At 71.6% G+C, this 56,472-nt stretch carries 51 protein-coding genes (2 of these 51 cut by a window edge); 26 read left to right on the top strand and 25 right to left on the bottom strand.

The window, feature by feature from the left end:
- On the top strand, positions 1–95 hold the end of the coding sequence (locus ABIC30_RS19285) for a pseudouridine synthase (protein ID WP_020092972.1). It extends 646 nt beyond the left edge of the window; only the last 95 of its 741 coding nucleotides appear in the window; the start codon falls outside the window, past its left edge; the stop codon is at positions 93–95.
- A 17-nt stretch (positions 96–112) separates the two neighbouring features.
- On the opposite strand, the gene ABIC30_RS19280 is transcribed toward ABIC30_RS19285, so the two are convergent.
- Complete coding sequence (locus ABIC30_RS19280) at positions 113–286, bottom strand: hypothetical protein (RefSeq protein WP_020092973.1); 174 nt, start codon at positions 284–286, stop codon at positions 113–115.
- 324 nt (positions 287–610) lie between these two features.
- Here ABIC30_RS19280 and ABIC30_RS19275 point away from each other — a divergent pair, with 324 nt between their 5' ends.
- The 6 genes from ABIC30_RS19275 (at position 611) to dxr (ending at position 6,700) form a co-directional block, all read left to right on the top strand.
- A complete protein-coding gene (locus ABIC30_RS19275; protein WP_020092974.1) occupies positions 611–1,678 on the top strand; it encodes a 30S ribosomal protein S2 in 1,068 nt (355 codons plus the stop codon).
- Between the two features lie 118 nt (positions 1,679–1,796).
- A complete protein-coding gene (gene tsf, locus ABIC30_RS19270; RefSeq protein WP_042676079.1) occupies positions 1,797–2,723 on the top strand; it encodes a translation elongation factor Ts in 927 nt (308 codons plus the stop codon).
- Between the two features lie 502 nt (positions 2,724–3,225).
- Positions 3,226–3,948 carry a UMP kinase gene (pyrH, locus tag ABIC30_RS19265; RefSeq protein WP_026604897.1) on the top strand — a complete coding sequence of 241 codons (723 nt, stop codon included), beginning with the start codon at positions 3,226–3,228 and terminating at the stop codon, positions 3,946–3,948.
- 113 nt (positions 3,949–4,061) lie between these two features.
- Positions 4,062–4,625 carry a ribosome recycling factor gene (gene frr / locus ABIC30_RS19260; protein ID WP_020092978.1) on the top strand — a complete coding sequence of 188 codons (564 nt, stop codon included), beginning with the start codon at positions 4,062–4,064 and terminating at the stop codon, positions 4,623–4,625.
- Between the two features lie 19 nt (positions 4,626–4,644).
- The gene (locus ABIC30_RS19255) at positions 4,645–5,502 is read left to right on the top strand and encodes a phosphatidate cytidylyltransferase (RefSeq protein ID WP_020092979.1); all 858 of its coding nucleotides are present in this window, start codon (positions 4,645–4,647) and stop codon (positions 5,500–5,502) included.
- A 19-nt stretch (positions 5,503–5,521) separates the two neighbouring features.
- Complete coding sequence (gene dxr / locus ABIC30_RS19250) at positions 5,522–6,700, top strand: 1-deoxy-D-xylulose-5-phosphate reductoisomerase (RefSeq protein ID WP_020092980.1); 1,179 nt, start codon at positions 5,522–5,524, stop codon at positions 6,698–6,700.
- 113 nt (positions 6,701–6,813) lie between these two features.
- Here the strand turns inward: dxr and ABIC30_RS19245 are convergent, their stop codons facing one another.
- Positions 6,814–7,452: a TetR/AcrR family transcriptional regulator gene (locus tag ABIC30_RS19245; RefSeq protein ID WP_026604898.1), complete on the bottom strand. Its 639-nt coding sequence runs from the start codon at positions 7,450–7,452 to the stop codon at positions 6,814–6,816.
- 137 nt (positions 7,453–7,589) lie between these two features.
- Here ABIC30_RS19245 and ABIC30_RS19240 point away from each other — a divergent pair, with 137 nt between their 5' ends.
- The 9 genes from ABIC30_RS19240 to lpxB all read left to right on the top strand — a co-directional run bounded on the left by ABIC30_RS19240 (position 7,590) and on the right by lpxB (position 19,335).
- Positions 7,590–8,852, top strand: coding sequence for an HlyD family secretion protein (locus tag ABIC30_RS19240; protein ID WP_020092982.1), 1,263 nt, complete (start codon positions 7,590–7,592; stop codon positions 8,850–8,852).
- An 8-nt stretch (positions 8,853–8,860) separates the two neighbouring features.
- Positions 8,861–10,447: a DHA2 family efflux MFS transporter permease subunit gene (locus ABIC30_RS19235; protein WP_020092983.1), complete on the top strand. Its 1,587-nt coding sequence runs from the start codon at positions 8,861–8,863 to the stop codon at positions 10,445–10,447.
- Positions 10,448–10,627: 180 nt separating this feature from the next.
- A complete protein-coding gene (locus ABIC30_RS19230) occupies positions 10,628–11,782 on the top strand; it encodes a M50 family metallopeptidase (RefSeq protein WP_020092984.1) in 1,155 nt (384 codons plus the stop codon).
- 422 nt (positions 11,783–12,204) lie between these two features.
- On the top strand, positions 12,205–14,775 hold the full coding sequence (bamA, locus tag ABIC30_RS19225; RefSeq protein WP_026604899.1) for an outer membrane protein assembly factor BamA: 2,571 nt from the start codon (positions 12,205–12,207) through the stop codon (positions 14,773–14,775).
- Positions 14,776–14,825: 50 nt separating this feature from the next.
- The gene (gene lpxD, locus ABIC30_RS19220; RefSeq protein WP_020092986.1) at positions 14,826–15,884 is read left to right on the top strand and encodes a UDP-3-O-(3-hydroxymyristoyl)glucosamine N-acyltransferase; all 1,059 of its coding nucleotides are present in this window, start codon (positions 14,826–14,828) and stop codon (positions 15,882–15,884) included.
- A 109-nt stretch (positions 15,885–15,993) separates the two neighbouring features.
- On the top strand, positions 15,994–16,470 hold the full coding sequence (gene fabZ / locus ABIC30_RS19215) for a 3-hydroxyacyl-ACP dehydratase FabZ (RefSeq protein ID WP_020092987.1): 477 nt from the start codon (positions 15,994–15,996) through the stop codon (positions 16,468–16,470).
- A complete protein-coding gene (lpxA, locus tag ABIC30_RS19210; RefSeq protein ID WP_020092988.1) occupies positions 16,467–17,285 on the top strand; it encodes an acyl-ACP--UDP-N-acetylglucosamine O-acyltransferase in 819 nt (272 codons plus the stop codon). Before fabZ ends, lpxA begins: the two co-directional genes overlap by 4 nt.
- An 11-nt stretch (positions 17,286–17,296) precedes the next feature.
- Positions 17,297–18,160 (top strand): LpxI family protein, encoded by an 864-nt coding sequence (locus tag ABIC30_RS19205; protein ID WP_020092989.1) that lies wholly within the window; start codon positions 17,297–17,299, stop codon positions 18,158–18,160.
- The gene (gene lpxB / locus ABIC30_RS19200) at positions 18,157–19,335 is read left to right on the top strand and encodes a lipid-A-disaccharide synthase (RefSeq protein ID WP_026604900.1); all 1,179 of its coding nucleotides are present in this window, start codon (positions 18,157–18,159) and stop codon (positions 19,333–19,335) included. Before ABIC30_RS19205 ends, lpxB begins: the two co-directional genes overlap by 4 nt.
- 9 nt (positions 19,336–19,344) lie before the next feature.
- On the opposite strand, the gene ABIC30_RS19195 is transcribed toward lpxB, so the two are convergent.
- Positions 19,345–20,022: a hypothetical protein gene (locus tag ABIC30_RS19195; RefSeq protein WP_026604901.1), complete on the bottom strand. Its 678-nt coding sequence runs from the start codon at positions 20,020–20,022 to the stop codon at positions 19,345–19,347.
- A gap of 22 nt (positions 20,023–20,044) precedes the next feature.
- Positions 20,045–20,677: a 2OG-Fe(II) oxygenase gene (locus ABIC30_RS19190; RefSeq protein WP_020092991.1), complete on the bottom strand. Its 633-nt coding sequence runs from the start codon at positions 20,675–20,677 to the stop codon at positions 20,045–20,047.
- Between the two features lie 291 nt (positions 20,678–20,968).
- Between ABIC30_RS19190 and ABIC30_RS19185 the strand changes: the two genes are divergently transcribed.
- Both ABIC30_RS19185 and ABIC30_RS19180 read left to right on the top strand, forming a co-directional pair.
- Positions 20,969–21,286 carry a hypothetical protein gene (locus ABIC30_RS19185; protein WP_026604902.1) on the top strand — a complete coding sequence of 106 codons (318 nt, stop codon included), beginning with the start codon at positions 20,969–20,971 and terminating at the stop codon, positions 21,284–21,286.
- 148 nt (positions 21,287–21,434) lie between these two features.
- Positions 21,435–23,546 carry an ABC transporter ATP-binding protein/permease gene (locus tag ABIC30_RS19180; protein WP_026604903.1) on the top strand — a complete coding sequence of 704 codons (2,112 nt, stop codon included), beginning with the start codon at positions 21,435–21,437 and terminating at the stop codon, positions 23,544–23,546.
- A 154-nt stretch (positions 23,547–23,700) separates the two neighbouring features.
- Here ABIC30_RS19180 and eda read toward each other — a convergent pair whose 3' ends face one another.
- The 3 genes from eda to ABIC30_RS19165 form a co-directional block, all read right to left on the bottom strand.
- Positions 23,701–24,327 (bottom strand): bifunctional 4-hydroxy-2-oxoglutarate aldolase/2-dehydro-3-deoxy-phosphogluconate aldolase, encoded by a 627-nt coding sequence (gene eda / locus ABIC30_RS19175; RefSeq protein ID WP_020092994.1) that lies wholly within the window; start codon positions 24,325–24,327, stop codon positions 23,701–23,703.
- A 22-nt stretch (positions 24,328–24,349) separates the two neighbouring features.
- Positions 24,350–26,176 carry a phosphogluconate dehydratase gene (gene edd, locus ABIC30_RS19170; RefSeq protein ID WP_020092995.1) on the bottom strand — a complete coding sequence of 609 codons (1,827 nt, stop codon included), beginning with the start codon at positions 26,174–26,176 and terminating at the stop codon, positions 24,350–24,352.
- A gap of 397 nt (positions 26,177–26,573) precedes the next feature.
- Positions 26,574–27,695, bottom strand: a complete 1,122-nt coding sequence (locus tag ABIC30_RS19165) for an asparaginase (protein ID WP_056533064.1) — start codon at positions 27,693–27,695, stop codon at positions 26,574–26,576.
- Positions 27,696–27,865: 170 nt separating this feature from the next.
- On the opposite strand from ABIC30_RS19165, the gene ABIC30_RS19160 reads away from it, so the two are divergent.
- On the top strand, positions 27,866–28,108 hold the full coding sequence (locus ABIC30_RS19160) for a hypothetical protein (RefSeq protein ID WP_042674329.1): 243 nt from the start codon (positions 27,866–27,868) through the stop codon (positions 28,106–28,108).
- A gap of 28 nt (positions 28,109–28,136) precedes the next feature.
- Here the strand turns inward: ABIC30_RS19160 and ABIC30_RS19155 are convergent, their stop codons facing one another.
- The 8 genes from ABIC30_RS19155 to ABIC30_RS19120 form a co-directional block, all read right to left on the bottom strand.
- Complete coding sequence (locus ABIC30_RS19155) at positions 28,137–29,456, bottom strand: MFS transporter (RefSeq protein ID WP_020092998.1); 1,320 nt, start codon at positions 29,454–29,456, stop codon at positions 28,137–28,139.
- Positions 29,457–29,604: 148 nt separating this feature from the next.
- A complete protein-coding gene (locus tag ABIC30_RS19150; protein ID WP_020092999.1) occupies positions 29,605–31,005 on the bottom strand; it encodes a sigma-54-dependent transcriptional regulator in 1,401 nt (466 codons plus the stop codon).
- Positions 30,990–32,453: a sensor histidine kinase gene (locus ABIC30_RS19145; RefSeq protein ID WP_020093000.1), complete on the bottom strand. Its 1,464-nt coding sequence runs from the start codon at positions 32,451–32,453 to the stop codon at positions 30,990–30,992. Before ABIC30_RS19145 ends, ABIC30_RS19150 begins: the two co-directional genes overlap by 16 nt.
- Before the next feature lie 228 nt (positions 32,454–32,681).
- Entirely contained in the window at positions 32,682–32,885 is a 204-nt protein-coding gene (locus tag ABIC30_RS19140; protein WP_020093001.1) for a hypothetical protein, read from the bottom strand.
- Positions 32,886–32,989: 104 nt separating this feature from the next.
- Positions 32,990–33,343, bottom strand: a complete 354-nt coding sequence (locus ABIC30_RS19135) for a hypothetical protein (RefSeq protein WP_056533079.1) — start codon at positions 33,341–33,343, stop codon at positions 32,990–32,992.
- 72 nt (positions 33,344–33,415) lie between these two features.
- Positions 33,416–34,213 (bottom strand): YfdX family protein, encoded by a 798-nt coding sequence (locus ABIC30_RS19130; protein WP_026604906.1) that lies wholly within the window; start codon positions 34,211–34,213, stop codon positions 33,416–33,418.
- 160 nt (positions 34,214–34,373) lie between these two features.
- Complete coding sequence (locus tag ABIC30_RS19125) at positions 34,374–34,697, bottom strand: low molecular weight protein tyrosine phosphatase family protein (protein WP_020093004.1); 324 nt, start codon at positions 34,695–34,697, stop codon at positions 34,374–34,376.
- On the bottom strand, positions 34,694–36,481 hold the full coding sequence (locus ABIC30_RS19120) for an ABC transporter ATP-binding protein (RefSeq protein ID WP_020093005.1): 1,788 nt from the start codon (positions 36,479–36,481) through the stop codon (positions 34,694–34,696). The genes ABIC30_RS19125 and ABIC30_RS19120 overlap by 4 nt, the downstream gene beginning before the upstream one ends.
- A 467-nt stretch (positions 36,482–36,948) precedes the next feature.
- Between ABIC30_RS19120 and ABIC30_RS19115 the strand changes: the two genes are divergently transcribed.
- Entirely contained in the window at positions 36,949–37,290 is a 342-nt protein-coding gene (locus tag ABIC30_RS19115; protein ID WP_020093006.1) for an Hpt domain-containing protein, read from the top strand.
- Positions 37,291–37,311: 21 nt separating this feature from the next.
- On the opposite strand, the gene ABIC30_RS19110 is transcribed toward ABIC30_RS19115, so the two are convergent.
- The 7 genes from ABIC30_RS19110 to ABIC30_RS19080 all read right to left on the bottom strand — a co-directional run bounded on the left by ABIC30_RS19110 (position 37,312) and on the right by ABIC30_RS19080 (position 46,239).
- Positions 37,312–38,553 carry a sensor histidine kinase gene (locus ABIC30_RS19110; RefSeq protein ID WP_354455938.1) on the bottom strand — a complete coding sequence of 414 codons (1,242 nt, stop codon included), beginning with the start codon at positions 38,551–38,553 and terminating at the stop codon, positions 37,312–37,314.
- A 260-nt stretch (positions 38,554–38,813) separates the two neighbouring features.
- Positions 38,814–40,445: an ABC1 kinase family protein gene (locus tag ABIC30_RS19105; protein WP_020093008.1), complete on the bottom strand. Its 1,632-nt coding sequence runs from the start codon at positions 40,443–40,445 to the stop codon at positions 38,814–38,816.
- Positions 40,446–40,599: 154 nt separating this feature from the next.
- Positions 40,600–41,301 (bottom strand): molybdate ABC transporter substrate-binding protein, encoded by a 702-nt coding sequence (locus ABIC30_RS19100; RefSeq protein ID WP_020093009.1) that lies wholly within the window; start codon positions 41,299–41,301, stop codon positions 40,600–40,602.
- Between the two features lie 64 nt (positions 41,302–41,365).
- A complete protein-coding gene (locus tag ABIC30_RS19095) occupies positions 41,366–42,196 on the bottom strand; it encodes an NAD-dependent epimerase/dehydratase family protein (RefSeq protein WP_020093010.1) in 831 nt (276 codons plus the stop codon).
- A 45-nt stretch (positions 42,197–42,241) separates the two neighbouring features.
- Entirely contained in the window at positions 42,242–43,537 is a 1,296-nt protein-coding gene (locus tag ABIC30_RS19090; protein WP_020093011.1) for an MFS transporter, read from the bottom strand.
- A 161-nt stretch (positions 43,538–43,698) separates the two neighbouring features.
- Entirely contained in the window at positions 43,699–44,754 is a 1,056-nt protein-coding gene (locus ABIC30_RS19085) for a lactonase family protein (protein ID WP_234081191.1), read from the bottom strand.
- Between the two features lie 177 nt (positions 44,755–44,931).
- A complete protein-coding gene (locus ABIC30_RS19080) occupies positions 44,932–46,239 on the bottom strand; it encodes an alpha-hydroxy acid oxidase (RefSeq protein ID WP_020093013.1) in 1,308 nt (435 codons plus the stop codon).
- Between the two features lie 184 nt (positions 46,240–46,423).
- Between ABIC30_RS19080 and ABIC30_RS19075 the strand changes: the two genes are divergently transcribed.
- From ABIC30_RS19075 to ABIC30_RS19065, 3 genes are all read left to right on the top strand, one after another.
- Positions 46,424–47,473: a LacI family DNA-binding transcriptional regulator gene (locus tag ABIC30_RS19075; protein WP_020093014.1), complete on the top strand. Its 1,050-nt coding sequence runs from the start codon at positions 46,424–46,426 to the stop codon at positions 47,471–47,473.
- A gap of 85 nt (positions 47,474–47,558) precedes the next feature.
- Complete coding sequence (locus tag ABIC30_RS19070; RefSeq protein ID WP_020093015.1) at positions 47,559–48,230, top strand: aspartate/glutamate racemase family protein; 672 nt, start codon at positions 47,559–47,561, stop codon at positions 48,228–48,230.
- Between the two features lie 3 nt (positions 48,231–48,233).
- Complete coding sequence (locus ABIC30_RS19065; protein WP_020093016.1) at positions 48,234–49,031, top strand: hydroxypyruvate isomerase family protein; 798 nt, start codon at positions 48,234–48,236, stop codon at positions 49,029–49,031.
- Positions 49,032–49,041: 10 nt separating this feature from the next.
- Here the strand turns inward: ABIC30_RS19065 and ABIC30_RS19060 are convergent, their stop codons facing one another.
- From ABIC30_RS19060 to ABIC30_RS19050, 3 genes are all read right to left on the bottom strand, one after another.
- Complete coding sequence (locus ABIC30_RS19060) at positions 49,042–51,045, bottom strand: TonB-dependent siderophore receptor (protein ID WP_103985223.1); 2,004 nt, start codon at positions 51,043–51,045, stop codon at positions 49,042–49,044.
- Positions 51,046–51,531: 486 nt separating this feature from the next.
- Positions 51,532–52,569 (bottom strand): NAD(P)-dependent oxidoreductase, encoded by a 1,038-nt coding sequence (locus ABIC30_RS19055; protein WP_354455937.1) that lies wholly within the window; start codon positions 52,567–52,569, stop codon positions 51,532–51,534.
- Positions 52,570–52,574: 5 nt separating this feature from the next.
- Positions 52,575–53,780, bottom strand: a complete 1,206-nt coding sequence (locus ABIC30_RS19050) for an amino acid aminotransferase (protein WP_354455936.1) — start codon at positions 53,778–53,780, stop codon at positions 52,575–52,577.
- 238 nt (positions 53,781–54,018) lie between these two features.
- Here ABIC30_RS19050 and ABIC30_RS19045 point away from each other — a divergent pair, with 238 nt between their 5' ends.
- From ABIC30_RS19045 to ABIC30_RS19035, 3 genes are all read left to right on the top strand, one after another.
- Positions 54,019–55,155, top strand: a complete 1,137-nt coding sequence (locus ABIC30_RS19045) for a branched-chain amino acid ABC transporter substrate-binding protein (protein WP_354455935.1) — start codon at positions 54,019–54,021, stop codon at positions 55,153–55,155.
- Between the two features lie 211 nt (positions 55,156–55,366).
- Entirely contained in the window at positions 55,367–55,642 is a 276-nt protein-coding gene (gene infA, locus ABIC30_RS19040; protein ID WP_012320343.1) for a translation initiation factor IF-1, read from the top strand.
- Positions 55,639–56,472: the 5' portion of a DMT family transporter gene (locus ABIC30_RS19035; RefSeq protein ID WP_091927178.1), read on the top strand. Its footprint extends 135 nt past the window's final position; the window shows 834 of its 969 coding nt (coding positions 1–834); it begins with the start codon at positions 55,639–55,641; its stop codon lies off the right edge, out of view. Before infA ends, ABIC30_RS19035 begins: the two co-directional genes overlap by 4 nt.

Here is a 56,472-nt window from a genome sequence, read left to right as displayed (position 1 = left end):
GGGTCGGCGGTCTCGCTCTGCCGGCGGACCTGCCGGCGGGGGCGTACCGGGTGATGACGGCCGACGACGTGGCGGCGGTGTTCGCGGGCGGGTGATCCGGGCTGCGGGCCTGTCAGTGCGGCGCCCGGGCGAGGGCGACGACCGCGCCGATCACAGCGAGTGTCTGGAGGCCGATCAGGCCCGCCACCCAGCGCACGATTTCGGACCGCGTATCCGCCAGCTCGGCGCGCAGATCCGCCTTCGTGACGAGATCGCCCTGCAACGCTTCCGCCATGGCATCGGCCATGGCCCTCCGCCTGTTCCGGGGAGAGCTTGGCCTTCTCCCGGAGGACCCGGGCGAATTTCAGGGTGTCGAAGGCGACCGCCGCCATGGTCCGAACTCTCGCGAGGCGAGCCCGCGTGTTGCAAGCGGTCTGAACGCAGGCTGTGATTGAGGGCTGGCCCGCGCCGCCCCGGCGCTTCTTGCCTTCGGACCCGCCCTCTGCTAAGCGCCCGCCCATCCCACACGCGGAGCCGGCCTCATGCCTGAATGAGGCGTTTCCGGTGGTCGTCCGAACTCTCGGCCGACCGCATCCCTCCGCGGCGGATATAACCGGAGAGCACAAGAGCCATGGCCGTCGATTTCTCTATGCGTCAGCTCCTCGAGGCGGGCGCCCATTTCGGTCACCAGTCCCACCGCTGGAACCCGAAGATGCAGCCGTACATCTTCGGCACCCGCAACAACATCCACATCATCGACCTCGCCCAGACCGTGCCGGCGCTGCACCAGGCGCTCCAGGCGGTGAGCGACACCGTCGCCAAGGGCGGCCGTGTGCTGTTCGTCGGCACCAAGCGCCAGGCGGCCGACACGATCGCCGAGGCGGCCAAGCGCTCGGCCCAGTACTACGTCAACTCCCGCTGGCTGGGCGGCATGCTCACCAACTGGAAGACCATCTCGGGCTCGATCTCGCGCCTGCGCAAGGTCACCGAGACGCTGGAGACCGGCGGCCCGGGCCTGACCAAGAAGGAGCGCCTGATGCTCTCCCGTGAGAAGGAGAAGCTCGAGAAGGCGCTCGGCGGCATCAAGGACATGGGCGGCGTGCCGGACCTGCTGTTCGTGATCGACACCAACAAGGAGCAGCTGGCGATCAAGGAGGCGAACCGCCTCGGCATCCCGGTCGCCGCCATCGTCGACACCAACTGCAACCCGGACGGCATCAGCTACATCGTCCCGGCCAACGACGACGCCGGCCGCGCGATCGCGCTGTACTGCGACCTGATCGCCAAGGCCGCCATCGACGGCATCTCGCGCGCCCAGGGCTCGTCGGGCATGGATATCGGCGCCTCCGAGGAGCCGATGGCCGAGGAGCTGCCGGCGAACGACGACGCGGCCGTCACGGTCGAGTCCGACGCCCTCGACCCGGCCGACGTGGCGATGCTCGCCGAGTCGACCGAGCACTTCGAGCTGCTCGCTGCCCCGCGCGGCGCGCCGGACGACCTGACCAAGCTCAACGGCGCCGGCCCGCAGATCGTGCAGAAGCTCAACGACGCCGGCATCTACCACTACTGGCAGCTCGCCGCGATGACCCCCGAGGACGTCGCCAAGGTCGATGCCGACCTGAAGCTCAACGGCCGCATCGACCGCGATTCGTGGGTCTCGCAGGCCCGCGGCTTCGTCGAGGCCGCCGCCGCGGCCTGATCCAACGGGGCTTCGCGGCGGCACCGTCATCGGGCCGTCGCGGATCCAGGCATACCGGGCCCGGCCGCTCACCCGCGCGCCGGGCCTCTCGCATCCAGACCACACGAAAGGGACCGCCATGGCCAACATCACCGCCGCGATGGTGAAGGAGCTCCGGGAGAAGACCGGCGCCGGCATGATGGACTGCAAGGGCGCGCTCAACGAGACGCAGGGCGACATCGAGGCCGCCGTCGACTGGCTGCGCAAGAAGGGTCTCGCCAAGGCCGCCAAGAAGGCCGGCCGCGTCGCCGCCGAGGGCCTCGTCGCCGTCGAGTCCGCCGGCCGCCACGCCGCCGTGGTCGAGGTGAACTCCGAGACCGACTTCGTCGCCCGCAACGACGCCTTCCAGGCCTTCGCCCGCGAGGCCGCCAAGATCGCGCTCAACACCGACGGCACGCTCGAGGGCCTCCAGGCCGCCCATTTCCCGGGCGCCACCGAGACCGTCTCGGAGAAGCTGCAGGCCCTGATCGCCACGATCGGCGAGAACATGAACCTGCGCCGGGTCACCAAGCTCGAGGTCAAGAAGGGCGTCATCGCCTCCTACGTGCACAACCAGATCTCCGAGGGCCTCGGCAAGATCGGCGTGCTCGTGGCGCTCGAGTCCGAGGGCGACGTCGACGCGCTCTCGGCGCTGGGTCGCCAGATCGCCATGCACATCGCGGCGACCAACCCGGTGGCGCTGGACGCCTCGGGCGTCGACGCCGCCACGGTGGAGCGCGAGTCGAACATCCTGCGCGAGAAGAACGCCGGCAAGCCGGACCACGTGATGGCCAAGATCGTCGAGAGCGGCCTGAAGAGCTACTACAAGGAGGTCACCCTCCTGGAGCAGCCCTTCGTGCACGACGGCTCCAAGACCGTGAGCCAGGTCCTCAAGGAGGCCGGCTCCAAGGTCGGCGGCCCCGTGACCCTGACGGGCTTCGTCCGCTACGCGCTGGGCGACGGCATCGAGAAGGAAGAGGGTCCGGACTTCGCCACCGAGGTCGCCCAGCAGGCCGGCCGCGCCTGACACCGACCGCGAACGCCCGGTTTGCCGGGCCGTCATCGTGAGATCAGCCCCGTCCGGCACGCGCCGGGCGGGGCTTCGCGTTTCCGGAGGCGCCCGATCGATCCGCGCGGGGTCGTGTTGCGCCGCACACCCCGCCGTGCGGCGCCGCGCTAAGGTCCGGGCATGCCTCTGAAGCCCTTCTCCTACCTCATGATCGGCGTGTTCGCCTCCGGCCTCGCCATGACCGTCTTCGGCGCCGTCGGCGTCCTGGCTGGCAGTTGAGAACGGGCGCCGGCGCGGCGGATCGCCGTCACGCCGGCACCGCATCGACCGGGATCCCGCCGTTCCGGACCCGGACCGCGAAGGCGGCGCAGACATCCTCCACGGCCGCGCGCCGTTCGCGCGGCGCAGGCCTTGTACCCACGATCCCCGCCGGATCCGGGCCGGGCCCCTCGACGGCGCTCGGGCGGTTGACGTAGAAGCCTCCCCGCTCACGCGATGCGGGATGGAGCCGGGGGCCCAGATGCCGGAGACGACGCCGTTTCGCCGTATCCTCGTGAAGCTGTCGGGGGAGGCGCTCGCCGCTCCCGACGGCTACTGGTTGCATCCGCCGACGCTGGCGGCGCTCGCCGAGGACATCGCCCGCACGATCGAGTCGGGCGCCGAGATCGCCATCGTGGTGGGCGGCGGCAACATGATCCGCGGGGCGCGGATCTCCGCGGCCGGCTGGATCGACCGGGCGACCGGGGATTCGCTCGGCATGATGGCCACGGTGATGAACTCGCTGGCGATCGAGACGGCGCTCAACGCCGCGGGCGTGCAGGCGCGGACCATGTCGGCGGTTTCGATGCCGACCATCTGCGAGACCTATGCCCGCCAGCCGGCCCTGCACCACCTGGACAAGGGCCAGGTCGTCGTCCTCGCCGGCGGCACCGGCAACCCGTTCTTCACCACCGACACCGCCGCGGTGCTGCGCGCCGCCGAGCTGCGCTGCGACGCGGTCCTCAAGGCGACGCAGGTGGACGGCGTCTACTCGGCGGATCCGAAGAAGGATCCGAGCGCCACGCGCTACGACCGCATCACCCACGACGAGGCGATCGCCCGCGACCTGAAGGTGATGGACACCGCCGCCTTCGCGCTGGCCCGGGAGAGCCGCCTGTCGATCGTGGTCGGCTCGCTCCACCCGCCGAGCTCGATCGCCGCGATCCTGTCGGGCGACGCGCCCTCGACCCTCGTGGCGCCCTGACGCGCGGCACGACCGGGCCGCGACCGTTTGCGGCCCTGAAAAAATTCGTCCATTGAGGCCGCGACTGCCCGCGCCGGGCTCAAGACCACGTCAGACGTCTCGGGACGACCCTCATGGCCACACCGGAATTCGATCTCAACGACATCAAGCGCCGCATGCAGGGCGCTGTGTCCTCGCTCTCGAAGGATCTCGGCTCGCTGCGCACCGGGCGCGCCACGCCGTCGCTCCTCGACCCGATCCAGGTCGACGCCTACGGCTCGATGATGCCGATGGCCCAGGTCGCCACCGTCAGCGTGCCGGAGCCGCGGCTCCTGTCGATCTCGGTCTGGGACCGCAGCATGGTCACGGCCGTCGAGAAGGCGATCCGCGAATCCGACCTCGGCCTCAACCCGCAGACCGAGGGGCAGACCATCCGGCTCCGCATCCCCGAGATGAACGAGCAGCGCCGCAAGGAGATGGTCAAGGTCGCCCACAAGTACACCGAGGAGGCCCGCGTCGCCGTGCGCCACGTGCGCCGGGACGGCCTCGACCATCTCAAGAAGCTCCTGAAGGACAGCGCCATCTCGGAGGATGACGAGAAGCGTCAGGCCACCGACGTGCAGAAGGCGACCGACCAGTACATCGCCGAGATCGACGGCGTGCTGGCGTCCAAGGAGAAGGAGATCATGCAGGTCTGAGGCGAAGGGCAGGACGCGCGTGACCTCCGCCGCCGCACCGGCCGCGCGTCCCTCGGGACGGCGCGAGCTGTGGCTGCGCGTTGCCTCGGGCCTCGTGCTCGGCGCCGGCGTGCTGGCCGCTCTGGTCTATGGCGGCTGGCCCTTCGCGGGGATCTGGCTCGCCGCCGGCATCGTCGGCTTCGCCGAGTGGATGGTGATGAGCCGCACCGAGCCCCGCGAGGTGCTGATCGCGCTGGGCGCGGCGACGCTCGGCGCCCTGCTGCTCTGCCAGCGCGGCGGCGCCCCGACGCCGGCCTGCCTCGCGGTCCTGCTGCTCGGCGCCGCGGCCTGCGCCACGGTGGCGCGGACCGGACGGGGCCGGCTCCGCGCCTTCCTCGGCGTGCTCGGCGCGGCGGCGATCGCGGCGGTGCCGGTGGCCCTGCGCGACGACCCCGCCATCGGCCTGGTCGGGCCGGCCTGGATGTTCGCGGTGGTCTGGTCCACCGACATCGCGGCCTACTTCGCCGGCCGGAAGATCGGCGGCCCCAAGCTGATGCCCCGGGTCTCGCCCAACAAGACGTGGTCGGGCGCACTCGGCGGCCTCGTCGGCGCGGTCGCCGCCGGGACGCTGGTCCCGGTGGTCGCCGACCTCGCCGGGATGACCCTGCCCAGCGCCGCCTCTCTCCCGGTCGTGGCGGGCGTGAGCGCGCTCGCCTCGGTGCTGAGTCAGGCCGGCGACCTGATCGAATCCGGACTGAAGCGCCATTACGGCGTCAAGGATTCGGGCAAGATCATCCCCGGCCATGGCGGCGTCATGGACCGGCTCGACGGATTCTTCGCGGTCGCCGTGCTGGCGGCCGTCTATCTCGCCCTGCGCGGCGGCGGTCTGATCACGTGACGATGAGGGAGTTGAACCCGTGACCCAGGTCGTCACCGTCTTCGGCGCCACCGGCTCGATCGGCCGCTCCACCGCCGACCTCCTGGCGCAGCACGCCGACCGGTTCCGCGTCGGCGCCCTGGTCGGCGGCAAGGATCCCGTCGCCCTGGCCAAGGTCGCCCGCGAGCTCAACGCCTCCTTCGCGGCGCTCGCCGACGAGGCCGCCGGCCCGGCGCTCGCCGAGGCCCTGTCGGGCTCCGGCATCCCGAGCGGGGCGGGGGAGGCGGCCGTCATGGAGGCCGCCGCCCGCGACGCCGACATCGTCGTCGCCGCCGTGAGCGGGGCGGCCGGGCTGAAATCGACCCACGCCGCCCTCCGGCTCGGCCGCAAGGTCGCGCTCGCCAACAAGGAGAGCCTGGTCTGCGCCGGCGACGCCTTCATGCGCGACGCCGCCCGCTACGGCGCCACGATCCTGCCGATGGATTCCGAGCACGACGCGCTGAGCCAGGCGCTGGCCGGCCGGCCGCTCGCCGACGTCCGCACAATGATGATCACGGCCTCGGGCGGCCCGTTCCGGACTTGGACCCGCGAGCGGATCGCCGCCGCCTCCGCGGCCGAGGCCGCCGCCCATCCGACCTGGTCGATGGGCATGAAGATCAACATCGATTCGGCCAGCCTGATGAACAAGGGGCTCGAGCTGATCGAGGCGCACCACCTGTTCGGCATCGAGCCCGAGCGCCTCGACGTGGTCGTGCACCCGCAATCGGTGATCCACGGCCTGGTCTACTGGCTCGACGGGGCGGTGACCGCCGAGCTGGCGCTGCCCGACATGCGCGTGCCGATCTCGCACTGCCTCGGCCTCGGCGACCGGCTGACGATCGAGCGCGGCCGGCCCCTCGACCTCGTGAAGCTCGGCTCGCTGACCTTCGAGGCCGCGGACGAGGCGCGTTTCCCGTGCCTGCGGATCGCCCGCGCGGCCCTGGCCGCCGGAGGCGCGGCGCCCACCGTGATGAACGCCGCCAACGAGATCGCGGTGGCGGCCTTCATCGCCGGCCGGATCGGCTTCTACGGGATCAGCGATCTGGTCGAGCGCGCCTGCACCCACTTCGCCGGCCAGTACCGGGCCGCACCCGCCGACGTCGACGAGGCGCTCGCCATCGACGCCCACGTGCGGATCTGGAGCGCCGAGGCCCTGCCGGAGCTGCGCGCCGCCGGCTGAGCCGTCATTGCGAGCGTAGCGAAGCAACCCAGGGCGGCGCAACATTCTGCGAGCGTGGCGCCGCTGGGTTGCTTCGCTGCGCTCGCAGAGACGTTTCCCGCCTGAGCCGCGCCTCAGCGCGCGGGGCCGTACCCGGCCAGGAACACCCGCACCGCCTCGTCGACCTGATGGCGCATCTCGGCCTCGCCGGCGATGCCGCCCGCCGCGAACAGCAGGCGGGTCAGCAGACCCGCCTGGCAGAGATGCAGGAAGTGCCGGGCCGCGAGCTCGGTGTCGGCGATCGTCAGGCGTCCCGCCTGGACCTGCGCGTCGAGGTAGCGCGAGAGGCGCTCGACGCCGCAGGCCGGACCGGCCTGGTAGTAGACTTGCCCGAAGCGCGGAAACTTCTCGCTCGCGCCGATGACCATGCGGACCAGCGAGACGTGCGCCGGCCGGCACATCTCGGTCAGGAAGCTGCTTCCGAGCCGGGTCAGGACGCCCGGCACGTCGGGATCGTCCGCGTCCAGGGTGAACAGGGCCTCGGCGAGGCTGGCCTTCTCCTGGATGGTCAGCGCCTCGAACAGGTCTTCCTTGTTCTCGAAGTAGACGTAGAGCGTGCCCTTCGAGACCCCGGCCGCCCGCGCGATTTCGCCCATGCTGGCGCCGTCGAACCCCGCCGCCAGGAACACCGTCCGCGCGCCCTCGAGGATCTGCTGCCGCTTGTCGCCCTCGTGCTGGGCCTGACCCCGCTCCAACGCCGCACCCTGAGCCATGATCCCGCTCCGCACCGTGACACCGTCACGCTTGACCGAACCGTTCGGTCAAAATAACCTGCGGCTTCTTCGGGGGCGCGTCAAGCCGTGCCTCGTTATTGACCGAACGGTTCGGTCATTGATGTCGAGGCGCTGATATGTCCCTCCGCGAGGACGCCGATCGGCCGAATTCCGGTCTCGATGCCGCTATTGAGGCCCGAATCGAGGCCGGGGACGAGGCGCGCGCCGAGCGCACGGCGCCGGCCGCGCCGGCCCCCGCCGCGGCGTCCCTGCCGACACCCGTGCCGGTCGAGGCGCCGCCCGCCCGCAAGCGCTCCGTGAAGCGGCTCGTCCTGCTCGGACTGCTGACGGCCTCCCTGGGCGGCGGCGCGTATCAGGGATGGCAGTGGTGGACCGTCGGGCGGTTCTTCGTCTCGACCGACGACGCCTACGTCCAGGCCGACATCTCGGTCCTGGCGGCCAAGATCCCGGGCTATCTCCAGTCGGTCCCGGTCGTGAACGGCCTCGCGGTGAAGAAGGGCGACGTCATCGCCAAGCTCGACGACGGCGACTACCGCCTCGCGCTGCAGGCGGCGCAGGACAAGCTCGCCACCCAGGAGAGCACGATCGCGCGGATCGGCCGGCAGGCCGAGGCGGCGCAGGCCCAGGTCGCCCAGGCCGCCGCGCAGCTCGACGCGACCCGCGCCGACGCCGTCCGCGCCCAGGCCGACTTCGCCCGGTCGACGCAGATGCAGGCGGATTACGTCGCCAAGTCGCGCATCGACCAGACCCGCGCCGACCGCGACCGCACCGAGGCCTCCGTGAAGGCCATGGAGGCCGGCCTCCTCGCGGCCCGCGCCAACGTGGACGTGCTCCAGGCGCAGAAGCGCGAGGCGGAGAGCCTCGCGGCGGAGCTCCGCACCGCCGTCGACCGGGCCCGGCGCGACCTCGACTTCACGGCGATCCGCGCGCCCTTCGACGGGGTGGTCGGCAACAAGGCCGTCGAGGCCGGCGCCTATGTCGGGCCCGGCACGCGGATCGCCGCCCTGGTCCCGCTCCAGAGCGTCCGGATCGACGCGAACTTCAAGGAGACCCAGGTCGAGCGCATGCGTCCCGGCCAGCCGGTGACCGTGACGGTCGACGCCTATCCGGACCGCGAGATCCACGCCGTGGTGGAATCGTTCTCGCCGGCCTCCGGCTCGGTGTTCAGCCTGCTGCCGCCCGACAACGCCACCGGCAACTTCACCAAGATCGTCCAGCGCCTGCCCGTGCGGGTGCGCGTGCCCGAGGAGGTCGCCCGCGAGGGCCTGCTGCGGCCGGGCCTGTCGGCGGTGGTCCGGGTCGATACCCGCACCGGCGCGGACCGCTCCGTCCTCGACCGCGCCTCCGCGCCGCGGCCGGTCAGCACCGCCAGCCGCTGAGACCGGCGATGGCCGCCAGTGCCGCCCTCGCGCCCGGCGCGCCGATCCGCGCCGCCGAGCCGCCCCTCGACCGCCGCCGCATGGTGGCGTTCGTCTGCATGGTCTTCGGCATGTTCATGGCGATCCTGGACATCCAGATCGTCTCGGCCTCCCTGAACGAGATCCAGGCCGGCCTCTCGGCCTCCGGCGACGAGATCCCCTGGGTCCAGACCAGCTACCTGATCGCCGAGGTCATCTCGATCCCGCTCTCCGGCACCCTGTCGCGGGTGCTCTCGACGCGCTGGATGTTCGCCATCTCGGCGGGCGGCTTCACCCTGATGAGCCTGATGTGCGCCACCTCCTCGTCGATCGGCGAGATGATCGTCTGGCGGGCGCTCCAGGGCTTCATCGGCGGCGGCATGATCCCGACCGTCTTCGCCGCGGCCTTCACGATCTTCCCGCCCTCGAAGCGGACCATCGTCTCGCCGATGATCGGCCTCGTGGCGACGCTGGCGCCGACGATCGGGCCGACGGTGGGCGGCTACCTGACCGACCTGATGTCCTGGCACTGGCTGTTCCTGATCAACGTCGTGCCGGGCATCTTCGTGACGGTCTCGACCTGGATCCTAGTCGATTTCGACGAGCCCAATTACGGCCTGATCCGGTCGTTCGACTGGGCCGGACTCGCCTTCATGGCCGGCTTCCTCGGCTGCCTCGAATACGTGCTGGAGGAGGGGCCCAACCACGACTGGCTGCAGGACGAGGCGGTCTTCGCCTGCGCGGTCGTCTGCGGGACGTCGGCGCTGCTGTTCTTCTGGCGGGTGTTCACGGCGAAGCAGCCGATCGTCGATCTCAGGGCCTTCTCGGACCGGAACTTCGCCAGCGGCTGCGTGGCGAGCTTCGTGCTGGGCATCGGCCTCTACGGGCTGACCTACATCTACCCGGTCTACCTCGCCCGGGTGCGCGGCTACTCGGCGCTGATGATCGGCGAGACGATGTTCGTCTCCGGCCTGTGCATGTTCGCCACCGCGCCGATCGCCGGCCGGCTCTCGGGCAAGGTCGATCCCCGGATCATGATGGGGATCGGCTTCGTCGGCTTCGCCTGCGGCACGTGGATCGTCACCGGGCTCACCAAGGACTGGGACTTCTACGAGCTGCTCGTGCCGCAGATCCTGCGCGGCTGCTCGCTGATGCTGTGCATGATCCCGATCAACAACATCGCGCTGGGCACGCTGCCGCCGGCGCGGATGAAGAACGCGTCGGGGCTGTTCAACCTGACCCGCAACCTCGGCGGCGCGGTCGGGCTCGCGCTGATCAACACGATCCTCAACGACCGCTGGGACCTGCACCTCGCCCGGCTGCACGAGCGCTTCACCTGGGCGAACACGGCCGCGCTGGAGCGGCTCGACGCGATGCAGCGCGGCTTCGACGCCTACGGCAGCGCCGCCTCCGACATGGCGCTGAAGGCGATGACCAACACGGTGCGGATCCAGGGGCTCGTCATGGCCTTCGAGGACGTGTTCCTGTCCCTCACCGTCCTGTTCCTCGCGATGGCCTGCGCGGTCCCCATGATCCGGCGGCCGAATGCCGGCGCGGGCGGGGGCGGCGGCCACTGACGGGCGGTCCCCGACGGGCGGGACCGACCCCGCGCGATCGGCCGGTGCGGAATCGGACGGCGCGTGCGACCTTCCGCGGCCGGGCCGCAGGATTGCGTTGGCGGTCGGCACCGCCGATCTGCTAGACAGGGCGGATGGCCGGCCCGAGAAGCCGGCGCCGAGACGGCCAGGATACGGCTTATGGACTTCCTCAACGCGATGGGCGGAACCGCCGGCGGTTTCTTCGGCGCCGTGATCCCGTTCCTGTTCGTGCTCACCGTCGTGGTGTTCGTACACGAGATGGGCCACTTCCTGGTCGGGCGCTGGTGCGGGGTCGGCGTGCACGCCTTCTCGCTCGGCTTCGGTCCCGAGCTGTTCGGGTTCAACGACCGGCGCGGCACCCGCTGGAAGGTCTGCGCGATCCCGCTCGGCGGCTACGTGAAGTTCCACGGCGACGTGAACGGCGCCAGCATGCCCGATCCCGAAGCGGTCGCCCGGATGAGCCCGCACGAGCGGGCGATCAGCTTCCCGACCCAGCCCGTGTCCAAGCGCGCCGCGATCGTCGCCGCGGGCCCGGTGGCCAACTTCATCCTGGCGATCCTGCTCTTCGCGGGCGCCATCTGGCTCGGCGGCCGCTACGAGCTGCCCGCCCGGGTCTCGTCGGTGGAGCCGAACAGCGTCGCCGCCCAGGCCGGCTTCCAGCCCGGCGACGTGATCACCGCGATCGACGGCGAGAAGATCGGCGACTTCAACGCCATGTACCGCACGGTGACCGGCAGCGCCGGGACGCCGCTGACCTTCACGGTGGAGCGCAACGACCAGCCCATCACCATCCAGGCGACGCCGGCCACCTTCGAGGAGAAGACGCCGTTCGGCCGCCACCGGATCGGCCGGCTCGGCATCCGCTCGCCCGCGGGCTCCGAGGCGCGACTGGTGCAGTACGGGGCGCTCGACTCGCTCAATCTCGGCGTGAAGGAGACCTACTTCGTCGTCGAGCGCACCTTCTCGTATCTCGGCAAGCTCGTGACCGGGCGGGAATCCGCCGACCAGCTCTCGGGTCCGATCGGCATCGCCCGCGTCTCCGGCGAGGTCGCCAAGACCGGCGGCGTCGGCGGCCTGGTCGGGCTGATCGCCCTGCTCTCCGTCTCGATCGGCTTGCTCAACCTGTTCCCGGTGCCACTGCTCGATGGCGGCCACCTGCTGTTCTACGCCTTCGAGGTGGTGCGCGGCCGCCCGCTGAGCGAGCGGGCCCAGGAGATCGGCTTCCGCATCGGCCTCGCCCTCGTGCTGATGCTGATGCTGTTCGCCGCCTGGAACGACATCCTCAACCTCGGCGCCTCCTGGCGGAACACCTGATCCGGGGCCGGCGGGGATCCGAGGATCGCCGCCGGATCTCCACCGGAAACACTGCCCCAATCTCGCCGCGATCTCGCCCGGACACCGCCCGGATGACGCCCCGCCGAAGCGTCGAAACGGGGTTAACGGGACGTTCACGCGACCGTGATTGGCGCGAAAAAGGGCCGGTCGCTCAGGCGTTTACGGCGCGTTCACCATGATCCGCGGTTTGCCCGTAAGCTGACCGCACCGTTAAGTGGCGCGAAGGCCACGACCCCCCAAAATCCCCTGACGATGGCCTCCCGCGCGTTTGCTTGGCAGGGGAATCCCGCTAAGAGCTACGCTTGGACCGAAGCCACGCTTGGACCAGGTGACGGGACGGCCGATCAACGGTCGCCCGTGACGGGCTAACCCCCGCGACCAGAACAGAAACGGGCGATTGCATGATGTCGTTGACGGGGAAGCCCCGACGTAAGTCGGTGCGGAAAACCATCGTCCTAGTCACTGCCGGTCTGGGTGTCGTCCTGAGCGGGGCTGCCCAGGCGCAGCAGATCGTCGTCCAGGGCAACCAGCGCGTCGATGCCGACACGATCCGGTCCTACGTGACCGGGACGGCGTCCGGCTCCGCCGAGGAGGCCCGCCGCAACCTGCTCGCGAGCGGGATGTTCTCCGACGTGAAGGTCGCCCAGTCGGGTGGCCGCACGGTGGTGACCGTCCGCGAGAACAACCTGATCAACCGCGTGGTCTTCGAGGGCAACAAGAAGATCGAGAAGGCCACCCTGGAAGGGGTGGTCGAGGCCAAGTCGCGCGGGCCCTACAGCGAGGCGATCATCAACGCCGACCTCGCGCGCATCCGCGACGTCTACAAGCGCTTCGGCCGCGGCACCGCCAAGGTGACCTACCGGACCGTCGACCTGCCCAACGGCCGCGTCGACGTGATCTACCAGATCGACGAGGGCGACAAGACCGGTATCCTCTCGATCAACTTCGTCGGCAACAACGCCTACTCGGAGCGGACGCTGAAGGGGCTGATGAGCTCCTCGGAGATGAACTTCCTGTCGTTCATCAAGACCTCCGACGTCTACGATCCCGACCGCATCACCAACGACCTCGACCAAGTCCGCCGCTACTACCTGAAGAACGGCTACGCCGACTTCCAGGTGGTCAGCGCCGACGCGCGCTACGTCGAGGGCGACAAGTCCGGCTACGTCATCACCATCACGGTGAGCGAGGGCGAGCAGTATCGGGTCGGCGCCGTCCAGGTGGATTCCCGCCTGCCGGGCCTCGACACCGCGAAGCTCGACAGCGACATCGCCACCTCCGTGGGCGACGTCTACAACGCCGACGACGTCGAGAAGACGCTCAACAACGTCACCCGCCAGGTCAACCGCGCCGGCTACCCGTTCGCGCAGGTCCGCCCGACCGGCCAGCGCGACCCGGCGAGCCACCAAGTCTCCCTGGGCTTCGTGGTCGAGGACGGCCCGCACGTCTACGTCGAGCGCATCAACATCCGCGGCAACACCCGCACCCGCGACTACGTCATCCGCCGCGAGCTCGATATCGCGGAGGGCGATGCCTACAACCGCGTGCTGACCGACCGCGCCGAGCGGCGCCTGAACGGCCTAGGCTTCTTCAAGAAGGTCCGCTTCTCGAACGAGCCGGGCTCGGCCCCGGACCGGGTGGTCATCAACATCGATGTCGAGGATCAGCCCACGGGCTCGTTCTCGGTGGCGGGCGGCTACTCCACCCAGGACGGCATCATCGGCGAGGTCTCGGTCTCCGAGTCGAACTTCCTCGGTCGTGGCCAGTACGTCCGGCTCGCCGGTACGGGCGGCCAGTATTCGCGCGGCGTCGACTTCTCGTTCACCGAGCCGTACTTCCTCGGCTACCGCCTCGCGGCGGGCTTCGATGCCTTCTACAAGTACTCCGACCTGACCCGGTACTCGCGCTACGAGACCACGGTGTACGGCGGTCAGCTGCGCCTCGGCCTGCCGATCACCGAGGAGTTCGGCATCACGCTGCGCTACTCGCTGTACAACACCGAGCTGAAGGTGCCGAACACCCTCAAGCGGCCGTACAACGACTGCTCGATCCCGATCCCCGGCTACACCGCCACCTACGCGGCGGGCACGATCGACCCGAACACCGGCCGCAACATCGGCGGCCAGTCGATCTACCCGAACTGCGCGTATGACGGCGAGGCCTCGATCGCCATCAAGGGCTCGCAGGGCAACACGCTGACCTCGCTGGCCGGCCTGACGCTCGCCTACTCGACCCTCGACGTGATCGGCGCGCCCCGCAACGGTCTCTACGCCGAGCTGAAGCCCGACGTCGCGGGCCTGGGCGGCGACTCCAAGTTCTTCCGCGTGACCGCCGACGCGCGGTACTACAAGGAGATCTTCGAGGACGTGGTCGGCTTCATCCGCTTCCAGGGCGGCCACATCTCGTCGCTCAACAACGACCCGCTGCGGGTGACCGACCAGTTCTTCCTCGGCCCGTCGCTGGTCCGCGGCTTCGCGCCGAACGGCATCGGTCCGCGCGACGTCGGCATCGCCGACGCCCGCTCGAACGCCATCGGCGGCTCGACCTACGTCGGCGGCACCCTCGAAGTGCAGTTCCCGCTGCCCCTCGTTCCGCGGGATCTGGGCCTGAAAGGCGCGCTCTTCGCCGATGCCGGCACGCTGTTCGGCTATCACGGCCAGCGGAACTTCAACGTGAACGGCGACGCCTTCATCAACGGCATTTCGCCGACGACCGGGAAGTGCAACTTCAACGCCTTCACGATCGGCGTGGAGCCGGAATGCGTGAACGTCCGCGACACGGCGGCGATCCGCTCCTCGATCGGCGCGTCCATCCTGTGGAACTCGCCGCTCGGCCCGATCCGGTTCGACTACGCCTACGCTCTGTCCAAGGACGAGGGTCAGAAGGTGTTCGTCCCGATCCTCGGCAAGTTCGGCCATATCGGCGCGGATCAGGTCCAGGCCTTCCGCTTCTCCGGCGGCTCGCGCTTCTGATAAAAAACACGCGCGCCGGCCGGATTCTCCCGGCCGGCGCGTTGTCGGACATGACAGATCCCGTCTTCTTCACCGCCGCCACCGGCCTCACCCTGGCCGAGATCGCGGCCGCCGCCGGCCTCGGCCTCCCCGAGGGAGCGGATCCGGATCGCCGGTTCAGCGGCGCGGCCTCCCTGGAGAGTGCCGGTCCGGACCACCTCGCCTACATGGACAATGCCCGCTACGGCGACGCCCTCGCGGCGACGCGTGCGGGCGTGTGCCTCATCTCGCCCCGCTTCGCGGCGCGCTGCCCCGCCGGAACCGTCGCCCTCGTCAGCCGCGATCCCTACCGCGCCTACGCGGCCCTGCTCGGCCGCCTGCACCCGGACGCGTTGCGTCCCGGTTCCCAGTTCGCGGTCCGCGGCGTCGCCTCCGGCGCCCACGTCCATCCCGAGGCCCGGCTCGAGGACGGGGTCACGGTCGATCCCGGCGCGGTGATCGGGCCGGGAGCCGAGATCGGCGCCGGCACGGTGATCGGGCCGAACGCCGTCATCGGGCCGGGGGTCCGGATCGGGCGCGACTGCGCGATCGGCGCGGGCACGACCCTCAGCCACGCCCTCCTCGGCAACCGGGTGATCCTGCATCCGGGGGCCCGGCTCGGACAGGACGGGTTCGGCTTCGCCATGGGCGCCACCCACCTCAAGGTGCCGCAAGTCGGGCGGGTCATCGTGCAGGACGACGTCGAGATCGGTGCCAACACCACGGTCGACCGGGGCGCCTCGCGCGACACGGTGATCGGGGAGGGCACCAAGATCGACAACCTCGTGCAGATCGCCCACAACGTCGTGATCGGGCGCCACTGCGTCATCGTGTCGGGGGTCGGCATCTCGGGCTCGACCACGCTGGAGGATTACGTCGTCCTCGGCGGGCAGGTCGGCGTCGTCGGCCACCTGCGCATCGGTCGCGGCGCGCAGATCGCCGGCTCGTCCAACGTCAACCGCGACGTGCCGCCGGGCAGCCGCTGGGGCGGGACGCCCGCCAAGCCGGTGCGGGCTTGGTTCCGCGAGCTGACGACGCTCGCGCGGCTCGCGGAACGCTCGGGCAAGGAGCCCGCCGGAGACGACGCCTGACCGGGAAGGCCTTGCGCTTCCGGCGATTTCTTCCGAATAGGGCGGTCGGCGCCCCGGTGGCGGCCGGATTGCGGGCCGCCGATGGCGGCAAGTCGAGGTGCGGATTTCGATGAGTGAGGCGGCGCGCGAGACCGGCAGCGAGCTGGGCATAGCCGATATCCAGACGCTGCTGGAGCTGCTGCCGCACCGCTACCCGTTCCTGATGGTCGACCGCATCGTCGAGATCGACCGGGACGAATCCTGCGTCGGCATCAAGAACGTCACGGCCAACGAGCCGCAGTTCATGGGCCACTTCCCCGACATGCCGGTCTTCCCGGGCGTGCTCCTGATCGAGGGTATGGCGCAGACGGCGGGGGCGATCTGCTGCCGCCACATCCGGGCGGACGGGCGGAACACCAAGCAGGTGTTCTTCATGACCATCGACAAGTGCAAGTTCCGCAAGCCCGTCACCCCCGGCGACCAAGTGCGCTTCCATATGACGAAGCTGAACCAGCGCCGGACCATGTGGTGGTTCCGCGGCGAGGCCCGGGTCGACGGCACGCTGGTCGCGGAGGCCGAGATCAGTGCCATGCTGGTGACGGAGTGACCGCCCCCGTCATCCACCCGAGCGCGGTGATCGAGACCGGCGCCCGCATCAGCGACGGGGCGCGGATCGGCCCCTTCTGCCATGTCGGGCCCGAGGTCGTGCTCGGCGCGGACTGCGAACTCATCAGCCACGTGGTCCTGGCGGGCCGCACCGCGATCGGCCCCCGCACCCGGATCTTCCCCTTCGCGTCCATCGGCCACCAGCCGCAGGACCTGAAATACCGGGGCGAGGCCTCGACCCTGACGATCGGCGCCGACTGCCTGATCCGCGAGGGCGTCACCATGAACCCGGGCACCAGCGGCGGCGGCCTGGAGACCGTGGTCGGCGACCACTGCACCTTCCTGGCCAACTCGCATGTCGGCCACGATTGCCGGGTCGGCGCCCACGTGATCTTCTCCAACAACGTCATGCTGGCGGGCCATTGCAGCGTCGGCGACTACGCGATCCTGGGCGGCGGCGCCGCCGTGATCCAGTTCGCGCGGGTCGGCGCGCACGCCTTCGTGGGCGGCCTGTCGGGCCTGGAGAACGACTGCATCCCCTACGGCATGGTGCTCGGCAACCGGGCCTACCTGTCGGGGCTCAACATCATCGGGCTGCAGCGCCGCGGCTTCGCCCGCGAGGACATCCACGCGCTGCGGCGCGCCTACCGCCTGCTCTTCGCCCCCGAGGGCACGCTGATGGAGCGGGTGGAGGACGTGGCCGCGACCTTCGAGTCCCACGCGGCGGTCGCCGAGATCCTCGACTTCATCCGCCTCGGCGGCAAGCGCTCGATCTGCACGCCGCGCGAGGTCCCGACCCCGATCAGCGCCGCCTGAGCGGCCGGGCCGTGACCGAGGCCGATCCCGCCCCCGAGGGGGCCCTGGTCCTGATCGCGGGGGCGGGGCGCCTGCCGGAGCTCGTCGCCGAGTCGCTCCGCCGGGCGCGCCGGCCCTTCCGGGTGATCGCGCTGCGCGGCTTCACCGGCCCGGCCCTGCGCGCCGGCGCCGACGCCACGGTCGACCTCCTCGATCTCGCGGCCACCCTGAAGCTGCTGCGGCTCTGGGGGCCGGCGACCGTGGTGCCGGCGGGCGGCGTCTCCCGCCCGAGCCCGGCCGCGATCCTCAACGCGGGCGCCGCCCTGCGCAACCGCGAGGCCCTGCTGGCGATCGCCGGCGGCGGGGACGACCGCCTGCTGCGGGCGGCGGTCACGCTGGTCGAGGAGGCGGGCCACCGGGTCGTCGGCGTCCACGAGGCCGCGCCGGACCTGCTCTGCCCGGACGGCCCGCTCGGGCGCCGGGCCCCGGACGCGGAGGCGGCCGCCTCGATCCGCACCGGGCGCGGCGTCCTCGACGCCCTCTCGCCCTACGATCTGGGGCAGGCGGTCGTCCTGGCCGGCGACCGGATCCTCGCCGTGGAGGGGCCGGAGGGCACGGACCGCATGCTGGCCCGGGCCCGGGCCCTGGGGCGGCGCCCCTTCGGGTTCGGCCGGGCGATGCCCGCGACCGTGCTGGTGAAGGCCCCGAAGGTCGGCCAGGACCGCCGCATCGATCTCCCGGCCGTCGGCGCCCGCACCGTGCGCAACGCGGCCCGGGCGGGCTGCGCCGGGCTCGCCCTGGAGGCCGGCGGGACCCTGGTCATCGACCGGGCGGCGACGGCCGCGGAGGCCGACCGCCTCGGCCTGTTCGTGGTCGGGTACGGGGGCGCGCCGTGACCGGCCGGCCCCGCACGATCTGGCTCGTGGCCGGCGAGGATTCCGGCGACCAGCTCGGCGCCAAGCTGATGCGCGCCCTGCGCGAGGCCGCGCCCGACACCGTCTTCGGCGGCGTCGGCGGCGAGGCCATGGCGGAGGCGGGGTTCGCGTCCCTGTTCCCCCTCGATGACGTGGCGGTGATGGGCTACCTGCCGGTCCTCGCCCGCGCGCGGACCCTGCTCCGCCGCATCCGCGAGACCGTCGAGGCGACGATCCGCGCGCGGCCCGACGTGCTGGTGATCATCGACAGCCCGGGCTTCACCCACGCGGTGGCGCGGCGCGTGCGCAGGGCGGCCCCCGGCATCCCGATCATCGACTACGTGTCCCCGAGCGTGTGGGCGTGGCGGCCGTGGCGGGCGAAGGGCATGCGGCCGTTCATCGACCACGTGCTGGCCCTGCTCCCCTTCGAGCCCGACGCGCATCTGCGGCTCGGCGGTCCCCCCTGCACCTATGTCGGGCATCCGCTGATCGAGCGCCTCCCGGAACTGCGGCCCGGCGCGGCCGAGCGGGGGCGGCGCGAGGCCGTTCCCTACAGCCTCGTGGTCCTGCCGGGCTCCCGCCGGTCCGAGATCGAGCGGCTGATGCCGGTCTTCGGTGCGGCGCTGGCCCGCGTCGCCGAGGGCCTGGCGGTCGAGGCGGTGCTGCCCGCCGTGACCCGGCACAGGGCCCTGATCGAGCGGCTGTCGGCCGGGTGGCCGGTGCCGGTCCGCATCGTCACCGGCGAGGCGCCGAAATACGCGGCCTTCCGGGAGGCCCGGGCGGCGCTCGCCGCCTCCGGCACGGTCACGCTGGAGCTGGCGCTCGCGGGCGTCCCGATGGTCGTCGCCTACAAGGTCTCGCGGGCGGAGGAGTTCATCGCCCGCCGGCTGATCCAGGTCCCGAGCATCGTGCTGCCGAACCTGATCCTCGCCGAGAACGCGATGCCGGAATTCGTCCAGGCCGACTGCACCCCGGAGCGCCTCGCCGGCGCCCTGCGGCCGCTCCTGGCCGGCGGTGCCGAGCGCGACGTCCAGCTCGCCGCCCTCGGCCGCATCGACGGGCGGATGCGGCTCGCCGCGGCGGACACGCCGAGCCGGGCCGCGGCGCGGATCGTCCTGCGCGCGGCCGAGGGGCAGGGAGCGGATCCGGCGGCGTGACGGCGCCGCTCAGCCGGCGCGGCGGCCGCAGCGGATATAGGTCGAGGTCCCGCGGCTGCTCGACCAGGTCAGGTGCTCGCCATCCACCTGCAGGCGGACCTGCGACGACCAGTGGCGGCCGCGATCGCTGCACTCGGCGGCCGTGACCCAGGCGCCGCCGCTTCGCCGCACGTCGTGGAACAGGCACAGCGTGCGGCCCGCGCGGGCGCGGTCCTGCGTGATCGTGGCCGGGATGTAGCCGCGGCGGCGCGAGCGCGCTCCGCAGGCCTCGGGCGTCGGGCCCCAGACACCGACATACTCGGCGGCGGGCACGGCGGCGGCCGGAGCGGCGCCCGGGGCGGGGCGGGCATTCGCCGTGGTCGCGGGCGGCGCCGCGGCACTCTGCGGGGCCGCCGGCGCCGGCGAGGCCGCCATGGCGGTCTGGCCGGGCGGCTCGGCCGGGGCGGTGAGCGGGTCGGGCTCGTCGAGCATCACGACGCGGCGCGCGGGGCGCGGCGCGGCGGACCTCGCCGCGGACGGGCTCGCTTCCGGCGGGGACGGGCGGAACGGCAGGTCCTCGGTGAGGTAGGCGGCGCTGTAGGCGAAGAGGCCCACCCAGCCGAGGACGAGGAGGGTCGGCAAGGCGAAGCGACGCCAGGAGCCGGAACGCGCCCCGTCGCCCGGATCCGCCAGAACGACCGCCCCCATGGTCTGCCCCCCTCTCGTCCGCTCAGCGGCCGAAGATGCCCTTCAGGAACTGCGCCGTGCGGTTGCGCTTGCGCTTGCGCTCCAGCTCCGACGCGTCCCTGAGCCACGCCACCTGGACCACGCGCCGCTCGCCCTCGAAGGGCTCGTGGCCGTGCCAGGAATTGTCCGCCCGCAGGAACGCGAACATCGTGCCCATGGTCGGCGGGACCTCCACCGCGAAGGGCTCGTAGTTGCGGCCGTCGTAGAGCACCCGCAGGCGGCCGGCCGCCGGGGCGTCCCAGGCGTCGTTCATGTAGACGAGCAGGGTGAGCACCTTCGACGGGCCGTCGGTGTGGATCGAGCCGTATTTCAGCTGGCTGCGGCGCATGATGGTCGTCAGGCGCGGGCAGGAGACGAGGTCGATGCCGAACTTCTCGCCGAGGATCTTCGAGAAGGCGTCGCTCTCCAGCTCGTCGATCAGCGCCTTGAACCGGCCCTTCAGGGTGATCTCGTCGACCGTGAGGTAGCCGGGCTTGGCGATGTCCGGGAAGTCGCGCCGGATGTCGTCGATCGCGTCGGGATTCAGGACGTTGCTGCCGAGCGTGTAGGCGTAGGGCTCGCGGGAGACGGGCGCGGCGCGCACGGCGGAGATGTCGAGGATCGAGAGAGCGGACATCGCTGGGTCCCTTGGCTCCGGCGCCGGTCGGCCGGCACGCGGGGCGCCGGAGACGCGTGCCGGGGGGCCGGTCCAGCCGTCGTGCCGGGGCCGCCCGCGCAGGCGTCCACGACCACAAATCTACTGCTGCTTCCGGCGATCCCGGAATCTCCTAATCCGCCGATTGCGGCGGTCCGACGGCGAAAGCGGCCCGGTGGCGCATTCCGGTGACAGTCTCGGGCGGCCCGCTTGTGCAGGATGGCGCCAGACCCGCGGGCTTTCTTCCCGGGTGTGTACCGGAACCCGTAACCGATGAGGCCGTTGGCCCTCGCTCTGCTGTTCGCCCACCTCGCCGCCGTCGCGGCCGGGGTCGAGGCCCGTGCGCAGTCGCGGCCGCCGCGCGGCTCGATGACGGCCCGCATGACCTGCTCCGAGGCGATGGCCCTGGTGAAGAACGAGGGCGACGTGATCATCGCCGCCGGGGCGGCGCCGGAGCGGTTCGTCAGCAATCCCGGCCAGTGCAGCGGCGCGGAGATCGCCGAGCTGCGCTTCGCCCCGACGCGCGACAACCCGCAATGCCCGATCGGCTACCATTGCCGCGAGCCCGGCTTCGAGGAGTGGAACTGGTAGCCGCGGTGCCCGCGTAAATCGCCGCACCGCCGGAACGTGACCAAAGTTTCACGCGACAGCGCGGGCCGAGTGCCACTATCTGGCCATCTGCCGGGGCCAAGGCCGCCGGCGGCGCCCCGGGCGGGCGCGCACGGATGGGGGATCGACGGTGGCAGCACTCAGGACCGGACTGGGCATCCAGGCCGTGCTCACGGCCCTGGCCGCGCTGATCCTGCTGGCGTTTCCCGGAATCCCGAGCCCGCCGCTCTACGTCTCCCTCGCCGGCTTCGCCATGGCGGGCATCCTGATCGCCGCGAACGGCATCTCGGCCTACCTGAAGGTCTTCGTCTCGGTCTACGGCGTCGGCTACCTGCTGCTCGCCGGATCGAAGACGATCGCCGCCATGGGACTGCTGCCGCCGGTGATCGCCGCGCTGCTCCCGCCGGCCTTCGCCGCCACCGGCGCGGTGGTCTTCGCCGCCATCGTGCTCGGCATCTCGCATCTCGAGCCGATCCGCGCGATCACCAACATCGCCGACCCGTACTTCGCCAATCGCGACAAGCCGACCAAGGAGATCGGCCTGTTCCGCTGGTTCGGCACCACCGAGGGCCGGATCGGCCGCAACCTCGTGGCGCTGTCGATCTTCGTGAACTTCGCCGACGTGGCGCTGACGCTGCGGTTCAACTTCTTCTACCGCGACATCTACAACTCGCTCCAGGAATACGACGCGAACGCGTTCTGGTACCAGCTGCTCTGGGTGTTCGTGCCGCTGGCCACGCTGAACATCGCCATCGGCATGTTCGACCTGTTCGTCGATTCCTCGCTGCTCATCCGCTGGCGCACGTGGCTGACCCACAGCCTGTACGAGCGCTGGCTCGGCAACGGCACGCATTACCGGATCCCGTTCACCGACGAGGAAGCGGACAACCCGGACCAGCGCATCCAGGCCGACGTCAACAGCTTCATCGTGCAGACCACGACGCTGTCGATCCGGCTCCTCAGCCAGGCCGCGCAGCTCGTGTCGTTCATCGTGATCCTCTGGACCCTGTCGCGCGACTTCGTCGTGCCGTTCACCGACACGGTGATCCCGGGCTTCCTGGTCTGGCTGGTGATCGCCTACGCGGTGGTCGGCACGTGGCTCACCCACCTGATCGGCCGGCCGCTCATCGGGCTGGACTTCCGGCAGGAGCAGGTCGAGGCGAATTTCCGCTTCGCGCTGGCCCGGAACCGCATCTACTCCGAGCAGATCGCCCTGCTGCGCGGCGAGCGGGCGGAAGCCTCGCGGCTCTCGAGCCTGTTCCACAGCGTGATCGACAACTACGTCGGGATCATCTTCCGCCGCATCAAGCTGATCGCCTTCACGTTCAGCTACCGGCAGGCGAGCGTCATCTTCCCGATGGTGCTGGCGGCCCCGTCCTTCTTCGCCAAGAAGATCACGCTGGGCGCGCTCCAGCAGACGTCCCAGGCGTTCAGCCAGGTGCAGAGCTCGCTGTCGTTCTTCGTGGACTCGTACACGACGCTGGCCGCCTACAAGGCCAATACCATCCGTCTCGGCTCGTTCCGAAGGGCCATGACGAAGGCCGAGGCGCTGGAGGCGGCGGGCTACGGCCTCGTCCAGGGGAACGAGAGCACCGGCGACGTCACCGCGCGCGGCCTCGTCCTCGCCCTGCCGAACGGGAAGCCGATCGTCACCGCCGACGCGCTAACCCTGCCGCGCGGCGGCGCGACCCTGGTCACGGGTCCCTCCGGCTCCGGCAAGTCGACCCTGTTCCGGGCGATCGCGGGGATCTGGCCGTTCGGCAAGGGCCGGGTCGACGTGCCCGCCGGGCAGTCGGCCCTGCTGCTGCCGCAGCGGCCCTACATTCCGCAGGGGACCCTGCGCGGCGCCGTTGTCTACCCGAACACCACCGACCAGTTCTCGGACGCGGCGATCCGGGACGCCCTGACGGCCGCGCAGCTCCCCCACCTCGTCGACCATCTCGACGAGAGCGACACCTGGGAGCGGCGGCTGTCGGGTGGCGAGCAGCAGCGGCTCGCCATCGCCCGCGCGCTGCTGGCCAAGCCCGAATGGCTGTTCCTCGACGAGGCGACGGCCTCCCTCGACGAGCCCTCCGAGGCCGCCCTCTACCGGATGCTGCGCGAGCAGCTCCCCGGCACGACGATCGTGTCGATCGGCCACCGCTCGACGCTGGACGCCTTCCACGACCGGCGCATCGCGCTCGAGCCGGAAAGCGGTGTCTTCGTCCCGCGGGTGCAGAGGCAGCCGCTGCCGGCGGAGTGAGGGGCTGCAACAGCTCCCACCTCTCTGCGGGCGGGGCCGCGCCCTCTCCGTCATCACGAGCGCAGCGAAGTGACCCAGGGTCGCGCGACATCCTGGAGATGTGGCGCGACCCTGGATTGCTTCGCTCCGCTCGCAAGGACGTCGGTCGTGAGGCTTACGCCTTGCGCAACCCCGCGGCGGCCCGGGCCGCCCGCTCGATCGCCGCCGGATCCGGCGTGCCGGGCTTCACCACCCAGCTGCCGCCGACGCAGAGCACGGACGGGATCGACAGCCAGTCCGGGGCGCTCAGCTCGGTGATCCCGCCCGTCGGGCAGAACCGCACCGCGCCGAACACCGCCGCGTGCGCCTTCAGCGCCTTGATCCCGCCCGCGGCCTCCGCCGGGAAGAACTTGAACCGGTCGAGCCCGTGGTCGAGGCCGCGCATGATGTCGGCCGCCGTCGCGACGCCGGGCAGGTAGGGCACGCCGTTGGCCTTGGCGGCGTCGGTCAGCGGCTCGGTGAGGCCCGGCGAGACGATGAACTCGGCCCCCGCCGCCAGGGCCTTCTCGAGATCGCGCGGGTTGAGCACCGTCCCGGCGCCCACCACCGCGCCCTCGACCCGGGTCATCTCCCGGATGACGTCGAGGGCGGCCGGGGTCCGCAGGGTGACCTCCAGGGCGGTCAGGCCGCCCTTCACCAGGGCCTCGGCGATGGGCCGCGCCTGCGCCGCGTCGTCGATCACCAGGACCGGAATGACGGGCACGGAGCGCATCAGCGCGTCGATGCTGGTCAGATCGTTCATGGTCGGCAACTCCCTCTCGCTTTCAGAGGCCGGCGGCGGCGAGCATCGCGGAGGCGCCCCGCTCCGCCGTGTCGGCCCCGTGACGCATGAACGCGAACAGCTCCCGCCCGGTGCCCTGCGCGGGCTCCGGCGCCTCGGCCTCGGGGCGGGTGGCAAGCTCTGCCTCGTCGACCAGCACCTCCAGCAGCCCGTCGGCCGCGCTGAGGCGGACGATGTCGCCGTCGCGGATCCGCCCGATCGGGCCGCCGCCGAGCGCCTCGGGGCTCAGGTGGATGGCGGCCGGCACCTTGCCGGACGCGCCCGACATCCGCCCGTCCGTCACCAGGGCGACCTTGTGGCCGCGGTCCTGCAGCACGCCGAGCGGCGGCGTGAGCTTGTGGAGCTCCGGCATGCCGTTCGCCTTCGGGCCCTGGAACCGGACCACGACCACGACGTCGCGCTCCAGCTCACCGGCCTTGAACGCCTTCAGCACCTCGTCCTGGTCGGAGAAGACCCGGGCCGGGGCCTCGATGGTGCGGCGATGCTCCTCGACGGCGCTGGTCTTGAACGTCGCCCGGCCGAGATTGCCCTTCACGAGCCGCATGCCGCCGTCGGGCTGGAACGGGTTGCCGGGCCGGCGCAGCATCGTGTCGTCCAGGCTCTCCGGCACGGCGTCCTCGAAGACCAGCTCTTCGCCGTCGAGCTTCGGGTCGCGGGCGTGGTCGCGCAGCGTCTGGCCCGACACGGTCAGGATGTCGTCGTGCAGGAGGCCCGCGTCGAGCAGGGCCGCCATCACGAAGCTCATGCCGCCCGCGGCGTGGAAGTGGTTCACGTCGCCGGCGCCGTTCGGGTAGACGCGGGCGATCAGCGGCACGGCGCTGGACAGGCGGTCGATGTCCTCCCAGTCGATGACGATGCCGGCCGCGCGCGCGATGGCCGGCAGGTGGATCGCGTGGTTGGTGGATCCGCCCGTCGCGAGCAGGCCGACCGCGGCGTTGACGATCGCCTTCTCGTCGACGCAGAGGCCCAGCGGCCGGTAGTCGTTGCCGGCGCCGCCGATCTCGGTGAGCCGGTGGATCGCCGCCCGGGTCACGGCCTGGCGCAGCTTGGTGCCGGGGTTGATGAAGGACGAGCCCGGCATGTGCAGGCCCATCATGTCCATCATCATCTGGTTGGAGTTGGCCGTGCCGTAGAACGTGCAGGTCCCGGCCGCGTGGTAGGAGGCGGACTCGGATTCGAGCAGCTCCGCCCGGCCGACCTTGCCCTCGGCGTAGAGCTGGCGGATCCGCTGCTTCTCCTTGTTGGCGAGGCCCGACGGCATGGGCCCGGCCGGGATCAGGATCGTCGGCAGGTGGCCGAAGCGGAGCGCCCCGATCAGCAGGCCCGGCACGATCTTGTCGCAGATGCCGAGCAGCGCCGCGCCGTCGAACATGCCGTGGCTCAGCGCGACCGCGGTGGAGAGCGCGATCGTGTCCCGGGAGAACAGCGACAGCTCCATGCCGCTCTGCCCCTGCGTGACGCCGTCGCACATGGCCGGCGTGCCGCCCGCGACCTGCGCGGTGGCGCCGCGCTCTCGGGCGAACAGCTTGATCTGCTCCGGGTAGCGCCCGTACGGCTGATGGGCCGAGAGCATGTCGTTGTAGGCGGTGACGATGCCGATGTTCATCACCGTCCGCTCGTCGCGGATCGCCGCCTTGTCCTCGCCGGAGGCCGCGAAGCCGTGGGCGAGGTTGCCGCAGGCGAGCTTCCCGCGCCGGACCCCCGCCTCGCGCTCGCGGGCGATCAGGTCGAGATAGGCGCGCCGGGTCTCGCGGGAGCGCGCCACGACGCGCTCGGTGACCGCCGCGACCTCGGGATGAAGCTCGGTCATGCTCGTTCCTCCAGGCTCGGTGCCGACGGGCGCGCGGCCGGTGCCGCGAGTCGGGATCGGCCGCGCGCCCGCGTCGGTGGCCGGTATCTAAGGGGTGCGCCGCGGGATGTAACCCGGGGCGGGCGCCGGCGCTGACATGAGGTCTGCCCGCCGGCTCAGGAAACCCCAAGTCCGAGGCCGCGGTCGCTGTCGCGTTCGACCGATGCCGCCCGCATCGTCATCACGAGCGGAGCGAAGTGACACAGGGCAGCGCGACCCTGGAGTGCTTCGCCGCGCCCGCAAAGACGGTGACCGCCCGCCTTTGCCCGGACGCCCGACGTCGCCACGCCTCGAAGCGCTCGTTCGAGGCATGCTGCAGGACGGGGGCGAACCTCGGAGACCCGGCGCGCTCCCGGACTCAGTACTCCCAGAAGATGCGCTGCAGCTCCTTGGTGTCGCTGGTCTTGGTGAGCGCCACGGCGGCGAGGATCTTGGCCTTGGCGGGATTGAGGTCGTGGGCGACCACCCAGTCGTACTTGTCGTCGGGCTGCTCGGCGTTGCGCAGGACGAAGCCGTCCGGCACTCGCGACGAGCGGATCACGATGGCGCCCTTGGAGCGGATCTCCTTCAGCTTGTCGACGAGGTAGCCGGGGACCGAGCCGTTGCCGGTGCCGGCGTTGACGATCGCCTTGGCGCCGGCCTGGAGCTCGGCGTCGTAGACGCCCGGGATCATGTTGCCCGAGCCGTAGACGATGCCGACCAGCGGCAGGCTGTCGATCTGGTCGATGTCGAACTCGGAGCTCATGTTGTGCCGCTTCGTCAGCGAGCGGAAGAAGTAGGTCTTGCCCTCGACCACCATGCCGAGCGGTCCCCACTGGCTGTAGAAGGCGCTGGGCACGATGTTGGTCCGCTTGTTCACGTCGCGGCCGCACTGGATGTAGTCGTTCATCGTCACGGTGACGCCCTGGCCGATCGCCTCCTTGCTGGCGGCGACCGTGACGGCGTCGAGCAGGTTGAGGGCGCCGTCGGCCGAGATCGCCGTGCCCGGCCGCATCGAGCCGACCACCACGATCGGCTTGTCGCTTTTCACCACGAGGTCGAGGAAGAACGCGGTCTCCTCCAGCGTGTCGGTCCCGTGCGTGACGACGATCCCGTCGACGTCGTCCTGCTTCAGGAGCTGGGACACGCGCTTGCCGAGCTGGACCAGCTGGGCGTCGGTGAAGCTCTCGGAGGCGATCTGGAAGACCTGCTCGCCGCGGACGTTGGCGATGGTGTTCACCTGCGGCACGGCGGCGATCAGCTTGTCGACCGGCACCTTGGCGGCCGTGTAGGTGGCGCTGTTCGCGGCGTCGGCGCCGGCGCCCGCGATCGTCCCGCCGGTGGCGAGGATCACGACGTTCGGCTTCTTCGCCGCGGCGGCCGTGCCGGCCTCGGGCATCTCGCGGGCGACGAGGGGCGCCGCCCCGAATCCGCTGGCCAGGGCCAGGGCGAAGACCGCTCCGCGCAGGGGAAGAGCCGCGCCGCTTCGGCAGGAGAACATCGGAGATCCTCGATGGTTGACGGGAGAGCGAGTCGGACTCGACGCGGGGATGGTAGCCGCGCCCCGGCTCGAGGCAAGGATCATGCAGGGCGCCGACGCGCAGGGCGCGACGGATCGTTACGCAAGCTCGGGCGTTGATGGGGGTTGCTGTCCGCTCGGAGATAGATCCCATGCTGCATCTCGCCGGCCTGCTCGAGGAACTCGAGCGGAGCGAGCCCGCGCGGGCCGCGATGTCGATCCTCGAGACCTCCCTCGCGCGCCGCTCGACGGAAGAGCAGGGCGCGTTCTGGCGCGCCGTCGACATCTACTACGTCTCGCGGAAGGCCCCGCCGGAGGCGACCGTGCCGGGCCAACTCGGACCGGGCAAATCCGTGGCGAGCCAGGCCGCGCCGGAGCTGGCCGCCGCGTCCTGAGCCCGGCCTCCGGATCCGATCGCGGCGCTCAGGCGCTCGCCGGCACGGCCGGCGGCATGCCGGCGCCGCTCTCGGGCTCGCTGCCCGCGCGCACCGCCTCGCGGGTCTCTGGCATCAGCGCGAAGTAGAGGACGAAGCCGAGCGCCGCGATGGCCGCCAGCGCCAGGAAGGCGGTGGAGTAACCCGCCGACACGATGATCACGCCGGCCAGCGTCGCGCTCAGGGAGGCGCCGATCCCCTGGGCCGTCGCCACGGCGCCCTGGGCCGCGTTGAACCGGCCGCCGCCGTGGGTCAGGTCGGCGACGACGATCGGGAACAGCGCGCCGTAGACGCCGGCCCCGATGCCGTCGAGGAGCTGGACGCCCACCAGCCAGAACGGGTTGTCCGACAGCGTGTACAGGACGCCGCGCAGCGCCAGGATGCCGAAGGCGGTGAGGAAGATCGGCTTGCGGCCGATCACGTCGGCCTTCGCGCCCACGAAGATCGCCACCGGCACCATCACGCACTGCGCCGCCACGATGCAGACCGCGATCAGCGAGGTCGCGTGGTCCTTGCCCGAGATGTGCGTCAGGAGCTGGCCCACCGAGGTCAGCATCGCCGCGTTGGCGAGGTGGAAGATCGCGCAGAGCACCGCGAAGATCAGCAGCGCCCGGTTCTGTAGCAGGGTGGCGAGGCCGGAGGGCTTCTCCTGCGCCTGCTCCTCCGCCTCGGTCATGCCGCGGGCGAGGTCGTTGTCGATGGCGTCGGCCGGCACCATCAGCATGGCGCCGATCGACAGCGCCGCCAGGATGCCCATCAGCCAGAACACGACCACCGGCCCGAAGAAGTAGGCGAGCCCGCCCGCCAGGGCGGCGGAGACCGCGTTGCCGGCGTGGTTGAAGCCCTCGTTCCGGCCGATCCGCTTGGCGAACATCTTCGGCCCGACGAGGCCGAGCGTGATCGCGGCCAGCGCCGGCGGGAAGATCGTCCCGGCGACGTGGGCGATCGATTGGGTGGCGGTGACGAGGTAGAAGTTCGTGATGAACGGCAGGACGAGGCAGCTGGCCGTCACCGCGATGGCGCCGCCGATCACCACCGCGCGCTTGTGGTTGGTGGCGTCGATCAGCGCGCCGGCGGGCGTCTGCGCCACGAGGCCGAGGATGCCCGCGATGGTCATCACGAGGCCGGTCGTGGCCTCGTTCCAGCCCTGGTCGGGGCCGCGCACGGCGATCAGGTAGATGGCGAGGTAGGGGCCGAGGCCGTCGCGCACGTCGGCGAGGAAGAAGTTGAGCGCGTCGAGGCCGCGCAGGGCCTTGGCCGAGGGTGTCCGGCCGCCGGCGCCGCGGGCGCCCGTCTCGATGCTGTTCATCCTGCCGCGATCCCCCGACCGACGGACGGCGCGGCCCCGATCCAAGCCGTACCGTCGCATGCGGGGCTCGACGCCCGCGCGCGCCATCGGTTCCCGCGCGGCGCGGGCCTCATGCGGGATGTGAACGGTTCTCCGGCCCGCACGGGCCTCAGGCCGTGTCGGTGCCGGCCGAAGCGTCGGAATTCCCGACAGCGTCTGTCGTCTCTTCCGACAGATCGGTGCCCGGCGCGCCGAGGCCGTAGCGCTCGATCTTGGCGTAGAGGAGCTGCCGCTGGATGCCGAGCCGGCGGGCGGCCCGGGCGCGGTTGCCGTCGGCCTCGCGGAGCGCGGCCGCGATCATGGTCCGCTCCAGGCGAGCCACGGCCCCGGGCAGGTCGCCGGCGAGCCAGTCGGCCGCGCCGTCCTCGCCGCGGCGGTCGAGTCGCGCGGCCGGCAGATCGATGGCCTCGGCCGCGATCACGCCGCCGCGCACCAGCATGGCGGCGCGCTCCACGACGTTGCGCAGCTCGCGGACATTGCCGGGCCACTCGTAGGCGAGCAGGCGCGAGGCGGCCCCACCGCTCAGGCGCTTGCCCGAAGGGACCAGGAAGTGCTCGGCGAGCGGCACGATGTCGGCCAGGCGCTCGCGCAGGGGCGGCAGGGTGATCGGAACGACGTTCAGACGGTAGTACAGGTCGGCGCGGAACCCGCCCGCGGCGACGAGCGCCGGCAGGTCGCGATGCGTCGCCGCCACGAGGCGGACATCGACCCGGGCAGGCCGGCCCCCCAGCGGGGTCACGACGCCGTCCTGGATCACCCGCAGGATCTTCGCCTGCATCGCCGCCGGCATGTCGCCGATCTCGTCCAGGAACAGGGTGCCGCCCTGGGCCTCGTGGAAGGCGCCCGCGCGGTCGGCGGTCGCGACCGCGAAGGCGCCCCGGACATGGCCGAACAGCTCGCTCTCCAGAGCCTCGGCCGGGATCGCCGCGCAGTTGACCGGGACGAACGGCCGCGCGCGCCGCCGCGAGAAGGCGTGCAGGGCCCGGGCGACCTCCTCCTTGCCTGTGCCGGTCTCGCCCTGGACCAGGATCGTGGACGCGTTGTCGGCGACGAGACCGATGGTCTTCTGGACCTTCCGCATGCCCGCGCTCGACCCGATCAGGACCGGGTGGTCCGGCGGCGGGGCAGCGCCGACGGGATCGGAGCGGGCATCGCGCAGCATCGCGTCGAGGACGGCGGCGAGGTCGGCCCGGCCGATCGGCTTGGTCAGGTGGTCGTGCGCCCCGAGGCGCATCGCCTCGATCGTGTTGGCCGGGCTCGCGAAGGCCGTCAGGACCGTCACGGGCGGCGGCTCCGGCAGGGCCCGGATCCGTTCCAGCGTGGCCATGCCGTCGAGGTCTCCGGGCATGCGCAGGTCGAGGAGCACCGCCGCCACCGGACCCTCGCCCAGCCGCGCCAGCGCCTCCGACCCGGAGGCGACCGGGAGCGCGGTGTGCCCGAGATCGGTCACCGTCTCGGCGAGCCCGTCGCGCAGGGCTCTGTCGTCGTCGACGATCAGGATGGTTGCCATGGCAGATCCAGGACAAAGGTGGTCTCCGGCGCGCCCTCGACCAGCCTCGCCTCGCCCCGATGCGCTACGGCGATCTCGCGCACGATCGCGAGCCCCAGACCGGTCCCGTCGGGCCGGCCGGTGACGAAGGGCTCGAACAGGCTGGCGCGGATCGCCGGGTCGACCCCGCCGCCGGTGTCGGCGACGCTGAGGCGCAGCCGCAGCGCGCCGTCGACCGTCACGCGCTCGGCGCCGAGGCGGACCCGCCCGCCCGGCGGCGCGTGTTGCAGGGCGTTCAGCAGCAGGTTGTCGACGGCGCGGGCGACCTGCGCCCGGTCGAGATGCGGGTGGTCCGCGGCGGGCAGCCCGTCGGCCTCGACCGCGATCCGGACCGCGCGCGCGCGCGCCAGGTCCTCGTGCAGGCCCGCGCACTCGGCCAGGAGCGGTGCCACGGGTGTGGGCATCCGATTGAGCGGCCGCGCCTGCGTCAGGTTGAGGAGGTCGCGCAGCAGCGTGTCGACCCGGGCGATCTGGCCGAGAACGGTCTCGAGGGCGACGGCGGCGCGCTGCGGATCACCGCTGACGAGGGCGTTCTCGGCCTTCAGCCGCATCGCCGCGATGGGATTGCGGATCTCGTGGGCGATGCTCGCCGCCAGACGGCCGACGGCGGCGAGGCGCTCGGTCGCCACGATCCGGGCCTGGGCCTCCCGCAGCCGCCCGCCGGCGGCGTTGAGGGCGTCGACCAGCCGGTCGAGCTCGTGCTCGCCGGTGCGGTCGAGATGGGGCAGGTCCTGGCCGTCCGGACGCGGCGCGGCGAGCGCGGCCTCGAGCCGGGCGATCCGCCCCGAGAACCCGTACAGGAACCAGCTCAGGAACGCGGCCGATCCGAGTACCGTGGCGGCGAGGAAGCCCAGGCCCGCGAGGAAGCGCGTGTAGGTGGGGCCGTCGTTCACGTGCGCGCGCGTCATCGACCACGCGGTCAGGCCGGCCTCCGGCCCGTGCAGCGGGCAGGCCTGGAGCATGAGAACCTGGGTCCGGCTCGGCCGCCGCTCCGATGCCGCGTGGTCGACCCGCAGGGCCTGCGCGTTCAGCGCCGCGATGGCGTCGCGCTCGGCCGCCGGAAAGTCGGTCTTCGGCCCGGATCCCTCGTAGGTCGGATAGGCGTAAGCCACCGACCCGCGCGCGGTGCTCCAGATCCCGCCCTCGATCCCCGGGAAGCGCGTCAGCGCGGCCGACACGGTGCCGACGAGATCGGCCTCCGCGATCCTCGGGCCGCGGGCTCGGACCAGAGCGGCGTACCGGTCGATGATCTCGCGGCAGGCCCGCCCGACCGCGAGATCGGCCTGCGCCACCTGGACGCCCGTCGACTGGTCGTAGACGCCGAGCATCAGGTAGGCGGTGGCGGCCGCGGAGGCGACCAGCAGGACCCAGAGCGCGAGCAGCCGGGCGCGCAGGCTGTAGGCCGTCACGGCGGTGTCCGACCCGGCATGGCGGTGGCTCCTGCGGCGGCGTCGCGCGCCCGGACCCCGTTCCTAAGCCATTGTCCGGTCCCCGACCACGCGGAGACTGCGCGGGTCCCACGGTGACGGGGCGACGCGCGCTTACGGCCCCGGGCCGGGCCCGGGACCGCCGGGAGAGGGGCGCCGCGTCCGGCACCCCGCTCGGACGTACGATCGATCAGTCGTCGGCGCGCGCGCTCACTTGCGGTTCGTGATGAGGCTGTCGACGTTCTTGTTGGCTTCCTTATTCTCCTTCCGCTGCATCACCACTTCGTGCTTGGTGTCCTTCATCGACATCTCGTCACGCTTGCCCTGGGGCATCTCCTTCGGGGCCGCCAGGGCCGGCGTGACCGACCAGAGACAGGCCAGGCAAAGAGCAGCGCGCGCCGTAGTCTTGAACATGATGCCTCCTCCACTCAATCGACATTGCAGGACGTCTTGGCGATGCCGCCGGTTCCTCATGCGCGGATCACGGGCGTGCGATCCGTCGCGCGGATGATCTCAGCTCAGGGCTGGCCCGACGGGTTGATCGGCAGGGCGTCGCTTCCGAGCTGCACGCAGGTCAGCATCGCCACGTAGGACGGGGTGCCGCCGATCTGGCTCTCCGTCGCGCAGGTCCGGCGCTCCGCCACGTCGAACGTCGCCCAGCGCTTGATCAGGGTGCGCCGCGCGGCGGCCTCGTCGGAGAGGCACCCGCGGTAGCTCGCCCGGTCGACGGCGGTCGATCCAGCCCGGTGCTCCGGCGCGCAGATCGCCCGGATGTTGAAGTCCGGAACCCCCGCCGTCCGGGCGGAGGCCGCCAGGGTCCCGCCGAGGAGGAGTTCGAGTCCCAGGATGGTCGAGATCCAGAATCGCCGCACGCGACCCTCCCTCCTGTGCGCCGACCGGGCCGCGCCCGAGATCCATCAGGCGCGGCCGTCGTCGGCGGTCGGTCACTTGCTGGTCTTGGCACCCGCCGTCGTGCCGGTGGCCTGCGGCGCGCCCTTGTCGGCTGTCGCGGCGGCCGCCTTCTGGGGCACCGCGATCGCGTCGATCACGTCGAAGCGCATGTTGTCCTGGGCCGACTTCAGGGCGGCGTTGGCCTCGTAATACTTGCCCTGATTGATCAGTGTCGCGGCCTGATCGACGTCGGTGATGGTCTTGTTCAGGGGCAGGACCGCCATGGTAAAGTTGACGTCGACATGGGCGAGCTTGAGCTTCTCCAGGGCCCCCTTCTGGTCGCCCTGAGCGAGGTTCTTGTTCGCCTCGGTCACCGCGGAGGCCTTGGCGGGCGTGGCCACGAAGTCGTCGCCGAGGGTCAGCTGCGCGTCGACCGGGACCCAGGCCACCTGCTCCTTGGAGGCCGTCTTGGTATCGGCCTTAGTGTCGGCCTTGGCGCTCGGCGCAGTCGCCTTGTGGGCGGCCATGTCGGCCGGCGACTTGAGGTCGGCCTCGGCCTTGGTGAAGACCGCGTCGTCGGTCTTGGCCTTGGCGAAGGCGGCCTGCGCCTTGGCGATCATGTCCTTGGCCTGGCCGGGATTGGCCTCGAAGATCGCGAGGCGGGTGAGCTGAAGATCCCTGAAGCCCTGTGCGCCGTCCTTCGAGAGCTTGCCGACATCCTTGTCGACCGCCGCCTGGCTCGCGCTGATCTGCGTGCCGTTGGTCTGGGCGGCCTGCTCCGCCGCGTAGGCGGTTCCACCGAGGATTGTGGTGAGCACGAGAGCCGCAGCCATAGATTTGCGATAGGACATAGTAATATCTCCCTCTAGTGCCGGAGATAAGGCCTTCATCTGCATTGGCCTCATTCATTCCGTGTTCAGATAATAGATCAGCCGCCATTTGGTCGCATGACCGGAAGATTAAAGAACGGCAATGCGCCGCCGGGCGTGGCGGGTGTCGGCGCGGCGGGTCTCAGCGCGGCAGGAAGCGGCCGGCGCGCGCGTCGAGCAGCGCCACCAGCGCCGGCGCCATGAAGTCGTGCACGTCGGGGATGTCGAGGCAGACGAGGCGGGTCCCGCGCAGGGCGGCCCCGAAGCGGCGCATCAGCTTGCGCCGGTGCGCGCGCTCCATGACGACGACGATCTCCGCCCAGGCGAGATGATCGGCGTCCACCGGCTCGTCGGCGTCGGGTGACACCCCCGCGCTGGCGGTCTCGATGCCGGGCAGCCGCGCGAAGATCTGTTCCGCGGTCGGGCTGCGGGCACGCGCCCGGCCGCAGACGAACAGGATCCTCACGCGCTCTCCGCGAGGTCGGCTTGCCGCTCGAACAGGGCGCGGTACGCCCCGTTCGGGCGGCGCAGCAGGGCGGCGTGAGGCCCGTCCTCGACGATGCGACCGCGGTCGAAGACGAGGATCCGGTCGAGGGCCCGCACCGTGGACAGGCGGTGGGCGATGACGATGGCGGTTCGCCCGCGCATCAGCCGCGCCATGGCCTCCTGCACCAGAGCTTCCGACTCGGAATCCAGGCTCGAGGTCGCCTCGTCGAGGATCAGGATCGGCGCGTCCGCCAGGAAGGCGCGGGCGAGCGCCACCCGCTGGCGCTCGCCGCCCGACAGCTTGACCCCGCGCTCGCCCACCAGCGTCGCGTAGCCCTTCGGCAGCCGCGCGATGAAGTCGTGCGCGTTGGCGAGGCGCGCCGCCCGCTCGATCTCCTGCGCCGAGGCGCCGGGCCGGGCGTAGGCGATGTTCTCGGCCAGGGAGCGGTGGAACAGCACCGGCTCCTGGGGCACGATGGCGACCTGCGCGCGCAGGCTCGCCTGGCTCGCCGACGCCACGTCCTGCCCGTCGATCGTCACGCGCCCGCCCGACACGTCGTAGAGCCGCTGGATCAGCTTGACGAAGGTCGTCTTGCCGGAGCCCGAGCGCCCGACCAGCCCGACGCGCTGGCCGGCCGGAATCGTCACGGTCAGCCCGTCGTAGAGGGGCCGCGTGTGGTCGCCGTAGTGGAAGCGCACGGTCTCGAACCGGATCGCCCCGCCCGTGACCGCGAGCGGGACCGCGCCGGGCCGGTCGGCGACGCCGACGGGTTCGGCCTCCAGGGCGACCAGCTCCTCCATCTCGTTGATGGCCCGCTGCAGGTGGTTGATGTGGCCGCCGATGTCGCGGAGGTAGCCGTGCACCACGAAGGTCGCGGTCAGGACGTAGGCGACGTCGCCCGGGCTCGCCCGCTCCCGCCACCACAGCCACAGGGCGATGGCGACGATGGCGGTGCGCAGGACGAGCAGCAGCCCGAGCTGGCCGGTGCCGCCCCAGGTGACGATCATCCACGTGCGCCGGGTCCGCCGCTGCCACTTCGCCAGCAGCCGGCCGAGCCGCGCCTCCTCCCGCGCCTCCGCGCCGAAGGCCTTGACGACGGCGTTGTTGCCGATCGCGTCGCTCAGCGCGCCGCCGAGGCGGGTGTCGAGGGCGTTCGAGAGCGCGGCCGCGGGCGCGATGACGCGGGTCGCGAGCAGCGCGGTCGCGCCGACATAGGCGCCCGCGCCGATCGCGACCGTCGCGCCGAGGGCCGGCCAGTGCAGGCCGAGGACCAGGGCCGTGCCCACGAGGACGACGAGCGCGGGCAGGAGCGACAGCAGCAGCGTGTCGTTGAGCCCGTCGATCGCCCACATGCCGCGGGAGATCTTCCGGACGGTCGAGCCCGAGAAGGTGTTGGCGTGCCACTCCGTCGAGAAGCGCTGGACCCGGGCGAAGCCGTTGCCGACGATGTCGCTCATGGTGCGCAGGGAGAGCGGCACCACGAGGCTCCAGGCGACGTGCCGCAGCAGCGCGGTGGCGAGGCCGAGCCCGGTCATCGCCAGGAAGGCCGGCCAGGCCGCGTCCAGCGCCGCGCGTCGGTCGCTCCCGGAGAGCGCGTCGACCAAGCGGCCCGCGAAGAGCGGCAGCAGCACCTCCGCCAGGGTGGCGAGCGTGATCGCGCCGGTGAGACCGGCGACGAGGGGCCAGCGCCTGCGCCAGCTGCGGACGACGAAGGCCAGGACGCGACGGACCGCGTCCGCCTTCCGGGGAGACGACAGAGACATGCGAGTGCCCGACGCGGGCGAGCGTCGGCTCCGGGTGACGCCGCGTCCCATCGCGAACGATGCGCGCCGGCGAGATCAGGCAGGATCGGGTTCAGAGGCGCCGGGCGGCAGGGCCGGGCGAGAGCGGGAAGCGGCTAGCCGACCCGCGCGGGGGCGCCGACGAATCCTGCTCGGAGGGTGGCAAACACAGCGATCATGCAGCTCCCTCCCTGGTACGAGCGCGACAGGAGCACGAGGCTAGGAGAGCCCGAACTGATTCGCAACGACCATCGCGAAGCTTCGGCCAGTCGCGACGGCCGATCCATGCACCCGGGTCAACCCTGCGGAGCCTGGGGAACGGTCACGCTTCGTTGAAAAGCTGACGCAACGCGGTGTAAACACTTCGCTGCAAACTGGGCCGTTGGGCGGCGCCTCGGTTGCGCGCCTCTCTCGGATCGCTGTCGCGGATCCGTACTTGGAGACCGACGGTGTCGCACTCCCTGGTGAACCGGGACGCGCTCGAGGAACTGACGGCCGTGATCGGCACGGAAAAGCTCGTCCGCATCCTCGATCGGTTCGTCGTCAGCCTGACCACCGCCTTCGAGGGACCGGATCGCGCGAACGACGATTACGGCCGCGAGGCGCACACACTGGTCTCGATGTCCGGCATGCTGGGCTGCGCCGAGCTGTCCCGGGCCTGCCGCGGCCTCGAGGAATCGGCCCTGTCGGGCGACGATCTGACCCGTTCGCTGGTCGACCTGAGGACCCTGCGCGACCGGACCGTCGCGGCCCTGCGGGACCTGCAGGCGGAGACCCGGCTGAGCGCCTAGGGCCGCGCGGCCGCGTCGGGATCAGGCGACCATCACCGCGTCGAGGGGCGCCTCGAAGGTCAGCACCGCCCCCTCGCGCGGGTAGCTCATGCGGGCGGTCCCGCCGAAGCTGTGGGCGAGGCTGCGGGCGATGAGCCGTGTGCCGAACCCCGTGCGGGTCGGTGGCGTGACCGGCGGTCCGCCGCTCTCCTCCCAGCGGAACCGGAGGGTCTGGCCGCCCTCTGCCTCGGCCACGTTCCACGTGATGCAGACCCAGCCGGCGGCCACCGACAGCGCGCCGTACTTGGCCGCGTTGGTTCCGAGCTCGTGCAGCATCAGCGCCAGGGTCATGCCGTGGCGCGGTCCGAGCGTCAGCTCGGGACCGGCGATGCGGAACCGGCCCGCGACGCCGTCCCCGTGGAGCGACACGGCGCCCTCGACCAGGCCACTCAGGGAGGCCCGGGTGAAGGAGCCCTGGAGCAGCACGTCGTGCGCCTTCGCGAGCGCCAGGAGCCGCGCGGCCAGGGCCTCGCCGGCTGCCTCCAGCGACGGCGCGTTGCGCATGGTCTGCGTCGCGACGGCCTGAACCATGGCCATGGTGTTCTTCATCCGGTGGGCGAGTTCCTGCATCAACAGCGTCTGGCGCGCCTCGGACAGCTTCTGGTCGGTGATGTCGCGCGACACCGCCAGGATCCGCTCGGGCCGGTCCGGCGCCGCGCCGATCGGCGTGACGGCCACGTCCCACCAGCGGAGCGCGCCGCCGGATTCCGACTGGGCCTGGAACCGGCTCGGGCGGCCGATCCGGGCCCGATCGAGCGCCTCGGCCACCGCCTCCCGGTCCTCGGGGCGCGTCCAGGCGTCGATCCAGGGCCGGCCGATGGCGTCCGCCTCGTCCCCGGCGGCGGACAGGGCCGGACCGTCCTCGCTGGCGGTGATCAGGCGCCCGTCGCGGTCCAGCAGTTCCAGGTAATCGTTCGGGGCCTGCGGCAGGCCGATCGCGCGCGCGCGGCCGGAGGGGCGCGTCCTCGCCTCGAGCCCGAGTCCGGCCGGTTCGCGGGGCGACGGCCCGCGGGGCGCCTCGACCCGCTCGGCCGCCATGCGACCGGCCTCGACGCGGCTCGCCGTCTCGATGATTCGGCCGAGCCGCCGGCTCCGCTGCCGCTCCCAGTCGGCCTGGGCGGTCGCCTGGCTGAGCAGGCTGCGCAGGCGGATGTTCTCCGCCTCGAGCGTCTCGACGCGGCGCTCCGCCCCGTCGATCCGCGGCCGTACGATGTCCACTTCCATCGCCCGCCCCCCTCGTCATCCCGACGGGGCGCCCGTGCGCGGCGCGCCGTCGGAGCTCCCCGACCGCGCGGCGCGGCAACGGATGTCGATGGCAGGGCCGCACCGGCGGTTCAGACCGCTTCTGGTGCCGGTTCCCCGCCCGCAGCCGAGCGAATCGTTGGATGTCTCACGCTAGCATGGCGCGCAGGATTATCAAATCAGCTCGGTATTCGCCTGCGGGTGAAAACTTATGTTGGAGCCCTGTGCGGGTGCGAAGACGGTTACTTGTTTCGCATCAGCAGCACGAGCCAGCCGATCCCGAGGATAAAAATTATCAATCCGATCGAGACGAAGACGGGCGTGCCGAGATCGATGAGGCGGGGTGCGAGCTGCGTGGCGAAGGCCGCCACCACCAGGGCCACGGCGACCCGCGCGGCCGCGCGCTCGATGCCGCGGGTGACCTTGTCGAGGCCCTTCACCTCGATCTCGACAGTGACGCGGCCCTGCTTCAGCCGCACCAGCATCAGGTGGATCAGGGTCGGCAGCTCCGAGGCGGCGCCGTAGAGGCCGACGCCCAGGGCCTCGGCCTTCTGCTTGAGGGCGGAGAGCGAGAACTGCGTCTGCATGCTCGCCCGGACCGTGGGGCCCGCGGCGGCGAACAGGTCGAAATTCGGGTCGAGGTGGCGCATGACGCCGTCGGCGGTGACCAGCCCCTTGAACAGGATGGCCAGGTCGGTCGGCATCGCGAGGTCGTTCTCGCGGGCCATGTTCATGAAGTCGGTCAGCACCAGCCCGAGGTTCAGCGGGATCGACGAGTGGCTCTCCACGAAGGACTGGGCCGAGACCTGGAGGCGGGTGAGGTCCGGGTTGCTGGTGCCGGTCCAGTCGAGGAGCACGGCCATGAGGCCGTCGGCGTCCTGCTTGAGCATGGCGCCAATCAGCACGAGCAGCTGCGAGCGCCGCCGCTGCGACAGCCGCCCGATGATCCCGAAATCGATGAAGCCGATCTTGTTGCCGGGCAGGGCCAGCATGTTGCCGGGATGCGGGTCGGCGTGGAACACGCCCTCGATCAGCGCCATCTGCAGGAACGCGTCGGTTCCCTTCTGGGCGAGCAGCTTCTTGTCGATACCCGCCGCGCGGAGGGCCGCCTCGTCGTTGGGCGGGATGCCGTGGATGAAGTCCTGCACCAGCACCCGCTCGGAGCAGTACTCCCAGTGGATCTTCGGGAAGACGATGTCGTCGCGGTCCTCGAAGATCTGGGCCAGCAGCTCGCAGTTGCGCGCCTCGTTGAGCAGGTCGAGCTCGCCGTTGAGACCCTCCGCGAGGTGGCGCATCTGCTCCCGCGGCTGGTAGCGGGCCATGTCGGGCCACTCGTTCTCGACGATGCGGGCACCGTGCGCCATGAGGCGCAGATCCGCCTCGATGATCTTGCGCAGATTCGGCCGCAGCACCTTGACGATGACGTCCTCGCCCGAGTGCAGTCGCGCCCGGTAGACCTGTGCGATCGACGCCGAGGCGATCGGGTTGGTGTCGAACTCGGCGAACACCTCCATGGGCGAGGCGCCGAGATCGAGCTCGAGCTGCGGGCCGATCTGCTCCCACGTCACCGGCACGACCTGGCTGTGGAGCTTCTGCAGTTCCTCGGTCCAGGCCGGCGACAGGAGGTCCGGCCGGCTCGCCAGCACCTGCCCGAACTTGATGAAGGTCGGCCCGAGCGCCTCGATCGCCCGGCGCAGCCGCTCCGGCTCGGACAGGCGCGTGACGTCGACCCGGGGCTGCCGGCGCGGCAGGAGCGGCAGGTAGCGCAGGCCGAGCCGGTCCACGACGCGGGTGACGCCGAAGCCGATGAGGATCGTCGCGATCTCCGACAGCCGCTGGCGGTCGCGGGCGGCAACGAAGGCTGTCTTCAGCATGAATGGAGCGATCCGGTCGGACGGGATTGGGCGTCCGGACAGCACGAGCATAAGGACTTTTTTGCGGTCGCGAACCCCGGTCCCACCCCGCCGCTTCAACTTAAGCGGCGCAGAGCGGGGCCGGAATGCGCGCGGTCGGGGGCGTCGGCCGCCGTCAGTAGGCCGGCTCCAGCCCGCTGGTCCGATAGGCCTCGGCCGCCTGCGGCGTCGTCAGCCCGGCGAGGAATCGGGCCGCGCCGTCCCGGTCCGTCGCGCCGCGCAGGATCGCCGCCGCGAAGGTCGTCATCTCCTGCACCGGGTCGGGGAGGGGGCCGACCACCTCGATGCCGGGCACGACCATCAGCTCGCTGATCTGCTGGACGGCGATGTCGGCCTCCCCGGAGACCAGCTTCTCGGCCGTGAAGCCCTGCGGGATGATCGTCGCCCGGGCGTTCACCGCGTCGGCAAGGCCGAGCCGCGGCAGCAGGCCGGCGAAGTAGATCCCGCTGGCGCCGGTCCGCGAGTAGGCCACCGACCGCGCCTCCACCAGGGTGCGCTTCAGCGCCTCGACGGTCGCGATGTCCGGATGCGGAGCCCCGGCCTTGACGGCGATGCCGTAGCGCGAGCGCACCACGTCGACCCGGCTCTCGGGCTCGACGCGGTCCTCGGCGACGAGCCGATCCATGGCATCCGACAGGACGAGCACCGCGTCGGCGGTCTCGCCCTCGGCGAGGGTCTTCATGATGACCGTGGTCGGCGCCCAGTGGATCGCCGTCCGGCCCCCCGCGGCCTCGAAGGCCGGGACGACGTGGGCGTCGAAGGCGCCGCGCACCACCAGGGCGCATTTGAGGCGTGTCTCGGGTCGCTCGTTCGGCATCGTGTGTCCAGTCTCTCGTCTCGGGAGGAGCGGTCGGGCGGCCGCGCGCCGAAGAAGCGGTCCGTCACCGCGGCGGCGCGGCGCGGGAATAGTCGATCGCCGTGAAGCCGCCGCCCTGGTAGCGCTCCACCACCGGGTTGCCGCTGGTCTTCCCCTCCAGCGCCGCCGCGTGGGAATCGGCGCTGTCCTGCGGCGTCCAGCCGATGACGGCGCGCCCGTCCTTCCGCCACCAGGTCATGCGGCTGTTGTTCGAGGCGCCCCAGATCACCACCGAGCCCGTCGGGCCGAGGTCCGGGGCCAGGGTGGCGCGGGTGATCAGCCGGGTCAGGTCGGCGTAGGACAGCCACGTGGCCAGCATCCGCGCGTCGGTCGGCTCCGGGAAGCACGAGCCGATCCGCAGGAAGACGCTCTCGACCCCGTGCTTGTCGCGGTAGAGGCCGCCCATCAGCTCGCCGTAGGCCTTGGACAGGCCGTAATAGCCGTCGGGCGCGAGGCCGCAATCGTCGTCCAGCACCTCGGACCGCGGGTGGAAGCCGATCGCGTGGTTCGACGAGGCGAAGATCATCCGGGCGCCCTCGCGCCGGGCCGCCTCGTAGGCGTGGTAGAGGCCGCGAATGTTCGGGCCGATCACGGTCTCGAACGGGTGCTCCACCGAGATCCCCCCGAAATGGAGGATCGTGCCGCAGCCCTCCGCCAGCCGGAGGATCGCCGGCCCGTCCTCCAGGTCGGCGACCTGGAACCGCGCCCCCTCCGGCAACGGGTCGGGGAAGGGGACGCGGTCCGTGAGCCGGAGCGTCCAGCCCTGCGCGCCGAGCGCGCGGGTCAGGACGCGCCCGAGGGCGCCGGAGGCTCCGGTCAGGAGGACGGGTTTGGGCGGGACGGTCTCGGGGCTCATGGGACGCTGCTCCAGATTCCGGCGGACTTGATCGGACAGCCTCGGTCAGACGGCCTTGGCCGCGGTGAGGGGGCCGGCTTCCGCCGGGTTGCGCGGCCGCCGCACGAAGATCGCCATCGCGACGACGCCGGCCGCCGCGATCAGGGCGGCGATCACGAAGGCGCTGGCGTAGCCCCCGAGATACTGCACGGCCAGTCCCGTGGCAGTCGGCCCGATGATGCCCGAGATGTTGCTCAGGAGGTGGATGAAGCCGCTGACGCCGCCGACCCGGGCCTCGGGCACCAGCTCGTGGATCGTCGCCCAGCAGGATTGCACCGAGCTGGTCAGCATCAGCACGGCGAGCGCGATCAGCGAGACCGCCATGGCGGTGCTGGTCGCGGCGTTGACCATGATCAGGGCCACCCCCGCGATGGCGAGCGGCACGATCGTGGTGATCTTCCGCGCGGCGAGCTTGTCGCCCATGCGCGTGTAGACGAAGTCCGCCACCACGCCCCCGCCGACATAGCCGACGAAGCCGCAGGCCCAGGGGATCGACGCCACGAGCGCCATCTCCTTCACCGGCATGTGCAGCGCGTCGGTGAGATAGCTCGGGAGCCACGAGAGGAAGATGTAGAGGGTGTAATTCACCGCGAACATGCCGAGCCCGAGCGACAGGGTGCTCGGCAGGAACAGGTACTCCTTCAGCGAGCGGGCATGGTCGGAGGGCGCGAGGTGCGTGACCGCCCGGCTGCGCTCCACGAGGGCGATCTCCTCCGGATGGACCCGCGGGTTGTCCTGCGGCCGGTCGGTCATCAGCATCCGCCACGCCACGACCCACAGCAGGCCGACGGCGCCGATGGCCACGAACGCCACGCGCCAGCCGTACTGGATCGCCAGCAGGCCGACGACCGGCGCCGCGATGGCGCTGCCCACCGTCTGGCCCGAGAAGGTGAAGCCGATGGTCCGAGCGGTCTCCTCGCGGGGGAACCACGTGGTGATGGTGCGGTTCGTGGTGGAGTTCATCGGCCCCTCGGCGAAGCCGAACAGGGCGCGGACGATGAACATCTGGGCGAAGCCGGTCACCGCCCCTGTGAGCATGCACAGGACCGACCAGGAGGCCGCCGCCCAGCTGTAGACGCTGCGCGGCCCGTAGCGGTCGGCGAGCTGCCCGCCCACGAAGGCGAACAGCGCGTAGCCGAAGAAGAACGTGCTGAAGATCACCCCCAGCTCCGAGGGCGACAGGTTCAGGTCCTGCTTGACGAAGGGCGCGGCGACGCCGAGCGCGGCTCGGTCCATGTAGTTGATGATACCGGCGATGAACAGCAGGAACGCGATCAGGAACCTGTAACGCTTGGCGAACATGGGCATCCTCCAGAATATTTATGATTTTCTTTTCTTGTTTGCTTGGTGCGGCCCGGCGGTCAGAGGTCACGGCTCGACCGCCGCCGGTTCCGCCTCTCTTGCCCCTTCGAGGGGCATGGTCGGGCCCGCGCGCGGCGCGGGCCTGAACGCGTCGGCGCCTCCTACAGGAACGCGATCGTGCAGGGACTGAGGCTCGGGCGCGAACCGGTCCGAGTGAGGTCTCCGCTCTCGGGATCGATGGCGAAGGCGACGAGGCAGTCGCCCTGCTCGTTGGCGACGAGCAGGTGGCCTCCGTCCGGTGCCAGGACCATGAAGCGCGGGTCGCGGCCGCCGGAGGACGTCCAGCCCGCGGGTTCGAGGCGCCCGGCCGGGTCCGCCCGGAACCGCGCGATCCCGTCCTGTCCGCGGTTCGACGCGTAGACGAATCGTCCGTCGGGCGTGACCGCGATGGCCGCGGCGGTGCTCGCGCCGAAGAAGTCCGGCGGCAGGGTCGAGACGAGGTGCAGGGGCGTCAGCGCTCCGGCGTCCGCGTCCCACCGGCAGGTGGCGACGCTCGAGTCGAGCTCGTTGACCAGGAAGGCGAGCGGCTCATGCGGGTGGAACGCGATGTGGCGCGGGCCGGCGCCGGGACGCATGGCGGTTTCCGAGACGATGGCGAGCCGCTCACCCGCGAGCTTCAGGACGAAGACGCGGTCGAGGCCCTTGTCGGGGACGATGACGTGGCGACCGTCGGGTGACAGGACCACGTGGTGCGGGTGGGCGCAGGCCTGCTCGGTTCGGTGCGGGCCCGGCTCGCCCGGGAGCGGCAGCACTTGGCACGCGGGCTCCAGGCCGCCATCGGCGCGCACCGGCATGAGGGCGACCGATCCGCTGGCGTAGTTGGCCACGATCAGGAACCGACCCCCGGGGTCGAGGGCCTGGTGCACGCTGTTGGTGCCGCCGGTGGCGGCGCTGCCGAGGCCACGCAGGGTGCCGTCGGGCTCCAGCGCGAAGGCGCTCGCTGCCTCGCCGTCGCCCTGGACCGTGTAGAGGATCGCGCGCGCCGGGTCGGTCACCAGGAAGGACGGGTTCGTCAGGTTCTCGACCCGGCCGAGATGCGTCCAGTCGCCGAGGTCGCGACCGGTCCGGTAGATGTCGATGCCCCGGCCGCGCGCCCGGCGCCGCTCGGTGGTGAAGCAGCCCACGAAGGCGAGGCCGCGGGGGGCGGGGTCGGTCATGCGGAGCATCCGGATCGGGGACGGGGCTGCGGGGACAGCCGGCGGGATCGACGGTGCAGGGATGCCGGGCGCCCGGGCGCGGCGGCCCCGGCGCCCCGGGCGGCTGTCCCGCTGCCGCTCGCCGGCGCGCCGCGCGTGTCCGGGAAGCCGATCACGGTCGATCCTCCCGCCATCGGCTCAGGCCCGCCGCGGGGTGCGGCGCAGGAAGTCGGGATTGAGTTCGGACAGGCGATTCACCCCGATCAGCGCCATGTCGCGGTTGAGTTCCTCCTTGAGGATCCGCATCGCGTGCTCGACCCCCGCGGCGCCCCCGAGCGCCGCGGCGAACATGAAGGGCCGGCCGAGCAGGACGAAGTCGGCGCCCAGCGCCAGCGCCTTCATCACGTCGGTGCCCCGGCGGATGCCGCTGTCGACGATGATCTTCAGCCCGCCCTTCCGGGCGGCGATCTCCGGCAGCACGTCGAGGGGGGCGACGGCGTAGTCGAGCTGGCGGCCGCCGTGGGTCGACAGGATCACGCCGTCGGCGCCGCACTCCCGCGCGATGTCGACGTCCTCGGGCGCCAGCAGGCCCTTCACCAGCAGGTTGCCGGACCACCGCTTGCGGATCGCCTCCAGGTTCTTCCACGAGAGCTGGTCGCGGGCGATGGTGTTGCGCACCGCGCCCTGGGACATCATCGGCGGCCCGCGCTCGGCCTCGGTGTTCTCGAAGTGCGGGGCCCCGTGCTTGAGGAAGGTCCGGGCGACGGTTCCGAGCAGCCAGCGCGGGTGGGTGGCGCTCTGCCACGCCACCTTCGGCGTGACCTTGATCGGCATGGAGAAGCCGCTGCGAATGTTGTGCTCGCGGTTGCCGAGGGTCGGCGTGTCGGCGGTCACCACGAAGGTCCGGTAGCCGGTGGCTTCGACCCGGTCGAGGAGGCGGTCGATCCGGTTCTGGTCGCCCGGCAGGTAGCCCTGGAACCAGGCCTGCGGGTTCTGGGCGTGGACGTCCTCCAGCCTGATCAGCGAGGACGCGCTCAGGCACATCGGCAGGTTCATCCGCCGGGCCGCCTCGGCGAGCACGAGGTCGCCCCGGTAGGCGATGAAGGCGGCCCCGCCCAGCGGCCCGATCCCGAACGGCGCCGCGTAGGTCTGGCCGAACAGCGTGGTGGCGGTGTCCCGCGCCGAGGTGTCCCGCATCAGGCGGGGGACCAGGGCGTAGTCGGCGTAGGCGCCGCGGCTCTGCGCCAGGGCCGAGCCGGTCTCGACCCCGCCGGCCACGTACTGGAAGATCATCGGCGGCAGGAGCTTGCGGGCGTGCCGCTCGAAATCGTCGAGGGCCAGCAGGTCGCGGAACCGGTAGGGCGTGACCGCGTCGCTGCGCTTCAGGCTGGTGATGATGGCCTGCGGGGCCGCGATGCCCGGCGCCGCGGCGTCCGCGCCGCCGACGGTCGGCGCGGCGCGCTCTGGGGCTCCCAGTCCGGAGGCCGGCCGGTCGAGCGTCGCCATCGGATCCTCCTGTGGGCCGCCCGATCGAGCAGCCTCTTGAAAGCGCTTTCAGATAGCCAGCGGTCGGGTGGGGTGTCAATATACTGCCGGTTCGGCCCGCTTCTGCTGGCCGGGCATCGCCGCGTCGCGTATCCGGGGCCGACGCGCTGCCCCGCGGGGCCGTTCGGGAGGAGGATCGATCTCAGTGCTGGACCTGCCGGAGGAGATCCTCGAGCCGCCGACGCGCAGCCCGGTTGCCCGGGACGTCGCCCGCCGCGCCGGCGTCTCGACTGCGACGGTGTCCCGGGTGCTGAACGGCTCCGCCGGCGTCCGGGCCGACAAGCGCGCGGCGGTGATGCGGGCCGCGCAGGATCTCGGCTTCGTCGCCAACGGGGCGGCCCGGGCGCTCTCGACGCGCCGCTTCATGGCCGTCGGCGCCGTCGTGCCGAACATCGAGAACGAGGCCTTCGTGCGCGTCCTGTCGAGCTTCCAGGACCGGCTGCGGCAGGCGGGCTACACCCTGGTGGCGGCCAATGCCGGCTACGACCTGGAGGACGAGCTCCGCGAGGCGACCTTCCTGCTGGAGCGCGGCGTCGACGGACTGATGCTGGTCGGCGACATCCACCACCCGGACCTCCACGCCCGGATCGCCCGCGCCGGCATCCCGATGGTGCAGACCTTCAGTCTGTCCCGCGAGCGCCCCTGCGTGGGCTTCGACAACGCTGCCTCGGCGGCCCGGGCGGCCAACTACCTGATGGATCTCGGCCATCGCCGGATCGGGGTGATCTCGGGCCTGCGCAAGGACAACGACCGCGGCGGCGCCCGGGTGACGGGCATCGCGGCGGCGCTCGCGGCCCGCGGCCTGCGGCTCGCCCCGGAGCACGACATCGAGATCTCCTACGGGATCGGCGGCGGCCGCGACGGGTTCCGCCAGATGCTGGCCGGCGGCCCGCCCCCGACCGCGATCATCTGCGGCACCGACCAGATCGCCTTCGGGGCGATGATCGAGGCGCGGGCAAGGGGGCTCTCCATTCCCGGCGACCTGTCGGTGATCGGCCACAACGATTCCGACTTCGCGCCCTTCCTCGACCCGGCGCTGACGACGATCCGCATCCACTCCGCCGAGATCGGCCACGCCGCCGGCGACCACCTGATCGCCCGGATCCAGGGGCGGCCGATGGTCCGTCTCACCGAGATCGACGCCGAGCTGATCCTGCGCGCCAGCACGGCTCCGCCGCGGCGTGCCGACGCCTGACCTGCGCTATCTTGCCACCCAGTTGAAATCGCTTACAACATGCGGACCGGCCCCGTCCGGCTCCGTAGACTCTCCGGAACACAGCATGGCTCCCCGCATCGTCCTCCTGCACGCGACGCCGGTCGCCATGGCGCCGATCCAGGCCGCCTTCGCCGAGCGCTGGCCGGAGGCCGAGACCGTCAACCTGCTCGACGACGGCCTGTCCCTCGATCGGGCGAGGGAGCCGGGCGCGATCTCGGAGACGATGATCGAGCGCTTCGTGCGGTTCGGCCGCTACGGCCACGACATGGGCGCCGACGGCATCCTGATCACCTGCTCGGCCTTCGGTCCGGCCATCGACCGGCTGATCGAGACCGTACCGGTCCCGGTGCTCAAGCCCAACGAGGCGATGTTCCGCGCGGCGATCGCGCAGGGCGCGCGCATCGGCATGCTGGCGACCTTCGGGCCCTCGGTCGGCACGATGACGGACGAGTTCGAGGAGTTCGTCGCCGAGTCCGGGCGCCCGGCGAGTCTGCGGACGGTCCTGGTGGACGACGCGATGGCGCGGCTGCGCGCCGGCGACGCCGAGACCCACAACCGGCTGATCGCCGAGCGGGCGCCGGACCTGCGCGACTGCGACGCGATCATGCTCGCGCATTTCTCCACCTCGCGCGCGGCCGAGGCCGTGCGGAAGGCCGTCGACGTCCCGGTTCTGACCGCGCCCCACGCGGCGGTGGACCGGATGCGGGCGATGATCGAGACCGGCGGGAGCGCCTGACCCATGAAGCTCGGTGCCTACAAGGATCGTCTCAGCGGCCATTGCGGCTTCCTGTTCACGGAGCTGCCGCTGGCCGAGCGCTTCGCGGCCGCGGCCCGTGCCGGGTTCCGCGCGGTCGAGCATCCCAACCTGTTCGCGACGCCGGCCCGGGAGGTCGCGGGCTGGCTGGAGCGGGCGGGCGTGCCGCTGGTCCAGACCGGCTTCCCGGCGGGGGACGCCGCCAAGGGCGAGAAGGGCTTCGCGGCGCTGCCCGACCGGATCGATTACTTCCGCTCCACGATCGAGCCGACCCTGGACTACGTCGCGCAGCTCGGCTGCCGGATGGTCCACCCGATGGCGGGCGTCCGGCCCGCGGGAGTCGAGCGGGCGCGGCTCTGGGACACCTATCTCGACAACCTCGCCTTCGCAGCCGACGCCGCCGGCGCGCGCGGCATGACGGTGATCGTCGAGCCGATCGGTCCCGGTTCGATCACCGACTACGCGATCGACGACCCGCTGCTGGCGGTCGAGGCGATCCGGGCGATCGGCCGCGACAACGTCAAGCTGCTGTTCGACGCCTATCACTGCGTGTGCCTCGGCCATGACCCGGCGGCGCTGATCCGCGCGCACGCGCCGCTCATCGCCCATGTCCAGATCGCCGACGATCCCGGGCGGCACGAGCCGGGGACCGGCACGATCGCCTTCGACCCGATCTTCGCCGCCCTGGAGGAGGTCGGCTATTCCGGCTTCGTCGGCTGCGAGTACCATCCCGCGGCCGGCACCGAGGCAGGGCTCGGCTGGATGCGGGCGGCAGCGGCGTAGCGCCGGGGCCTCAGAACCGGGCGGCGACGCCGCCGATGATCGTGCGGGGCTGCCCCGGCGTCGCGTAGCGGTTCTGGAACGCGCGGTCGTAGAACGTCGCGTCGAACACGTTGTCGACGTTGAGGTAGATCCGCACGCCCGGCGCGATCTGGTAGTACGAGATCAGGTTGACCAGCGTGTATTGCGGCAGGTTGAAGGTCGCGAGCGCCGTCCCCGCGGCGCGCCGGCCGACGAAGTCGAGGCCGCCGCCCAGGCCGAGCCCCTTCAGGTCGCCGCTCTGGAACTCGTAGACGGTCTGGAACGCGAGGCTGTTGGCGGGCACGTTGGCGATGCGCGTGCCGACCGGCAGGGTGTTGTCGCGGGCGACGGCCGCGTCGACGCGCGTGTAGGTCCCGATCACGCGCCAGCCCGGGGCCAGGTAGCCGGCGGCGGTCAGGTCGAAGCCGCGGCTGCGCACCGTGCCGGTGGCCACGCTGAAGTTCGGGTCGACCGGATCGGTGCTCAGGACGTTGGAGCGCCGGATCTCGAACAGGGCGGCGGTGGCGTCGAGGCGCCCGTCGAGCAGGCTGACCTTCGCGCCGGCCTCGTAGCCCTCACCCTCCTCGAACGCGAAGGGCCGGCCGCTGCGATCCGTGCCGATATTGGGCCGGAACGAGCGCGCGTAGTTGCCGTAGAGCGCGACCGTGTCGGTCAGGTCGTAGAGCAGGCCGAAGCGCGGCGTCGCAACCAGACCCTGGAGGCTGGTGGTGCTCTTCGTGAGGTTGTTCGTCGAGACCAGCCCGAGGTCCTCGACCCGGACACCCAGGAGGGCGTGGAGGCGGGGCGTGAGGTCGATCTGGTCCTGCACGTAGCCGGCGTAGCTCTCGGTCTTCTGCAGGAAGTTCGTGACCTGCGCGGTGATCGGCGGCAGCGGCTGGCCGTAGCGCGGCGCCAGCAGGTCGAGGAGGAACGGGTTCGTCGCCACGTTCGAGCGGTTGAACACCTCCCGGTAGCGGTAGCTGTCGTATTCCAGCCCGAGCAGGAGCGTGTGGCGGAACGGGCCGGTCTCGAACTTGCCCGCGAGATTCGCCTGCAGGTCGAGGTCGGACCACGTCAGGTCCCGCCATTCCAGGGTCCGCCGCTGGGTCCGGCCATCCGGCAGCAGGCCGATGGCGCCGACCCCGTAGCCCGACAGGTTCCCGCCGAGAACCTGGGCACCGACGTTCAGCACCCAGTCCTGGTCGAACCGGTGCTCGACGCGCAGCTGGCCGAGGGCGTTGTCGACATGGGCCGGCGGCAGGCCCGGCTCGCCGATGAAGCGGCTGCGCGGCAGGGCGCGCACGTTGCCCCCCAGCGGGACGATGCCGCGGTCGAAGGTCTGCGCCGTGCTGACGAAGTCGCCCTCCAGGGTGACGGTCGTGTCCGTCGTCGGCTTCCAGGCGATGACCGGGGCGAGGGCGTAGCGGTCGCTGGTGACGAAGTCCCGGAAGCTGCCGTTGTCCTCGACAGCGCCGGTGACGCGGGCCAGCACCTGCCCGCTCTCATCGAGGGCGCCGGTGGCGTCGAAGGTGCTCCGCTTGGCGCCGAAGCTGCCGTACTGCGTGCCGACCGTGAGGGAGCGCGCCGCCAGCGGCTGCTTGGTCACGATGTTGAAGGTGCCGCCGGGATCGCCGCGACCGTACAGGAAGGCCGAGGGGCCCTTGAGGACCTCGATGCGCTCGATGGAGACGATGTCGGGGCTGTTGGGGTAGCCGCGGTTGATCGGGAACCCGTTGCGGTAATACTCGCCGGTCGCCACGCCGCGGATCGTGAACTCGGTCAGGCCGAGACCGCCGAAATTGTTGCCGCGGCCGACGCCCGCGAGGTCGAGGGCGCTGTCGATCCGCGTCGCCGCCGCGTCCTCCAGCACCTCCTGCGGCACCGCCACGATGGTCTGCGGCACCTCGCGGACGGGCGTGTCGGTCCGCGTGGCGCTCACTGCCCGCGTGGCCCGGTAACCGTCGACGCGGGACGTCCCGTCGCCGGTCCCCGCCACCGACAGCTCCTCCAGCTGGACTTCCTGGGAACTGTCAATGGCAAGTTGAGCCCAGCCTGGAGACGGGAGCAATACCGGAGCGAGGAAGAGGGAGATTCTGGCTGCGCGCCCGGAAACGCCGCGCGAAGCCCGCGTGCAAGACCTTGCACAGTTACGCCGTACCACGATGTCGACCATTCTGTTTCGAGTGGCGCCAGATACGGTGCGGAAACATTCACGGTCAAGCTTGATCGCCGGCGGAGCCTCCAGACTAGATTTTGAATAACTACAATCTGATCGGGATCGACGGTGCGCCCGCACGAAGCGCGCGAAGACGCCGTCGTCGCCGGTTCGAGCGGTGAGGGAAGGGGAGGGTCGCTCCGGCGCACGGGCTCTCAACACGCCGGGTCGCGGGGCATCTGCACAGACGACGCCTCTCGCGTCGTCCGAGCGATCGTGACCGGTTCGCGCGCCGCCCAGAAAGGGCGGAGCGGGACCTGTTCCCGCTCAGGCGCCGCCGAGCAGCCGCGCCCGGCGCTCGAGGACCGTGGGCCAGACCTCGGGATTGACGAGCCGCGGCGGCGTCTCGCCCCGGAGCAGGCCGACGATCTGCTCGGCCCCCCAGGCGGCCACGTTGCGCCGCGCCTCGTGGGTGACGCCGGCGGTGTGGTAGGTCGCCACCACGGTGTCGAGCTGCAGCAGGGCCGCGTCGAGGCACGGCGGTTCCGGCGACCAGACATCGAGGCCCGCGCCGGCGAGATGGCCGGCGGTGAGCGCGGCGGCGAGCGCCGCCTCGTCGTGGACCCGGCCCCGGGCGGTGGTGATGAACAGCGCCCCCGGCTTCATCGCCGCGAAGGACGCGGCGTCGAAGCTGCCCCGGGTGGTGTCGTCGAGGGGGCAGTGAAGGGACACGATGTCGGACTCGGCGAGCAGCCGCGCCCGGTCCACCGGCTCCGCGCCGCGGGCCCGGATCTCCGCGTCCGGGAGGAGGGGATCGTGGGCGAGGACCCGCATGTCGAAGCCGCGGGCCAGCTTGGCGACCTCCCGGCCGGTATGACCGATCCCGATGAGGCCCAGGGTCGCGCCGCCGATCTCGTGGCCCATCAGCGATTCGCGGGTGAAGCCGCGCGCGGTCCGGAGCAGGCGGTCGGAGACGCAGATCTTGCGCGAGACGGCGAGCATCAGGCCGATCGCCAGTTCCGCCACCGAGCGGGCATTGCCGCCCACTTGGTTCACCACCGCGACGCCGGCCCGGGTGCAGGCGGCGGCGTCCACCGTGTCGAAGCCCGCCCCGGCCGACGAGACCGCGAGCAGATTCGGGCATTCGGCGAGCAGCGCGTCGGTCACGTGCCAGCGGCGCGGCAGCTCGTCCCGCGCCGGCGATACGTGGAGGACGTGGGCCCGCGCCAGCAGCGCCGCGAGCGCGTCCTCCGGTCCCTGCAGGTCGCCGACCTGCAGGTCGATGTCGGGCTCGGCCCCCAGGCGCGCGTCGAAGACCGGATTGATCCAGACGTTGAATCGGCAGACGCGCTTGGGGGCCGACACCCGGTTCAGCCCTTCACCACCGCGTCGATCGCGTCGATGACGTGGTCGATGTTGTGGGTGTTGACGGCGGCGACGCAGATCCGGCCCGTCTCCAGGGCGTAGACCTCGTGGTCCTCGCGCAGGCGGGTGGCCTCGGCGGGGCTCAGGCCCGTGTAGGAGAACATGCCCTTCTGCGCCTTGATGGCGTCGAAGCCGCGCTCCGGGTGGCGCTGCTGCAGGCTGTCGGCCATCCGCTCGCGCATGGCGCGGATCCGGTCGCGCATCTCGCCGAGTTCCCGCTCCCAGTCGGCGCGCAGCTCCGGGTCGGTGAGCACGATCTCGACGATCGCCGCGCCGTGGGTGTGCGGGTTCGAGTAGCTCGCCCGCACCAGCCGCTTGGCGAAGGCCTCGACCTTGGCCTTCGCGGCCGGGTTCTCGGCCACGATGGTGAGCGCGCCGACGCGCTCGCCGTAGAGCGAGAACGACTTCGAGAACGAGGACGCGACCAGGAATTCCTGGCCGGACTCGGCGAACAGGCGCACCGGCTCGGCGTCGGCGTCGAGGCCGTTGCCGAAGCCCTGGTAGGCGATGTCGAGGAACGGGATCAGGCCGCGCTCGGCCATCAGGGGCACGAGGTCCCGCCACTCGTCGAGGCCGAGATCGGCGCCGGTCGGGTTGTGGCAGCAGGCGTGCAGCACCACGATCGAGCCCTTCGGCAGATCCTGGAGATAGGCCTTCATGGCCGGGTAGTCGGCGCCGCCGGTCGCGGCCGAGAAGTAGGGATAGTCGACCACGGTGAAGCCGGCCTGGCCGAACAGCGCCTTGTGATTCTCCCAGCTCGGGTTGCTCACCGCCACGGTGGCGTTCGGGTAGAGCTTGGCCAGCAGGTCGGCGCCGGTCTTCAGCGCGCCGGTGCCGCCGATGCTCTGGAGCGTCGCGGCCCGGTTCTGGGACAGGATCGGCGCGCCCTTGCCGAACAGGAGCTCCTGGACCGCGTCGCGGAACGGCTTGGTGCCCTCGATCGGCCGGTAGGTCTTCGGCAGGCCCTTCTCGATCCAGCGCTTCTCGGCGGTCTGCACGGCGCGCAGGCGCGGCACCTTGCCGTCCGCGTCCGTGTACACGCCGACCACGAGGTTGAGCTTCTTGGGGCTCGGGTCGGCGTTGAAGGCCTCGAACAGGCGCATGATCGGGTCGAGCGGCGCGTCCTGGATGCCGGCGAACAGCGAGGTCATGATCGTCAATCGTCCCAGAGGGTCTCGGCCGGCGACGCGTGGGAGGGCGCCGGCACGCCCGGCGACGGGCCGGGCCGACGCCCTTATTCCGCACATCGCGCCCGCCCGCCAGCGCTTCCGCGCGCATCAGCGTCCCGATCCGCTCAACGATCTGCGCGACGCTGCGCCCGACGATAGGCCGGGCGATCCCTGTCCGGTGCCCTTCCGGTCGGGGCGCCGACGGTCCTAGAGTGCCGCCATGATCCGTCGCCTCCTCCCGTTCCTCGCCCTTCTCCTCGCGGCCGCCCCGGCCGTCGCGCAGGCACCGGTGCGGATCGGCCTGTCGGCGCCGCTGACCGGTCCGGATTCCGCCTTCGGCCAGGGGCTCCGGCAGGGCGCCGAGCAGGCGGTGGCCGATCTCAACCGCGCCGCGGGCGGCCGCCCGCGCTGGGTCCTCGTCCCGGCCGACGACGGCGGCGACGCGCGGCAGGCCGTCGCCGTCGCGAGGAAATTCGCCGCCGACGGCGTGCGCCTCGTCGTCGGGCCGCTCGAATCCGGGGCGGTCGCGGCCGCGGCGCCCGTCTACGAGGAGGCGGGCGCGGTCATGGTCGCGCCCGCGGCATCCTACGGGCCGCTGACCGGCCGGGGTCTGTGGAACCTGTTCCGCCTCGGACCGAGCGACGCCCAGCAGGGTCGGGCGGCCGGGGCCTACCTGGCGAAGGCCTTCGCGGGACGCCGGGTCGGGATCCTCAGCGACCGCTCGACCTTCGGCCGCGGCCTCGCCGACGCGGTGGCGGCGCGGCTGAAGGAGGCCGGCATGCCGGAGGTGCTGTTCGACGGCTTCCCCCGGGGCACCCGCGACCTCGCGGACCTCGTCGGGCGGCTGAAGGCGGCGCGCCTCGACGCGGTGTATTTCGGCGGCCTCGCGCCCGAGGCCGTGACCCTGCTCCGCGCCATGCGCGAGGCCGGCCTCGGCGCGACGCTGGTGGCGAGCGACGGCATCCTCGACCCCGCCTTCGCCGCCGCGGCCGACGGGGACGGGGAGGGGACGGTCATGACCCTGGTTCCCGATCCGCCGCGCCTGCCCGAGATCCGCGGCGCCCGCCCGGCGCCGCGCTCGCCCGAGGCGGAGAGCGTCGCGGCCAACGCCTACGCGGCCGTGGAACTCCTGGCGCAGGCGACCGAGCGCGCCCGCGCCGCCGACCCGAGGACCGGCCGCATCGCGGACGGCCACAAGGTGGCCGAGGCCGTGCGGACGGGGCCGTCCCGGACGCTGCTCGGATCGGTGGCCTTCGACGCGCGGGGCGACCGCGCCGCAGCACCGATCGCCCTGCGGATCTGGCGCCGGACGCCGGACGGGCGCCTCGACTACGCCGGCAACGACGCCGAGCCCTGAGAGCCGGCAAATCGTGTCGATGACGGAACGTGTTCGGTGTCCGTGACTTGCGGCCGGTTCCCGCGGGGACTACATGCGAGCGGTGCTGCTGAGCTGGCGCGGGCGGTCCCCCGGATCGGATCCGCGCCCTGCGGCGTTTCCCGAGCTCGATGACAGCCGAACACGCATTGCCGGAACGCCTGCTGCCGGACGGTCCGACTGGAGAAGGTGCATGGCGAAAGAAGAATTGATGCAGTTCGATGGTCTCGTGATCGAGATCCTGCCGGATGCGCGCTACCGCGTGCAGCTCGACCAGGGCCACGAGATCGTGGCCTACACGGCCGGCAAGATGAAGAAGAACCGCATCAAGACGCTGGCGGGCGACCGGGTGACGGTCGAAATGTCGCCCTACGACCTCGAGAAGGGCCGCCTCGTGTTCCGCCACAAGGACGAGCGCTCGTCCGGACCCCGCCCGCCGGTGCGCGGCGGTCAGTTCCGCCGCCGTTGACGACCGGGCGCGCGCGCCGGGCTTCCCCGGCGGCGCCCGCCTACCTGCTCTTGACCGTCACGGCGCTGCTCTGGGCTGGCAACGCCGTCACCAGCCGCTGGGCGCCCGGTCACGTGTCGCCCCAGGTCATCACGACGCTCCGATGGGCGGTCGCCTGCCTGGTGCTCATGCCCTTCGCCGCGCGCCGGCTCGCCGCCGCGTGGCCGCTCCTGCGGCCGCACTGGCTGCGCATCCTGCTGATGGGCGGCCTCGGCTACACGGCCTTCAACTGCCTGTTCTACGCGGCCGGCGTGCATACCGGCGCGATCAACCTCGCCCTGTTCCAGGGGGCGATCCCCGTGCTGGTGATCGTCCTGAACCGGCTCGCCTACCGGGTGCCGGTCACGCCGGGGCAGGTCCTGGGCGTGGCGCTGACCCTGGTCGGCGCCGGCCTCGCCGCCACGCACGGCGACCTGTCCGTGCTCACGAACCTCGCCTTCAACCGCGGCGACGTGCTCGTCTTCGGCGCCTGCCTGCTCTACGCGGGCTACACGATCTTCCTGCCGACGCGCCCGAAGGTGCCGGCCCTGGTGTTCTTCGCCGCGATGGCGGTCGCGGCCTTCGTCACCTCGCTGCCGCCGCTCGCCGTCGAGTGGGCGACGGGCCATGCCGTCTGGCCCAACCGCGAGGGCTGGCTGATGGTCGCCTTCGTGGGCCTCGGGCCGTCGCTGCTGGCGCAGCTCTTCTTCATGCGCGGCGTCGAGATCATCGGCCCGAACCGCGCCGGCCTGTTCGTCAACCTCGTGCCGATCTTCGGCGCGATCCTCGCCGTCCTGCTGGTCGGCGAGCCG

Source organism: Methylobacterium sp. 1030, assembly GCF_040544715.1.
Taxonomy (GTDB): Bacteria; Pseudomonadota; Alphaproteobacteria; order Rhizobiales; family Beijerinckiaceae; genus Methylobacterium.
The sequence above is the reverse complement of the archived record's forward strand: the minus strand, read 5'-3'. Positions and strand labels throughout refer to the sequence as shown.

What these genes read in the sequence shown, in the direction of transcription:
- ABIC30_RS19280 (WP_020092973.1), bottom strand. Translation starts at nt 286, where the DNA reads ATGGCCGATGCCATGGCGGAAGCGTTGCAGGGCGATCTCGTCACGAAG.
- ABIC30_RS19275 (WP_020092974.1), top strand. Translation starts at nt 611, where the DNA reads ATGGCCGTCGATTTCTCTATGCGTCAGCTCCTCGAGGCGGGCGCCCAT.
- tsf (WP_042676079.1), top strand. Translation starts at nt 1,797, where the DNA reads ATGGCCAACATCACCGCCGCGATGGTGAAGGAGCTCCGGGAGAAGACC.
- pyrH (WP_026604897.1), top strand. Translation starts at nt 3,226, where the DNA reads ATGCCGGAGACGACGCCGTTTCGCCGTATCCTCGTGAAGCTGTCGGGG.
- frr (WP_020092978.1), top strand. Translation starts at nt 4,062, where the DNA reads ATGGCCACACCGGAATTCGATCTCAACGACATCAAGCGCCGCATGCAG.
- ABIC30_RS19245 (WP_026604898.1), bottom strand. Translation starts at nt 7,452, where the DNA reads ATGGCTCAGGGTGCGGCGTTGGAGCGGGGTCAGGCCCAGCACGAGGGC.
- ABIC30_RS19240 (WP_020092982.1), top strand. Translation starts at nt 7,590, where the DNA reads ATGTCCCTCCGCGAGGACGCCGATCGGCCGAATTCCGGTCTCGATGCC.
- ABIC30_RS19235 (WP_020092983.1), top strand. Translation starts at nt 8,861, where the DNA reads ATGGCCGCCAGTGCCGCCCTCGCGCCCGGCGCGCCGATCCGCGCCGCC.
- ABIC30_RS19230 (WP_020092984.1), top strand. Translation starts at nt 10,628, where the DNA reads ATGGACTTCCTCAACGCGATGGGCGGAACCGCCGGCGGTTTCTTCGGC.
- bamA (WP_026604899.1), top strand. Translation starts at nt 12,205, where the DNA reads ATGATGTCGTTGACGGGGAAGCCCCGACGTAAGTCGGTGCGGAAAACC.
- lpxD (WP_020092986.1), top strand. Translation starts at nt 14,826, where the DNA reads ATGACAGATCCCGTCTTCTTCACCGCCGCCACCGGCCTCACCCTGGCC.
- fabZ (WP_020092987.1), top strand. Translation starts at nt 15,994, where the DNA reads ATGAGTGAGGCGGCGCGCGAGACCGGCAGCGAGCTGGGCATAGCCGAT.
- ABIC30_RS19195 (WP_026604901.1), bottom strand. Translation starts at nt 20,022, where the DNA reads ATGGGGGCGGTCGTTCTGGCGGATCCGGGCGACGGGGCGCGTTCCGGC.
- ABIC30_RS19190 (WP_020092991.1), bottom strand. Translation starts at nt 20,677, where the DNA reads ATGTCCGCTCTCTCGATCCTCGACATCTCCGCCGTGCGCGCCGCGCCC.
- ABIC30_RS19185 (WP_026604902.1), top strand. Translation starts at nt 20,969, where the DNA reads ATGAGGCCGTTGGCCCTCGCTCTGCTGTTCGCCCACCTCGCCGCCGTC.
- eda (WP_020092994.1), bottom strand. Translation starts at nt 24,327, where the DNA reads ATGAACGATCTGACCAGCATCGACGCGCTGATGCGCTCCGTGCCCGTC.
- edd (WP_020092995.1), bottom strand. Translation starts at nt 26,176, where the DNA reads ATGACCGAGCTTCATCCCGAGGTCGCGGCGGTCACCGAGCGCGTCGTG.
- ABIC30_RS19165 (WP_056533064.1), bottom strand. Translation starts at nt 27,695, where the DNA reads ATGTTCTCCTGCCGAAGCGGCGCGGCTCTTCCCCTGCGCGGAGCGGTC.
- ABIC30_RS19160 (WP_042674329.1), top strand. Translation starts at nt 27,866, where the DNA reads ATGCTGCATCTCGCCGGCCTGCTCGAGGAACTCGAGCGGAGCGAGCCC.
- ABIC30_RS19155 (WP_020092998.1), bottom strand. Translation starts at nt 29,456, where the DNA reads ATGAACAGCATCGAGACGGGCGCCCGCGGCGCCGGCGGCCGGACACCC.
- ABIC30_RS19150 (WP_020092999.1), bottom strand. Translation starts at nt 31,005, where the DNA reads ATGGCAACCATCCTGATCGTCGACGACGACAGAGCCCTGCGCGACGGG.
- ABIC30_RS19140 (WP_020093001.1), bottom strand. Translation starts at nt 32,885, where the DNA reads ATGTTCAAGACTACGGCGCGCGCTGCTCTTTGCCTGGCCTGTCTCTGG.
- ABIC30_RS19130 (WP_026604906.1), bottom strand. Translation starts at nt 34,213, where the DNA reads ATGTCCTATCGCAAATCTATGGCTGCGGCTCTCGTGCTCACCACAATC.
- ABIC30_RS19120 (WP_020093005.1), bottom strand. Translation starts at nt 36,481, where the DNA reads ATGTCTCTGTCGTCTCCCCGGAAGGCGGACGCGGTCCGTCGCGTCCTG.
- ABIC30_RS19110 (WP_354455938.1), bottom strand. Translation starts at nt 38,553, where the DNA reads ATGGAAGTGGACATCGTACGGCCGCGGATCGACGGGGCGGAGCGCCGC.
- ABIC30_RS19105 (WP_020093008.1), bottom strand. Translation starts at nt 40,445, where the DNA reads ATGCTGAAGACAGCCTTCGTTGCCGCCCGCGACCGCCAGCGGCTGTCG.
- ABIC30_RS19100 (WP_020093009.1), bottom strand. Translation starts at nt 41,301, where the DNA reads ATGCCGAACGAGCGACCCGAGACACGCCTCAAATGCGCCCTGGTGGTG.
- ABIC30_RS19095 (WP_020093010.1), bottom strand. Translation starts at nt 42,196, where the DNA reads ATGAGCCCCGAGACCGTCCCGCCCAAACCCGTCCTCCTGACCGGAGCC.
- ABIC30_RS19090 (WP_020093011.1), bottom strand. Translation starts at nt 43,537, where the DNA reads ATGTTCGCCAAGCGTTACAGGTTCCTGATCGCGTTCCTGCTGTTCATC.
- ABIC30_RS19085 (WP_234081191.1), bottom strand. Translation starts at nt 44,754, where the DNA reads ATGACCGACCCCGCCCCCCGCGGCCTCGCCTTCGTGGGCTGCTTCACC.
- ABIC30_RS19080 (WP_020093013.1), bottom strand. Translation starts at nt 46,239, where the DNA reads ATGGCGACGCTCGACCGGCCGGCCTCCGGACTGGGAGCCCCAGAGCGC.
- ABIC30_RS19070 (WP_020093015.1), top strand. Translation starts at nt 47,559, where the DNA reads ATGGCTCCCCGCATCGTCCTCCTGCACGCGACGCCGGTCGCCATGGCG.
- ABIC30_RS19065 (WP_020093016.1), top strand. Translation starts at nt 48,234, where the DNA reads ATGAAGCTCGGTGCCTACAAGGATCGTCTCAGCGGCCATTGCGGCTTC.
- ABIC30_RS19050 (WP_354455936.1), bottom strand. Translation starts at nt 53,780, where the DNA reads ATGACCTCGCTGTTCGCCGGCATCCAGGACGCGCCGCTCGACCCGATC.
- ABIC30_RS19045 (WP_354455935.1), top strand. Translation starts at nt 54,019, where the DNA reads ATGATCCGTCGCCTCCTCCCGTTCCTCGCCCTTCTCCTCGCGGCCGCC.
- infA (WP_012320343.1), top strand. Translation starts at nt 55,367, where the DNA reads ATGGCGAAAGAAGAATTGATGCAGTTCGATGGTCTCGTGATCGAGATC.